Origin of the sequence: Tenacibaculum dicentrarchi, assembly GCF_964036635.1 — a bacterium.
Lineage (GTDB): Bacteria > Bacteroidota > Bacteroidia > Flavobacteriales > Flavobacteriaceae > Polaribacter > Polaribacter dicentrarchi.
This window is the reverse complement of sequence record NZ_OZ038524.1, coordinates 2,672,399-2,730,069: the sequence shown is the minus strand read 5'-3', so window position 1 is coordinate 2,730,069 and position 57,671 is coordinate 2,672,399. Positions and strand designations below refer to the sequence as shown.

Here is a 57,671-nt window from a genome sequence, read left to right as displayed (position 1 = left end):
AAACTTACTTTTCTCTTTAGGTAATACATCACCTGAAATTTTATCAAATTTACCTGGAGCATGATATTTTACTTGGTCTTGTTCAGCTTGTCGTAATCCTTTTCCTTTTGTGGTTATTATGTGTAAAAATTTAGGTCCTTTAACTTCTTTTAAACGATTTAATTCTGATAAAAGAGTTTCAAAATTATGACCATCAATAGGACCTGAATAATCAAAATTTAAGCCCTCGAAAATATTGTGTTGCTCAATATCCGATCTTGTCGATTTTATGCGTGTTAAATAATCTTTTAAAGCTCCCACTGAAGGGTCAATTCCAATGGCATTATCATTTAAAATCACCAATAAATTAGCATTAGTATCGCCTGCATGATTTAAAGCTTCAAAAGCCATTCCGCTAGCAATAGAAGCATCGCCAATAATAGCAATATGATGTTTTTCACTTCCTTGTATTTTAGAAGCAATTGCCATTCCTAAAGCTGCAGAAATAGAAGTTGATGAATGTCCAACGCCAAAAGTATCGTAATTACTTTCGCTACGTTTAGGAAAACCTGAAATACCGCCTAATTGTCGGTTAGTATGAAAAACATCTTTTCTTCCTGTTAAAATTTTATGTCCGTAGGCTTGATGTCCAACATCCCAAACTAATTGGTCGGTTGGTGTATCGAATAAATAATGCAATGCAATGGTCAGTTCAATAACACCTAAACTTGCGCCTAAATGACCTTCTTTTGTGGCAATAATATCAATAATAAATTCGCGTAATTCTTTTGCTAATAATGGCAGTTTATCAGCAGATAATTTCTTTATATCCGAAGGGAAATTAATATTTTTTAACAGCTTTTTTGGCATAGCGCAAATGTACTAAAAACTTTGTTGTAGCTTTGCTGTATGAGCAAATTGTATTTAGTACCAACCCCTATTGGAAATTTAGAAGATATAACACTAAGAGCACTTAGAGTTTTAAAAGAAGTTGATTTTATTTTAGCAGAAGACACTCGTACTAGTGGAAAATTGTTAAAACATTTTGAAATTGGAACACAAATGCACAGTCATCATATGCATAACGAACATAAATCTGTTGATGGTGTTTTAAATCGATTAAAAAATGGTGAAACTTGTGCCTTAATTTCTGATGCCGGAACTCCTGCAATTTCTGACCCTGGTTTTTTATTAACCAGAGCCTGTGTGCAACAAAATATTGATGTAGAATGTTTGCCTGGTGCAACTGCTTTTGTACCTGCTTTAGTAAATTCTGGTTTACCAAATGATAAATTTGTTTTCGAAGGATTTTTACCTGTTAAAAAAGGAAGACAAACCCGTTTAACGCTTTTATCCGAAGAGAATAGAACCATGATTTTTTACGAAAGCCCGCATAAATTATTAAAAACATTAGCCCATTTTGGCGAATATTTTGGGCAAGACAGGCAAATATCAGTTTCTAGAGAATTGACAAAATTATTTGAAGAAACCAAGCGAGGAACAGTAGCAGAAGTGTTATCATATTATACTTTAAAACCCGCAAAAGGCGAAATTGTGATTGTTGTTGATGGTAAAAAATAATTAAACAAGTTGGTATTCGGGGTAGTGTTTTTTCATTATTTCTTCGGATGTATTTGGAATTAAAATTAACGTAATATATCCTGATAAAACTAAAAATGTTGAAAATATTGACAAGGCTACTATCCAATAAATATTATCTAGTTTTTCACCCATAGAAATGATATTATGGATATTTGAAAATAAAAGGATAAAGTTAGTAGCGGCTAATTTGTAAATAAAATTTTCGAGCAACCATTTTTTGTTGGTTTTGGCTATTTTTTGTTTCTGTTGACTAAATAATAGTCGGCATTTTATAAGTAAAAACACAAAGAAAACAACATAAAAACTAATATAGCTGTACGCACCAAAAACAGGTATTTTATACAGATTATAAAAGCCTAAAAAGATAGAAAATGTTATAATTATTTTAGGAATTTTAAAACAGGTTGCTAATAAATTCCATAAAATTATACGGTATTTTTTAGCAACCTGTTTTTGTTTTTCTTCTAAAATATCCATAAAACCAAATACGCCAAATTTTTTGAATGAAACGTCACGTGCTTCTTCAAAAGTTACTGTAGGTTTTTCGATGTAAATTTGCTCGATATCGTTTGCTAAATGATCGACTAATTCGGTTTGTACATCGTAAAACTCCACAAAATGTTGCTGTGTAAATTTGTAAAGTTGGGCTATATCTTGATTGGTTAATTGCATAATTATTCTACGAGATATTTATACTTGGTTTGTATCGTTTTTTGTTTAGAAATAAAACTTTGATGTATTATATAAATAACTATAATTACAATTAAGTGTATATAGGAAAAATAAAAACTGAAAACAGGTCTTTGGTTAAAATTTATAATACTAGCTGTGTGTACAATGCTTAAAGTTAAAAAAATAGTGATTGAATTATAAGCATTTACTATTTTAATTAACTGATGTTTTTTCATAAAAGAAATAGTGTTGTAAGCGAAATACGTCATTTCAATGAAAAGGCATGTAAACAAAAAATACTCCGATATTTCGGGTTTATAGTTTATCAAATACAAAGCAATTACTAAAAACAAACCAACAGTTAAACAATGAATAGGTTTAGATAATTGAAATATAGAATTTTTAGCGATACTCAAATAATCAGCCAAAAATTTGCGCTTTATTATCGAATTATATTCAAGTAAAAGAGCTGTTTTTCTACTCAACATATATTTAATAAAAGGAGTTTGAAGACGGTTATTTTCAAAAAAAGCATCAGTATTTTCAATGTTACTTTCAATTTCAGAAGCAATATGATCAACCATTTCAAAGCGAATATCAATATATTCAACGCCAATTCCTTCTAGAAAATTGTTAATTCTACGAGTTTGTTCTTGAGTTAATTGCATTTTATCATAATTTTTTGATGTTCTTTATAAAGCTTATAGCCTAAAAAGCTATTACAGAATATTAAAAAAACATAAAAAGAGGATATTTCAGGTAAAAGAAACGCGATAAAAAGTAGCAGTAAACTTGGGATTATAAATTTTTCAAAGAGAAATAAAAAGGTGGTTTTTAATTTTCTCATCTTAAAATAAAAATATCCATTAATAATTGCTAAACCAACACCAATTGTTAAAAAAAAGAATGAATTATCCGATAAAAAAGAAAAAATAGTTGATTTTTCACCAATCAAAAAAGCTTGTAAAAAAACTGCTATAAAAGAAAAGATAAGCCAATGTTTTCCTAAATTCACTGCTTTGTTAATTACAATTTTTGGTCTATTGTATAAAATACCTATTAGAAAACTACTGGTAAATTTTAAATCGTTATGCCATTTTCCTGTACTTTGCTTAAAAGCATCTTCAAAAGAAATTCCTTGTGCTAATAATATTTCTATATCAGAAATAATATGATCTAAAACTTCGAACCGAACATCGATATAATCTAGTTTTTTGTAGCTAAGAAAATTTTCTACACACTGTATTTGTTCTTGAGTTAATTCCATAGTAATACGATTTTATTCTAAACTAAATTTAGGGTTTACCAATTGTTGCATCGTTTTTAAAAAATCTTGCATTTCAGCTAGTTTGTTAACGGTTTCTTTGCTGCCACTTTCTGTTAGTTTATAATATTTACGCAAGCGATTACCAACTTTTAACACTTCTACATCTAACAATCCTTCGGCTTCTAATTTGTGTAAAGCAGGGTATAAAGCGCCTTCGGTAATTTTTAATTCGCCCTTGGTAAGCTCCTTTACTTTTTGCGTAATTTCATAACCATACATTTTTTCATTTTGAGCCAAAAGCTTTAAAATGATGGTTTGTAAAGAGCCTTTATATAATTTCTGATTTCCCATTTTTGTAAACAATAAATAAACTTCAAACTGTTTTAAAGTGATACAAATATACATAATTTTCTTATGTATAAGTTTCTTAGGTATTATTTTATACAAACTCTCACAAATCATTTACTTAGTATTGCTTATTTTTGTATATCTAAACTCGATAAATGTCTACATTTCATAAATTAAATATTGAAAAAATAATCAAAGAAACGGCCGATGCTGTTTCTATATTATTCACCGTTCCTGCCGAATTAAAAGAAGCATATACTTTTATCGCAGGGCAATATGTTACTATAAAAGCAAGCTTAAACGGGCAAGAAATAAGAAGAGCGTATTCTATTTGTGCTTCGCCAAAAAGTAATCAAATTAAAGTAGCGGTAAAAGCGGTTGAAAAAGGTCTTTTTTCAACCTATGCAACTACTGAGCTAAAAGAAAATACGGTTTTAGAAGTTTCCGAGCCTGAAGGAAAGTTTGTTTTAGAGCCAAAAGCTGCTAAAAATTACCTAGCCTTTGCCGCAGGAAGTGGAATTACTCCTGTTTTATCAATGATAAAAGCGGTGTTAGAAAAAGAAGTTTCATCAACTTTTACCTTGGTTTTTGGAAATAAAAAAGCCGAAAGTACTATTTTTTATGATGAATTAAATGCGTTATCCGAGGCATATCCGAAGCAGTTTAACCTGCATTATATTTTTAGTAAAGAAGCAGTAAGTAACAGCAAATTTGGACGAATAGATAAAAGCCATGTTAATTACTTTGTGAAAAATATTCATAAAGATATTTCTTTTGATGCTGCTTATATCTGTGGGCCCGAAGAAATGATTAATTTGGTGTCAGAAACCTTGCAAGAGGCTAATTTTGATAAAGAAAACATCCATTTTGAGTTGTTTACAGCAAGTGCTTCAGCTACTGAAATACCAGTGGCTTCTTCTGATGGAAAATCGGAAATTACGGTGTTGTTAGATGATGAAGAAACGACTTTTTCAATGGATAAAACCGATACACTTTTAGCTGCTTCTTTGCGCAACAAATTAGATGCACCCTATTCTTGTCAAGGCGGTGTTTGTAGTAGTTGTATAGCAAAAGTTACTCAAGGAAAAGCAGTGATGTCTAAAAATTCTATTTTGTCGGATGATGAATTAGAAGAGGGGTTTGTTTTAACCTGTGTAGCACATCCTTGTACACCAAAATTAGTGCTTGATTTTGATGATATTTAGAGCTAAACACAGCGTATAAAAATGGATTTTTACAATTTTAAAAACGCTTTATTTATAGGTTTTATAATGTCGTTTATGATAGGACCTGTATTTTTTATGCTTATAAAAACAAGTATTTTAAAAGGAGCAAGAGCAGCAATTGCATTTAATATAGGTGTTATTTTAGGTGATATCGCTTTTATGCTAATTGCCTATTACGGAAGCAGAAGTTTGCTAGAAAAAATTAAAGACGACCCTCGTTTATTTATGGTTGGCGGTCTTATTTTAATGGTGTATGGTTTTATTACTTATTTTGATAAAAACAATAAAAAAGATGCCCAAATAACGGAGGTCAAAATTATAGAAAGTAACGATTATTTAAAATTATTAGCAAAAGGTTTTGCCTTGAACTGTATAAATGTTGGTGTTTTAGCTACTTGGTTGGGAGTTATTTTAGTTGTTGGACCCACATTAAATATGGATCCGACCGCTATCTTTTGGTATTTTGCTACCATACTTTTAGGCTATGCTACCACCGACTTAGGTAAAATATTATTAGCAAAGCAATTAAAAAATAAATTAACGCCTTTAGTTATTTATCGCATAAAAAAAGGAATGGGTGTTTTATTGATTGTTTTTGGTGTATTGATTATGTTAAAAAGTTTCGTTCCTAAAGAAGAAATTGATGCTTTATTTAATAAAGTTACGCCAGAACAAACCACTAAAACTACTAAAAATTAGTTAGAATAATTAAAAACCGATAATCATTTTAGCAATTCCGAAGTAAATTAAAATTCCAAAAATATCATTACTTGTGGTAATAAATGGTCCTGTAGCAATTGCAGGATCAATACCACGTTTATCGAGAAATAATGGTATAAAAGTTCCTATTAAACCAGCGACAATAATCACTACAAAAAGCGATATAGAAATAGCTATAGCGATTTTTACATCTTGTTCTTTAATAAAGATAAAACAGAACAATAAAATAGCCAAAGCCAACCCATTTACCATGGCTAAAGAAACTTCTTTTAATAGCCTGTCGGTAATGCTTCCTTTTACATCATCATTAGCAATTCCTTGTACTATAATTGCTGATGATTGTACGCCAACATTCCCTGCCATTGCGGCTATTAAGGGTGTAAACATAAATAAAATGGCGTTGTCAACCATTGCATCTTCAAAAAATCCCATAATACTTGCTGCACCAACACCTCCTAATAATCCGAGGAAAAGCCAAGGCAAACGAGCACGAGTTAGTTCCCAAATAGTATCATCAGCCTCTACATCTTGGGTAATACCTGCGGCTAATTGATAATCTTTATCGGCCTCTTCTTTAATTACATCTACAATGTCATCAATGGTAATTCTACCAACTAAAACGCCTAATTCATCAACAACAGGTATTGCTTCTAAATCATATTTTCGCATAATATTGGCAACATCTTCGGCTTGATCAGTAACGCTTACAAAATCTACCTTTGGTATATATACCTCGGCAATAGTAGCTTTTGTTGATGCCATTAATAAATCTTTTAATGACAGTCGTCCTTTTAATTTACCAGCATCGTCAATTACATAAATTGAGTGTACACGGGTAATTTCTTCTGCTTGAATACGCATTTCTTTTTCACAGCGAGAAATGGTCCAATTTTCATTAACTTTTACCAGTTCTTTAGCCATTAAACCACCAGCAGAATTTTCATCATAGCGTAATAATTCTACAATTTCTTTTGCATGTTCTTGGTCTTCAATTTCTTGCATTACTGCTTTTTTCCTTTTATCGGAAAGTTCAGAAATTACATCGGCGGCATCATCGGTATCAAGTTCATCAATTTCTTCCGCAATTTCTTTTGCGGTTAGTTGTTTTAGAATTTTCTCACGAACATCATCATCAACATCCATCAGTACTTCTGATGTTGTTTCGCTGTCTAATAAACGGATAATATATACGGCTTCTTCAAAGGGTAATTCGTCTAATATTTCGGCAATATCAGCATGGTGCATTTCTTTAAAAAGCTCATTAAGCGCATCGTTTTTTTTACTTTCGATGTATTGCAATACCTTATTAAGCAGTTCTTGGGTTATTTCAAATGCCATTTTTTGCTATTTTACTTGATAATCGAGCGTTAAATATGTTTAGTCTAATTATCTAATGTTTAATTATCTAAATTGTCTTTTGCTATTTTATCGGTTAATTCGATAAAACGTGCTACTGATAATTGTTCAGGACGCATGGTAAAAATAGGATCTTGTTTTAAAGTATCAGAAATATTGAATGATTTTAAACTAGAACGCAGCATTTTTCGTCGTTGATTAAAGGCTGTTTTTACTACTCTAAAAAATAATTTTTCATCAACAGGTAAGCTATAATCTTTTTTCCTAGTTAATCTGATAACACCAGAATCTACTTTTGGTGGCGGATTAAAAACAGTAGGAGCTACGGTAAATAAGTATTCTACATCGTAAAAAGCCTGTGTTAATACAGACATAATTCCGTATATTTTACTTCCCTCTTTTTCAGCGATTCTTTTGGCTACTTCTTTTTGAAACATTCCTGCAAATTCAGGTACAAATTCTCTGTATTCAATGGCTTTAAATACAATTTGTGTAGAAATATTGTATGGAAAATTACCAATAATAGCTACTTGTTTTTCATTAAAAAATTCTTTTAAATTTTTCTTTAAAAAATCACCTTCAATAATTTCAAATTTTTTAGCAGTAGTATCTAATTTAATATGCTCTAACGGAAAGGTATCTTTTAAATAGGCAACTGAATCGTAATCGATTTCCATTACCGTTGTTTTGGTTTCTCTTTCTAATAAGTATTTTGTTAACACGCCCATTCCAGGACCAATTTCTAATACATTATCGTAGCCTTTTCCAATTAAAGCATCGGCTATTTTTTTAGCGATATCTTCATCAGTTAAAAAATGTTGTCCTAGGTGTTTTTTTGCTCTTACTGTCATGGTCTTAAATTAAGATAAAAAAGGGTTAGAAACAAGCATCAAAAAGAGCGCTTGTATTTAATAAATGAGGTTGCCGTATTTTTAATTACTAGCTACCTTAGGAAAAAATTCATTAATTACTTGTAATTCGGTACGAAAGGCTAACATTTTATCGCCAAATTTCTTAAAACTTGCCGCACGAAGTTCATCAGCATGATTGTTATAATAAGCGTCTAAATTTTCACGTGTTTTTGCAGTATATTGAACAGAATAGGTTGTTCCTCCCATTTCTTCTTCTACTAAAACTTGGGTTAATTTTGCGCTTAAAAAGTGTCCTGTATTTAAAACTTCAGGAATATGATTTTCAATCCAAACTAACCATTCTTGGTGTACACTTTGGTCAATATTTATGGTAACATTATAGATATACATGCTTAATTTTCTTAAATTATAATTGATCTGTTCTTAGTTGTCTAAATTGCTTTCGAGCGTCTATTAAATAGATGCTAGAAGCGTGGTCAAAAATAATCTTTTGATAGTATTCTTTTGCCTTTTCAGGGTTATTTAATTTCGTGCGATATAATTCAGCCATTTGATAATATACATCGTCAACATAAATGCCGTTTTTATCTAAAGCAATTATTTTATTGTAATTAAAAATAGCCGCTTCATATTTTTGCTGTTTGATAAAAAGTCCCGCCTGTTTAAATAGGGCTTCGTCTTGAATAGGTTGCCCTTTGTAGTTTGTAATAAGGTTTGTTAAAATACTAATTGCCTGTGTATCTTTGTTTTGAAATGCTAATAAATCGGCTTTTGCATATTGTTTTAAGCCTGTAGAAATGCTGTCTTTAGGCTGATTATCGGTAATTGTTAAAAATAAATTTGCCGCATCGTTGGCAATTAATTGTGTTGCTGAACTTTTTAAAATTTTTAATTGTGCTTTAGCCCAGGTAAAATCGTTTTTAAAATAAGAAGTTTGTGCTACTTTAAAACGTGCTTCTTGCCCTAAAAAATGATTTTTAAATTGAGTTTGTACTTGCGAAAAGTAAATTAAAGCCTTGTTAAAATTGTTGGTGTACACTAAAACTTCGCCAAGTTTGAGTTTTATAGCGGCTTTTTCAAATTTAGAATTGGCAAAAGTTAAAGCCTTTTGTAAAATTTTAATGGCTTTTTCAGGTGTGTTTTCTGTAAACGTTAAATAATTAGCATAGGTTATTTGAATTTTCAAAGTATTTTTACTGATGCTGTATTGACTAAAAATAGCTTGAAATTTTTCAGGAATATTGGCTTGTTTTGTACGAATTGCTATTTTTAAATTATTATTGATTGCCTTAAATTTATCGGTCGGATAATTTGTTTTTTCAATGATAAAATCAAAGCAATTTTTAGCGGTTTCATAGTCTTTGTTTTCTAACGAAATTTCGCCTAATTGATATATTTTATTTAAATAATCAGGGTTTCTAGCTACCAATGCTTTTTGTTGAATTAGCGCTTTAGAATACTGTTTTTGCGTAATAAATAACCAAGAAAGTAAGTCGTTCCAACAATTTTTTGGATTACTGACCGCTTTTCGCAACAAGGCTTTTTTGAATAATATATTGTTTTCATTTTCAGGGTTTTCATCAATATATTTACTGGTATAACGCTTTACATTATTTAAGTATTTTTCATCTTTATCGACTAAACTAACGTAGGAATCGAACATTTTTTTAAAATTCCCTTTTTCGCCATAAAGTTGGGCAAGTTGAAAGCCATAATTTGCTTTCGGATTATTTGTTATAATTTTTGTGTAGGCTTCAATGGCAAAATCTAACTTATTATATTCTTTAAAAAGTCGGGCAATTGTGACTCCGTAATTTCTTTTTTTATCTAAAGAATTTAAGGCGATTTGATATTCTTTATTTGCTTGAATATCTTTTTGTTGTCGTTCAAAATTATAGCCTTTTATGATGTTTAAAAACACCAAATTTGGTTTTTCTTTTATTCTTTCAGATAAAAGAGCATCAGCAACTAAAAACTGATTTGTTTCTTGATAACTGGTTACAAGCCTTTTTAAATAGAGGGTATTATAGGGGCTTTTATTGTGTAACTTTTTATAAAGATGTACTGCTTTTTGGTAGTCGTTATTTCTGAAATAATTTTCAGCGACTATAAATTCATTTTGTTGGGCATGTAATTGCACATTACAAAACAAGCTAAAAATGAGTATATTAAATAGGATAACGGCTTTTTTCATCAATCAAAAATACAGAACAAAATTGTTGTAATTATGATTTGTGTTTTAAATTTTACTGTTTTTTGTGTAAAATTTTCAAAATAGTACAAATGCCTAGCCCCGATTGACGCATTTGTTTGAGCTCTTTTTTATTTTTTTCTTTTGAAAAATAAAAAAAGCGAGTGCGGAAAGCGGGAAATTGCTTCAAAAAAATTTTATAACTAAAAAACTGAATTCGTTAAAGATATTTTATTTCAGTTTTACATCCTGATTTGTCACAATTTTGTCAATTCGAGTGATTTTAATGACTAGAAGGAATTAAAATTGTATCGAGAATTTGAATTCTTTTATGTTAATGAATTTCATGCTAAAAAAGTTCTCGATACAATTTTTTTGAAGGAAAAAAAATTACTCGAACTGACAGGGTATTTGTAAATTTTTGTAATAAAATTTAAACAAGCTCTAAAGGCATTTAAAAACCCCAAGTTTTCAACAAAGAAACTTGGGGTTTACTATTTTATAAAAGTATGTTTTTTAATGATTAATCGATCATATCAAAACCACAATAAGGAACTAAGGCATCAGGGATTTTAATTCCGTCAGCTGTTTGATAATTTTCTAAAATACCCGCTAAAACTCTAGGTAAAGCTAAAGAACTTCCGTTTAAAGTATGCACTAATTGACTTTTTCCGTCTTTATTTTTAAAACGTAATTTTAAACGATTTGCCTGATATGTTTCAAAATTTGAAGCCGAACTAATTTCTAACCAACGCTCTTGAGCAGTTGAATATAATTCGAAATCGAAAGTTAATGCCGATGTAAAACCAGTATCGCCACCGCATAAACGTAAAATTCGATATGGTAATTTTAAATCGCGTAAAATATCTTTAATATGTTCGACCATTTCGCTTAAAACATGGTACGAATTATCAGGGTGTTCGATGCGAACAATTTCTACTTTATCAAACTGATGTAAACGATTTAAGCCACGAACATGTGCGCCATAACTACCAGCTTCTCTACGGAAACAAGGCGTATAACCTGTGTATTTAATTGGTAAATCGGTTTCTTTTAGTAAATCATTTCTGTGGATATTTGTAATTGGCACTTCCCCCGTTGGAATTAAATATAAATCATCTACCGTTGAATGATACATTTGCCCTTCTTTATCTGGTAATTGCCCTGTTGCAATTCCTGAAGCTTCGTTAACTAAATGAGGAACTTGAACTTCTTTATAGCCAGCTTGGGTATTTTTATCTAAAAAATAGTTGATTAAAGCACGTTGTAAACGAGCTCCTTTTCCTTTATAAACAGGAAAACCTGCACCTGTAATTTTGTTTCCTAATTCAAAATCGATAATATCATATTTTTTAGCTAATTCCCAATGAGGTAAAGCGTTTTCGCCTAAGTCGGGAATAATTCCTTCACTAAAAATTTTCTCGTTGTCTTCTTCACTTTTTCCTGCTTTTACAGAGGCGTGAGGAATATTAGGGATTTGATATAATAACTCTTGTAATTTATCAGAAATGTTATTTAAATCTTCTGTAAATTGTTTTGAATCTTCTTTTAACTTTCCTGTTTTTTCTTTTAATAAATTGGCTTTTTGAATTTCACCTGCTTTAAAAAAACCACCAATTTCTTTGGATATTTTGTTCGATTCAGCTAATACATTATCTAAAGAAACCTGTGTAGCTCTACGAGTTTCATCAAAAGTTAATACTTGATTAATAATTGTTTCGGCATTGGCAAAATTACGTTTTGCTAAACCCTCTAAAACAATTTGTTTGTTGTCTCTAATAAACTGAACCTGTAACATCTTTTTGTTTTTTTTAAGAACTGCTAAGATATAAGAAGCCGTGCACTTAAACAACCTGTTTTTGAAGCTAAATTTGTTCTAGCATGATAAAAAAATCTAACATAGTAATATTGAAGTAGTCGCATATTTTTTCGAGAGTGAGTATTGTTATATTAGTTCTTCCTTGTTCAATTCTAGCTAAATGTATGCCTGTATCAATATAAAAATCATTAGAACTAATTCCATTTTTATTACGTAAAATTTTAAGACAAAGTACCATTTTTTTTAGGATTATCTCTTCTTTGGAGAGTATCATTTTTTCACATAAAATTCTAAAAAAGATATTAAAGTAAAATGACAAAGTTGTCATTTTACTTTAATAGAAATGCTTTAAATTTGTGTCATTAATTTTTAAAATTACTTAATAAGAGTTGCTTTTAAGAGTTATCTTTTTTATATCGAGAAGGGGGTGTATTAAAATTTATCTCTTGACGCAACTTTTTGTTTTAAGGAAAATTGAATACAAGTTAACCACTTTGTTAACTAGTTTTTTCTATGACGTTACGCTTAAAAGTTATTTTTAATTCAGATGTTTTGGGAGGGGCGTTATTATTAATTTAGCTTTTAGCGTAATTTTTCAAACTTATTTTTTTAGATACTCTAAACTAGAGTATTTATCTTTTTCAAGCTGGATAACCAAATCGTTTAAAGAGTTGAATTTTTGCTCATCTCTTAAAAAATACAATAATTCTACGGTAATGTTTTGATGATATAAATCGGCTTTAAAATTAAAGAAATTTACTTCAATACTTTGGTTTTTTCCGTTAACTGTTGGTCTGTTTCCAATGTTCATCATTCCAAAAACATTGTTATTTTCAATAGTTGCTTTTACAATATATACACCTGTTTTAGGAATTAATTTATAAGATTCAGGAATTTCAATATTTGCTGTAGGAAATCCGATTTTTCTACCTATTTGTTTTCCTTTAACTATTTTTCCTGATAAAGAAAACGGAGTTCCTAAATACTTATTAGCTGTTTTTAAGTGCCCGTCTGCTAGGTTTCTTCTAATTTTGGTAGAGCTAACAGATACTTGGTCAATGTCTTGTGCTGGAATTTCTTCAACGGTAAAATCGTATAAGTGAGAATATTCGGTTAATTGTGCTATATTTCCTTCTCTATTTTTACCAAAATGATGGTCGTAACCAATAATTAATTTTGAAGTATTAAATTGATTTACCAAAATTGTACGTACAAAATCTAGTGCGGTAAGTCTTGAAAATTCTTTGCTAAAAGGGTGAATAATTAAATAGTCTAAGCCTAATTTTTCAAGATATACAGCACGTTCATCTATTGTATTTATCAATTTAATAGTAACATCTTTTTGCAATACCATTCTAGGATGCGGAAAAAAAGTTAAAAGCACCGATTTTTTACCAGATACTTTTGCTTCGGCAACCAATTCTCTAATTATTTTTTGATGTCCAATATGTACGCCATCAAAAGTTCCAATAGTTACAATTGTTTTTTGCGTTGATTTAAAATCAAAAATGGAATGGATAATTTTCAAGATAAAATTTTTTAGCAAAAATACAATTTGTAAAAGAGCTTTAAAAGTCTGATTAAATTTTATTAACTAAAAAAGCCGAGATATGGAGTCTCAGCTTTTTTAATAGTGTTTATAAATATTACAACATACTTACTTTTCCGCTACTAATATGGTAAACTCCTCCTACAATTTTAATTTCTCCATTTTTTTCCATTTCATTTAAAATAGGACTTTTTTCTCTAATTCTTTCAATAGTTAATAATACATTATTTTCAATTGCTTTATTAACAAATTCAGTATTAGAAGAATTATGGTCTCCAGAAACTTCTTGTTCTGATTTTTTTACAGCTGGTTGAATATTATCTAACATTGGTGTAATATTTCCAAGCTCTACATGGTCACAGGCAGCTTTTACAGCTCCACAGCTTTCGTGTCCTAATACAAAAACTAATTTACTTCCTGCAACTTTACAAGAGTATTCCATACTTCCTAAAATATCAGTATTTTCAAAGTTTCCTGCTACACGAGCAACAAAAACATCACCAATAGTTTGGTCAAAAATTAATTCAACAGGAACTCTAGAATCGATACATGAAAGCACAATTGCCTTTGGATGTTGTCCATCAGTTGTTTGCGTTATTAATGCTTTATGATCTATTGTATGTACTTCATCTCTTATAAAACGAGAGTTTCCTTCAATAAAATCTTGTAACACAATCATTGGTGTTAATTTGTCTTGTATATCTTTTGTTATTGCTTTATTTCTGTGTGGCATAATTTTTTTATTTTTTTAAAATCGTCTTTTATTTTTTTATAAAGAGTACACATTTTTTTTAATATAAATGTGTATTTAAATAGTATTTTTTTTGGTTCTTAAATTAAAAAACTCAATATAACTCGGCGGATTCTTTACAATACCTCTTTCTGATATTAATTGAATATCTATATTTCTTTCTTTTGCTTTAAAGGCAAAATCTTCTAAAATTTCGATGATATCATTATCTAAATATCGTGTTTTTCGAACATCTAATTCTAAAAAAGTTTCTTTAGGTAAGCTGTCTAGTTCTTTTAAAATAGCTCCTTTGTTAAAAAAAGTAACTTCTTCTGCAAGTGTCATTTTAATTTTATGTTTACCATTACTTTTATCTTCAATATGTAAAAAATGAGAATTTTGAAAACTTTTAATTAAAATAACTACAATTCCTACTGTTAATCCTAGAGCGATACCTACTAATAAATCGGCAAATACAATACCTATTACAGTTACTGTAAAAGGTATCCATTGTTTCCATCCTAGTTGAAATATTTCTTTAAATACTTTAGGTTTCGCTAAGTTGTATCCTACAACTAATAAAATTGCAGCTAAAACAGATAGTGGAATTTTATTTAATAAAGTAGGAATTAAAAGTACTGAAATTAATAATAAAAATCCATGAATTATTGTGGCTAACTTTGTTTTTCCTCCAGATTGAATATTTGCTGAGCTTCTTACAATAACCTGTGTAATTGGCAAACCACCAATAAGTCCTGAAATGATATTTCCTGTTCCTTGCGCTAATAATTCTCTATTTGTTGGTGTTACATTTTTATCAGGATCTATTTTATCTGAAGCTTCCACACATAACAATGTTTCTAAACTAGCCACTAACGCAATAGTAAAAGCAGTAACCCAAACTTGTGGGTTTGTAATAGCACTAAAATTAGGAAAGCTAAACTGTCCTAAGAAAGAATCTAAACTATCAGGCACTGGTACGCTTACTAAATGCGTTGTATTTATACCATATTTAGTGTTTTGAGTAATAAAATAATACACAATACCTGCTACAACTGCTACTAAAGGACCTTGTATTATTTGAAATATTTTTCCTTTTTTAGATAAAACACTACTCCATAGTAATAATATTGCTAAACCAATAAACCCAATGATTGTAGCACCTAGATTAATATTATCAACAATATTTAAAATAGCAGAAAAGGTATTTTCACCAGAAGCTTCTATAAAACTATCAGCACCTTCAGGTTCGGCATCGTAGCCAAAAAAGTGAGGGATTTGTTTTAAAATAATAATAATACCAATACCTGTTAACATTCCCTTAATAACTGAAGAAGGAAAATAATATCCAATAATCCCTGCTTTTAAAAAACCAAAAACTACCTGAATAATACCGCCTAAAACTACGGCAACTAAAAAATTTTCATAGCCACCTAAAGTACCAATAGCAGTTAAAACAATTGCAGCTAAACCAGCTGCCGGACCACTAACCCCAATTTTAGAGCCACTTAAAGCTCCTACTACAACCCCTCCTATAATTCCTGCAATTAATCCAGAAAAAAGTGGTGCTCCACTAGCTAAGGCAATACCTAAACATAAAGGTAATGCAACGAAAAATACGACTACACTTGCTGGTAAATCGTTTTTAATATATTTGAACATATATATAAGTAATTTTCCTCTAAGCTTTATAAACTTAGAGTATTTTAATAAGAAATAATTTTTTGTAATATTTAGAAATTATACAAAAAATCTAGGAGGAGGGGTAGTTATTTTTAAAAATTGAGAAATATAATTTTTAGAATAAAAAATTACATTCTCTATTTTTTTAATTTTTATGAAAAATAAATTTAAATCAGTAGTTTGATATAACTTTAATTCTTTAGAAGCTCCCTCAATACTACTTTCTTCTTCTTCCTCTTCGTTTAAGTCTAAAAAAATGGTAATATCTTGGTTGCTATCAATTAAAGTTATAATTGTAGGTACAGCAATTATGCTCATAAATAAGATAGAGAAAAAAATTGCAATTTTTACTTTCAACTGATTGATTTTAATAATAAATGCAAAAATAAGAAAGGTTTTCTAATTTTTGAGTTAAATTATATCTAATAATTATGTAACACCTTAATTGAGTTTGTTATAACCCATCCTATTTTACCATCAGCTAATTTAATTTTATTCCAAGTATCAACAGTATCTAATATTTTTACTTTTGTACCTTCATGTAATGTGAAAATTTCATCAGCATCTTTTGTTGGTGCATTTTTTACATCAACTACTTCTGAAAAAATAATAGCCTCTATATTGTTTTTTGATTGATTATACTGTAAATAAGTAATACTTAAAGTGATAATTAATAATAAAAAGGAAATAGTACTAGTTATAAAAAATAATCTTTTTTTGTTCGGAGTGTATGAAAAATAGTACAAAATAAATAAAACACTAGCTAAAAAAGAAAGCAGAATTACAAATATAGCCCAAGTATTATAAGTGAATTTTTGCAATAAATTTTTATTTATCCTTTGAAGAAAAGTAAGTGGTAATTCTTCAATTCTATCTAAAGTTAAGCGTTTTGCGATGATTAAATTATTCTGAGCATCTTCATTTAATGGATTTAATTGAATTGCTTTTTCATAATTATAAATAGAAGGCGCTATTTTGTTTAATTTATAATAGCTATTTGCTAAATTATAATACAATTCTGATGAAACATTTTCAGTTTTTTCAAGTTGTTTATATAATTTAATAGCTTTTGTGTATTTCCCTTCTTTATATAATGTATTTGCGTTTGCAAACAATTCATCAGTAGTTTGAGCCAATAAAATACTTGATATAAAAAACAATGTAAGTATAATAATTTGTTTCATTATAGTTGCTTGTCTAATTGAGTGATTATTTGTTTTGCATTTTCGTATTCTTCTTTCATCTGTACGTTTGTAATTGGCGTATATCTTGCTAAATCACAATTTTGTAATACTTCAATAAAACTTGTTATTGTTGTACTTTCAACTTGTCTTTCTTCTAGTAAATGAGTTATTTTTTCACTATTGATATCAGTTGTTTCTATACCTAGTTTTGCTTTTAAATAATTATGTAAAGCTCTTTCTAATGATTCATAAAAAGCGTCTTTATTTCCTAATTTATTTACAGCTTCTGATAAATATTTTTTAGCTAGTTTATCTGCTTTTCGTAATTTATTTCCAATAATATCTCCGTCTCGTTCTTCTTTTTTCTTTTGGATAAAAATACTAATAGGAATGGCTAATATTGGTAACAATAATAAAATATAAAAAAGTATAGATTTAAAAAAATCTGATTTTTTTAAAGATTCGAAACTTGTTGAAGTTTGAATATATTTAAAATCATTTCCAGTAATTTTTACTTTTTGTTTATTTTCTGTGTTTAATTTTGGAGTAGGCAAGGTTTTTCCTTCTAAAACATCAACATATAAATCATTGGTAGTAATTGTTTTATATTTTTTTTCTTTCGGATTAAAATAAGAAAAATTTGTTTTCGGAATTTTATATTTCCCTTTATATTCAGGTACTACGGTATAAGTATCATTTACAGAACCTCTTAATCCGCTTGCGGTAATACTAACACTTTCTTTTCTTTCAGGTTGATAAATTTCAAGTTCTTTCGGTGTTATTATTTTAGGAAGTTCAAATAATTTTAAATTTCCTTTACCACTAACATTTACTTTTATTTGAGAAGATTCATTGGCTTTTAAGTTATTTTTATTTAAAGCAACATTAAAACTAAATTCACCTACTGCACCCGTAAAATTTTCAGGTTTATTTTCAAGAGGTAAAGGTTTAGCGTTTACTACTTTTTTTGCAGAATAAAACTCTTTACGAACTTGTTTTGTAATTACGTTTCCAAAAAAATCAGCACGACCTGTAGGAACAGCTACTACAATATCCATTTTCATAGGGTCTATAGTTAATTTTCCTTCTTTTGTAGGTACTAATAAAGCTTTATGCATTACAGCATATCTATAGCGTTCATTATTATATTCACCTATTTTTACAGGTGTTTCGTTTCTTTTAATTTCTTGATTCCAAAATCCATTATATTGTGGGTTTTTGGTAACAGCATGGTCATAAATACCTATATTTTCACTAAAATACAATCGATATTCAACATAAATAGCTTCACCAACATAAGGTTGAGATTTAGAAAGTTCGGCAACTAAATGTATATTTTGTTGTGCTATATAATTAGGGTCGTTAGGGTTTTTAGGAACTTCAACGGCACTTAATACAATAACTTTTATTGTGTTTGATTTTACTATTTCCCCATCTATTTCTATTGTTGCAGATGGTATATTATATTCTCCCTTTCGTTTTGGTTGAATAATATATGTATATGATTTTTTAAAGGATACTTTACCATTTATCCAAGATTGACTAACCGATTGACTAGGTCCTCCAACAATTTTAAAATTTTTAAAGTTAGGAGGTGTAAAGTTATCAGCTCCTTGTTGGCTAATAGTAAACTCGATACGTAAACGTTGATTAACACCTAATTTATTTTTACTTACTGTTGCTTTTAATGCTGATTCTTGTGCATTAACAGTAAATGTTATAAAACAGATTAATAAAGATATGTATAGTTTTAATTTCATATTCATTTTAAAAACGTAAAAATTAGTAAGGTTTTAAAAGTTGGAAAATTACCAATCTTTTTCTTGTTTTATTTTTTTTCCTTTCGATTTTTTCACATTCATTTTCTTTTGAGTCTTCTTCTCTTCATTATTTAAACTTTCCAACAATTGTTTCATTTGCTGAGGAGACATTTTTGCTTGTTTAGGCTGTGGCTTTTTATCGTCTTTTTTCTGATTATCTTTTTTATTCTGATTCTTCTCTTGCTCTTTTTTCTCTTTATCTTCGCCTTCTTTCTCCTTGTCTTTGTCCTTTTCTTTCTCTTTATTTTTATCGTCTTCTTTCTTATCCTTTTTATCTTTGTCGTCGCCTTTTTTGTCTTTATCTTTTTTATCCTTGTCTTTATTTTCTTTGTCGTCTTTCTTATCCTTATTGTCTTTGTTATTCTTTTTATCTTGCTGTTCTTTCTTTAATTTCTTTTTAGCAATAGCAAGGTTATAACGTGTTTCATCGTCATTCGGATTTTTACGTAAGGCATTTTTATAAGCATCAATAGCAGGTTGATACTGTTTTTGCTCCATCATAGCATTTCCTATATTATGATATGCTGCTGCTTTTGATAATTTATCAGTCGCTGTTTTTGTGGTAAGTTCAAATTGTTCTACTGCTTCTTTATATTTTTTTTGCTGATATAAAGTATTACCAAAATTATAACTTGCTTTATCGTACGTACTATTTTTATCTAATGCTTTACGATATAAAATACTAGCATCATCAAACTTTTGCTTGTTGTAAAGCTTGTTTCCTTGGCGTAATAATGCCCTTGATTCTCGCTGTAATTTTAACGTGTCTATTTGTGCTGATATTTGTATTGTTATCAGTATAAATAATAAGAATAGTATATTTTTTGGTTGTTTCATTTTCTATAAAATTGCCGTTACGACTCTTTTTCGTTAAACAAATCTGCTTTTTTAACCCATTTTGTTTTTCTTTCGAAGAAAAATAAATCGATAATTAAAAATAGTAAACCGATTCCTAAAAACCATTGAAACTGATCTTTATAATCAGAAAATTGTTTGGTTTCAAATTCACTTTTTTGAGCATTTGTTATAATTTTTTCGATAGCATTTACAGGATTTGACGTTTTATTTCCATCGATATATTTTCCTTCCGAAGCTTCGGCAATATCTTGTAAAACATCCGATTTTCTTTTGGTAATAACCGTTTGTCCTTGATTATCTTTTTTATAACCAACTAATGCACCGTTTCTTTTTATAGGAATTGGAGCTCCTTTTTCTGTTCCAACACCAATGGTATATACTTTTACGCCATCATTTGAAATATTTTGAGCAAGTTGTTTTGTTTCTTCTTGATGGTCTTCTCCATCAGAAATAATAATTAAAAAACGATTGGTTTGTTCATCATTATTATAATAGGTTTTAGCTAAATTTAAGGCTTCATTTATTGCTGTTCCTTGGCTTGAAACCATATCAGGATTGGCATTTTGTAAAAACATTTTAGCTGATGCATGGTCTGTAGTAATTGGCAATAACGGATACGCATTTCCTGCATAAATAATAATACCAACTCTGTCGCTACCTAATTTATCAATAATTTTTGAAATGATTTGTTTTGATTTTTCTAACCTGTTTGGAGCAATATCTTCTGCTAACATACTTTTAGAAACATCCAAAGCAAAAACCACATCAACACCTTCTCTTTTTACGGTTTTCAGTTTTGTTCCCATTTTAGGATTTACTAACGAAACAATTAAAAAAGAGATTCCTATTAAGAAGAAAATCAATTTTAAAACCGATTTAAAAGTAGATGAATTAGGTGCGATTTTAGCTAACATTTTAGCGTTAGTAAATTTTTTTTGAGTGCGTTTTTTCCACCATAAAACAAATAAGAAAACAATAATTAATATCGGAATAATTGCAAATAGCCAAAAATATATCGGTTCTTCTAATCTGTATAACATGTTTATATAAAACTTTTAAATAGTGTGTTTTTTAATAAAAATTCTAATAATAAAAAGATACCTGCAATACATACGAATATTCTGTAATTTTCGGTATAATTATAATATTTAAATTCTTCTATTTTTGTTTTTTCAAGCTTATTTATTTCGCTATAAATGGCTTTTAATTTAGAGTTGTCGGTTGCTCTAAAGTATTTACCATCTGTTTCTTTTGCTATGTTTTTTAATAGCTTTTCGTCTATTTCTACTTGTTGATTTCTAAAAGAAATTTTTCCTGTTCTAGGGTCTTTTGCCCAAGGAAAAGGAGCCATTCCATTTGTACCAATACCAATTGTATATACTTTAATTCCGTTTCCTTTTGCTAGTTCGGTTGCGGTATTTGGGTCTACAAAACCAGCATTATTTACGCCATCGGTTAAAAGGATAATCACTTTACTTTTAGCCTTACTTTCTTTTAATCGATTTACGGCAGAACCTAGGCCCATTCCAATAGCTGTTCCGCCATCTAATTGACCCCATTTTATTTCTGAAATTGTTCTTTTTACAATTGATTTATCGCTAGTAATAGGTGTTTGAGTAAAACTTTCACCTGCATAAACTACAATTCCGATTCTGTCATTTGGTCTTTGATTAACAAAATCAACAGCGACTTTTTTCAGCGCTTCTAATCGATTTGGTTTTAAATCTTTTGCCAACATACTTGCAGATACATCAATTGCCATAACAATATCAATTCCTTTATTCGATTTGGTTTTTTTACTAACAGCTACATTTCTAGGTCTTGCTAAACCAACTATTAAACAAGCTAATGCAAGTAATCTGAAAATATATAATAATGGTTTTAGTTTTGGTAAAATTCCGCCATTTATTTTAAATCCTTTTACACTTGAAATGGTTAATTGTGCGCTGTCTTTTTTTCTAGAATAAAAATTCCAAAAAGCCAATAAAGGTATCAATATTAGCAACCATAAAAATTCAGGATTATGAAACTCAAAGTTATTCCACTTCATCTTCTATTGCTTCTTTTTTAGGTTTTAAATTATCGATAATGCTTTTAGCATCTTTACGATCTTGTTCAATTTCATAATCCATCGGTTTCGATTTTGCAAACTTTACCAAATCAGATTCTTGTAATAATTTTTTTAATTTATCGATAGTTTCTTTATCTGTTTCAATCGATTTTATATTGTTAAAATCATTTAAAACATCCATTAATTCATCGGTTGTAATTTCTAAAGCGGGTAATTTTAATTCTCTTTCAATATAACCTCTAACAATATTTGTTAGTTCACTATAATATTTTTTTGTTTGATTATTTTGCCACAATAATTTTTTATCTAAAGCTTGTAATTTTTCAATAGCTTCTTCATACGGAGGCAATAATGGAACAATAATTTCTTCTTTAATTTCTTTTTTCTTTCTGATAATAAAATAATAGAGTAGTGCTCCGATTAAAATAAGTAGTGCTATTACCCACCAAAAATACTGTTCAAAATCATTATATTGATATCCTTCAGTTTTGATTCCTTTGATAGGGAATTTTTGAGCTTTTGTAGTATCAATAGCAATTGTAGCTACGTTAACAAGTAAACTATCGGTTAAATAAGCTTGATTTTTAATAAAAATTTGTTGTTGCGGAATGTAAAAAGCTCCACTATCAAAACCAGTTAAAATATATTTTTGAATTATTTTATTATTGATTTTTTCAATTTTTAAAGAATCAACAACTTCTAATCCTTTTAAGTTTTCTAATTTAGGAATGATGACATTTTCCGTTTCATTCACCGAAATTTTATATTGAAATTGTTCACCAATACGAATATTAGTAGTATCAATTTCAACCTGTATTTTGTCTGATTGTGAAAAACCAACGCAATATATCAGTAAGAATATGTAAAGTAATGTATTTCTCATTTTTTATGCTGTCAATTTAAAATAGGCAATGCTTATTTTCGTTTAAAATAGCCTAATAATTTTTTTACATAGCTTTCATCTACTCGACTATTAATCGTTCCTGAGCCACTTTTCTTAAAAGATGTTTCAAAATAATCGGCTAAACGTAAAGCATTTTCTTTGTATTGATTTCTAACAGATTTAGAACTTGTATTTACTAAATGAATATTTCCTGTTTCAGCATCTTGCATTGGAACCATTCCTAAATTAGGAATTTCTTCATCATGTTTATCATAAATTCTGATACCAGTTATATCGTGTTTTTTACCAACAAGTTTTAAAGTACGTTCATAATCATCATCCATAAAATCAGAAAGCACAAAAACAATGGCTTTCTTTTTGGTGATGCTTGATAAAAACTTTAAAGCCTCATTAATATTTGTTTGTTTGCTTTCTGGTTTAAATTCGATTAATTCTCGAATAATTCGCAATACATGACTTTTTCCTTTTTTAGGAGGAATATAAAGTTCCATTTTGTCAGAAAATAAAATCAAACCTACGTTATCGTTATTTTTGGTAGCAGAAAATGCTAGTGTTGCAGCAATTTCGGTAACGGTATCTTTTTTAAATTGCTCAGAAGTACCAAAAGATTCAGAACCAGAAACATCAACAAGTAACATCATAGTTAGCTCACGTTCTTCTTCAAAAACTTTAATATGAGCTTCGTTATAACGTGCGGTAACATTCCAATCAATAGCTCTAATATCATCACCATATTGATATTGGCGTACTTCAGAAAAAGTCATACCACGCCCTTTAAAAGTTGAGTGGTATTCTCCTCCAAAAATATGATTAGACAACCTACGTGTCTTAATTTCTATTTTACGAACTTTTTTTAGTAATTCTTTAGTGTCCATACTTTATAATTAAGGCACTTGTACTTCATTAATTATAGCATCAATAATATCAAGCGAAGTAATATTTTCTGCTTCTGCTTCATAAGTAATTCCAACTCTATGACGTAATACATCGTGTACAATTGCACGAACATCTTCAGGAATTACATAACCTCTTCGTTTAATAAAAGCGTAACATTTAGCTGCTTTAGCTAAGTTGATACTTCCACGAGGTGAAGCTCCAAAACTAATTAATGGTTTTAATTTTTCTAAATTATATCTTTCAGGATAACGAGTTGCAAAAATAATATCAAGAATATATCTTTCAATTTTCTCGTCCATATATACTTCATTTGTAATTTTACGAGCTCTTAAAATATCTTCTACAGAAATTACAGGATTTACTTTTCCAAAACTTCCGTTTAAATTTTGACGCATAATTAATTGTTCGTCTTCAATTTTTGGATAATCAATAACTGTTTTTAACATAAAACGGTCAATTTGAGCTTCAGGAAGTGTATATGTTCCTTCTTGTTCTACGGGGTTTTGTGTTGCCATTACTAAAAATGGTTCTTGTAACTTAAAAGTTTCATCACCAATAGTAATTTGACGCTCTTGCATTGCTTCTAATAATGCAGATTGTACCTTAGCGGGCGCACGGTTAATTTCATCAGCTAATACAAAGTTGGCAAAAATGGGTCCTTTTTTAATGGTAAACTCATTTTGTTTTACGTTGTAAATCATTGTTCCTACAATATCGGCAGGTAATAAATCGGGTGTAAATTGAATACGACTAAAACTGCCTTGTACAGCTTTAGATAAAGTATTAATGGCAAGCGTTTTTGCTAAACCAGGTACTCCTTCTAATAAAATATGTCCGTTACCAAGAAGTCCTATAAGTAATCGTTCAATCATATGTTTTTGCCCAACAATGACTTTATTCATTTCATTTGTTAATACATCAACAAAGGCACTTTCTCTTTCGACCTTTTCATTAATAGCTCTTACATCTACATCCATAGTAATTGAAATATATTATAGTTTTATGTGAAACAAAGCTACAATAATAAGAAAATAACTGATGTTAAAGTATGGTTAAAGATAAAAAACAAGTTATTGTTGTCATATTGTTACTTTTTAGTGTTTAAAATTATTGTTTTTATAGGTTTTTTTTATGAAATAGGTTATTATTGTGAAGAAATTAACTTTTTTAAGAATAATAAAATTATGTTAAACTACCATTTAAGGAAGCGTAAAATACAAATTATCAGTTGTTTTTTATTGATGATATTAACCACAATTACATCAATATTTGGGCAGACAATAAAAGGAAAAGTCGTAGATGAAAGCGGACTTGGGATTCCTTTTGTTAGTGTTTTAAAACAACATACTGTAAAAGGAGTAAGCACCAATGAACAAGGAGATTTTTCATTAGATGTTGAAAAAATGCCTGTTACGTTGGTTTTTTCATCGGTAGGATTTACCACTTTAAGCAAAACAATCACTAAAAATAATTATATCACAATTATTTTAAAGGAAGGAAATGTTTTAAATGAAATTATTTTAACAGGAAACCGATCAAAACCACGAACAATTTTAGATTCCGCTGTACCAATCGATAATGTTAGCGTAGGCGAATTACAAGCAACAGGGCAAACAAATATTGATAAAATGTTAATGTATGCAATACCTTCATATAATGCAAGTAGTCAAACCGTTTCAGATGGAACAGCACATTTTGACCCAGCCGATTTAAGAGGTTTAGGACCTAGTAGAACCTTGGTTTTAGTAAACGGAAAACGTAAAAATCAAAGTGCCTTAGTGTATGTAAACGATACGCCTGGTAAAGGTGAAGTTGGTGTGGATATGAAAAGTATTCCAACCACAGCGATTGAACGAGTAGAGGTATTACGTGACGGTGCATCGGCACAATACGGGTCGGATGCTGTTGCAGGAGTTATCAATATTATTTTAAAGAAAAATATCAAATTTACACAAGTCGATATTACTTCAGGAATTACTAGCCAAGGCGATGGAGCAAATGTTTCGGCATCAGCGAATCATACGCTTACCTTTGGCGAAGGAGGTTTTTTAAATGCGTCGCTTGATTTGAGTTATCAAGATAAAACAAACAGAGCAGGTGAACCAGGAAAAGACGCTTTATTTGACGTAGATAATCAATGGACAAAAGAAAATCCTGCTTTAGGAATGACTATCGGACAGGCAGAAATGAAAAAAGGGGCAATTTTTTTAAATGCTGAATATCCTTTAGATGAAAATACCAAATTATATGCTTTTGGAGGTTTTAACGCCAGAAAAGGAACAAGTTTTGCCTTGTATCGTCCGCCCTATTGGATTACCAATGATTTTGGTTTATTAACGCCAAAAGGAAAAACATACAGCGGTTTTCAGCCTACTTTTGAAACAGGAATTCAAGATGTTTTAGTTACCGTAGGAAGTAAATTTATGTTAGGCGAATTCAATGCCGATGCAAGTGCGAGTTACGGTAAAAATTCGGTAGATTACACCATCGGAAATACCATTAATGTTGATTTAGGAGCAAAAAGCCCTACTTCTTTTGATGCAGGAGCCTATGCTTTTAGCAATATTATTGGAAACTTTGATGTAAGTCGTTCTTTTGGAGCTGTAAGTATTGGTTTCGGACTTGAAGGTCGTCAAGAACAATTCGAGGTTATTAAAGGAGAAGAAGTTTCTTATTATAAAAGTGGTGCACAATCTTTTCCAGGATTACAACCAAGTAATGCTTTAAGTAAAACAAGAACAAATATTGGTGGTTACTCCACTTTAGATTGGGATATTTCAGATAATTTTTTAATTGGTGGTGCGGTTCGTTATGAAAATTATTCAGATTTTGGAGGCAATACTTCTTGGAAAATTAATTCAAGATATAAACTAGGAACTGCAACAGTTTTACGAGCGTCTTACGGAACAGGATTTAGAGCACCATCGTTACATCAGGTATATTTAAGCAATGTACAAACCTTAATTTCTGATGGGAAAATTTCTAATCAAGGAACATTTAACAATGTAAGTTCGGTAATTAAAGGATTAGGCGTTGCCTCTTTATTTGCAGAAACCTCTAAAAGTATTTCGGCAGGTTTAACGGTAAAAGCATCGAACGATTTTACAATTTCGTTAGATTATTACAATGTTAAAGTAGCCGATAGAGTTGTTTTTTCAGGAGAAATTGGCGGGAAAGATGACAACGGAACGCCAAATGAAGCCGTACAAAAAGTATTAGACGAAAATAAGGTAACGAGTATCAAATTTTTTATCAATGCGGCATCTACGAAAACTTCAGGTTTTGATTATACGATGCGTTATAAAAATATTGATTTTGCTTCAGGAAAATTAGCCTTAAATTTAGCTTTAAACGTGAATAAAACCAAATTAGAAGGCGAGGTAAAAACGCCTACTAAATTATCAAATTATAAAAACGCTATTTTTAATAGAAAAGAGCAGTCAAGAATTATTAGTGCCCGACCAAATACCAAAGTTTCTTTTGGTACAAATTATAAACGCGATAAATTTAATGCCACTATAAACAACACTTATTTTGGTGAAGTAACTTGGCAACATGCTTCGGATGCTCAAAAAGACCAAACCTTTGGTGGTAAAATTTTAACTGATGTATCTTTCGGATATGAGCTTTCAGAGGCAATTTCATTTACAGCACAAGTAAATAATTTATTCAATGTGTACCCAGATACTATTGATACAAAAGGCGATGTTGTAACAAATTTAGGCGGTCGTTTTAAATATCCTTGGGAAGTAAATCAGTTTGGCTTTAGCGGAACAATTTTTAAAGCAGGCGTAACTTTTAAGTTTTAAAACGTATTTAAATTAAGATTTTATATATATGTAAAAAGCACCTTTTTTAAAGGTGCTTTTTTTATAATTTATGATATTTTTATGTATATTCTTTTAATGATAATGTATCGTTTTCAAAAACAGCATAAGTAAAATATTTCACCCAATCGCCGGTATTTATATAGGTGCTTTTTTCTTCGGATGATTTTTTAGATACATCAATTTCTAACGGAAGATGACGATGTCCAAAAACAAAATAATCGTAGTGTTTTGTTTCAAGTTTACGCTTGCAATATTGCACTAGCCATTCTTTGTCGTTGCCTAAAAATTTAGCATCATCATCGCCAGAAATCATTTTGTTTTTAACCGACATATATTGCCCAATTCGAACGCCAATATCAGGATGTAACCATTTAAACATAAATTTAAACATTGGAAAAGTAAATACTTTTTTCATTCGTTTATAGCCTTTGTCGTGAGGTCCTAAACCATCGCCATGCCCAATAAAAACTGTTTTTTGGTTGATGTTAAAAACTTGTGGTTTATGATATACAGGAATATTTAATTCTTTTTCAAAATAATCGACCATCCATAAATCATGGTTTCCTACAAAAAAATAAATAGGAATTCCGCTGTCTTTAATTTCGGCAAGTTTTCCTAAAATACGTACAAATCCTTTAGGAACAACGGTTTTATATTCAAACCAAAAATCAAATAAATCGCCTAATAAAAAAATAGCTTCGGCATCTTGTTTTACTTCGTTTAACCAACCTAGAAATTTTTGTTCTCTAGGAAAACTTTTTTCAGGAGTTGGCGCACCCAAATGCTGATCGGAAGCAAAATAGATTTTTTTATTTAGAGTAGTGTTTATAGAAATCAAAATCGTAATTTTTGGTAAAAATAACTAATTTGAGGTACTTTTGTTAAAAACGATTCTAATACCATGGAAATAAATCCTTTTGACGATACTTATTTTATGAAACAAGCTTTGCAAGAAGCTCAAATAGCTTTCGATAAAGGCGAAGTTCCTGTAGGTGCTATTGTTGTTTTTAAAGATAAAATAATTGCCCGCGCACATAATTTAACCGAAATGCTAACCGATGTAACAGCGCATGCAGAAATGCAAGCTTTTACATCTGCATCTGATTTTTTAGGCGGAAAATATTTAAAAGATTGCACTTTATATGTAACGCTTGAACCTTGTCAGATGTGTGCGGGTGCAAGTTATTGGGCACAAATCGGGAAAATTGTGTACGGAGCTAGTGAGCCGAAATTAGGGTTTTCTGTGTTACAAACCAAGTTGCATCCTAAAACAAAAATTGTAGCGGGTATTTTAGAAGAGGAGTGTGGTTTTTTATTGAAGAAATTTTTTGTAGAAAAACGAAATTTGAATTGATTATTTCGTAGAGACATGATTTATCGGGTCTGTATCACGGGTTTTATTTAAGATTCGCATCTTTATTTGCCGTATTTCTCCTGTTGATGGGATGCTGAAATAAATTCAGCATGACGTTTATTTGCTTTGAAGCAACTATTTCCTAGCCCCGATTGAAGCATTTGTTTGAGCTCTTTTTTTGATTTTTCTTCAAAAAAAAGCGAGTGCGGAAAGCGGGAAATAGCTTCAAATATTAAAATAAACTTTGCTGTTTACAATCACTTTCATGTTCTAGAAGCCATTTTTTACGCCATAAACCGCCAGCATATCCTGTTAACGAACCGTCTGAACCGATAACTCGATGACAAGGAATTATAATCGAAATGGGGTTTTTACCATTTGCCGATGCAACGGCTCGTATGGCTTTCGGGTTTGCTAATTGTTTTGATTGCTGTAAATAAGTTGTGCTTTTTCCGAATGGAATATTTAATAATTCTGCCCAAACTTTTTGTTGAAAATCTGTTCCTTGCGGATTTAATTTTAAATCGAAAGTTGTTCGTATTCCTGCAAAATATTCGGATAATTGCACCACACAATTGTGCAAACAGTCAGTCGTTTTTGTGGGGGTTTCTGTAATTTTATCTACCCAAAAAATAGCCTGAATTCCGTTTGTATTTCCCATAATTTTTGCAATTCCTATGGGAGTTTTGTAATAGGTGGTTTGTAAATTAGACACTAAAAATATTTTTAGAATTTTGTGTGGTAATTGCTGAAATTTCATCAAAAGTTAGCCCGTAAATATCAACTAATTTATCAACAACGTTGGTTAAATAAGCGCTTTCGTTGCGTTTTCCTCGGTAAGGTGTTGGTGCTAAATAAGGCGAATCGGTTTCTAAAACAATATCTTTTATATCGATTTCATTTAAAAACTTATCGATTTTACCCTTTTTAAAAGTGGCAACTCCGCCAATTCCTAATTTCATATTATATGAAATTGCTAGTTTTGCCTGCTCTAAAGTTCCTGTGAAACAATGAAAAATCCCGAATAAATCAGCACCTTTTTCGGCTTCTAATACTTCAAAAACTTCATCAAAAGCATCTCGGCAATGAATTACAATGGGTAACTTTTTTTCTTTTGCCCACTGAATTTGTGTTCTAAAAGCTTCTTGTTGTTGGGTTACAAAGGTTTTATCCCAATATAAATCAATCCCGATTTCACCGATGGCATAAAAAGGACGTTTGTTAATCCATTTTTTTACGTGTGCAAGTTCTTCTTTATAGTTTTCTTTGACATAGGTTGGATGTAAACCCATCATTAAAAAAACATCGTTCGGAAAATTTTTTTCTAAATCGAACATTCTTTCTGTGGATGAACTGTCGATGGCAGGAATAAAAAAACGAGAAACGCCCGCATCTTTTGCACGCTGTATCATGTCGGTTCTGTCTTGGTCAAATTCTTCGGAATATAAATGGGTGTGTGTATCGGTAATCATTTATGTATATTTACAATTAGCAAAACCACAAAAGTACGAGAAATGGCAAGTTTGAAGAAAATATTAAAGAAAAAGAAGTATTCTAAAATAAAACTCCGCAAAAAGGAAACACATCACTTAGAATTAACTGCAAAAATAAACGGCATAAAAGGAACATTTATTTTAGATACAGGTGCTTCAAACTCATGTGTTGGTTTAGATTTGGTGAATCGTTTTAAATTGGTATCGCAAGAAAGCGAAGTAAAAGCAGCAGGGGCAGGGGCTATTGATATGGAAACTCGAGTGTCAGAAAATAATGTATTGAAAATAGGGAATTGGAAAACCACAAAATCTAGCTTGGTTTTGTTTGATTTGGTACACGTAAATACGGCGTTAACTCAGCACGATGCTACAGAGGTTGATGGTATTATCGGCGCTGATATTTTAGAGAGTGGCAAGGCTTTGATTGATTATGATAAAGGTATTTTGTATTTAAAGAAAATCAATGAAAAGAAGCTTAAAAAGCTAGCTGAAAAAGCGGCGAAAAAACAAGGTAAAATAGCCCGAAAAATAGCCCGTAAAAATGAAGGTAATTTATCAAAAGTGCCTTTTTAAATAAACTAAAAAATCTCACAACGTTATGTTGTGAGATTTTCTATAAAATATTTTATCCGAAGATATAAAAAGATATAAATATTAACTTAATACTTCTTTAATTCTTCTAACTGCTTCACGTAATTGTAATTCCGAAGCCGCATACGACATACGAATACAAGCAGGTGCACCAAAAGCTTCACCAGTTACGGTTGCTACATTTGCTTCTTCTAATAATAACATAGAAAAATCACTTGCATTTTTAATTTCATGTCCTTTAATTGTTTTTCCGAAGAAAGAAGATACGTCAGGAAAAACATAAAATGCTCCTTCAGGAATATTTAATTTAAATCCTTCAATTTCTGCAAATAAACTTAAAACTAAATCTCTACGAGTTTTAAATTCATCTACCATATATTTAATTTTAGTTGGTTCAGCTAAAACAGCGGTAATTGCCGCTCGTTGTGCAATACAGTTTGTTCCTGAAGTAATTTGTCCTTGCATTTTAGTACACGCTTTAGCAATCCATTGTGGCGCACCGATAAAACCAATTCTCCAACCTGTCATAGCAAAAGCTTTTGCTAATCCGTTTACGGTAATGGTACGGTCGTACATATTTTCGATAGCTGCAAAACTAAAATGTTTTGTTCCATAGTTAATATGTTCGTAAATTTCGTCCGATAAAATATAAATATTTGGGTGATTTTCTAATACTTTCGCCAATGCTCTATATTCTGCCTCGGTATAAATACTTCCACTTGGGTTATTTGGCGAGTTAAAGAAAATCATTTTTGTTTTAGGCGTAATTGCTGCTTCTAATTGTGCTGGAGTAATTTTAAAATCAGTATCAATAGAAGAAGGAATTTCAACAAATTTAGCTTCACATAAAGTAGCAATTGCTGAGTAACTTACCCAATAAGGCGCTGGTAATAAAACCTCATCGCCTGGGTTTAATAACACCTGTGCAATATTTGCAATCGATTGTTTTGCTCCTGTTGAAACGACAATCTGGTTTGGCGCATAACTTAAATTATTATCACGCTTAAATTTTGTACAAATAGCTTCTTTTAACTCTACATAACCATCAACAGGTGTGTATGAATTATAATCTTGATTAATTGCTTCGATGGCGGCATCTTTAATAAAATCGGGCGTATTAAAGTCAGGCTCTCCTAAGCTTAAACTGATAATATCTTTACCTGCGGCTTTTAATTCTCTTGCTTTAGCAGCCATCGCCAAAGTTTGAGATATTGGTAAACTGTTAATTCTGTTTGATAATGCGTTTGACATTGATTATATTATTAAGGTGCATTTTGTTAAAATGCGTGTTGTTAAAATGCGTATTATTTTAAGCTGCATGAGGTTTTTCACCCAAACTTCCTAATTGTTTAAAGTGCTCAATAAAAGCTCTTGTCATTGTTTTGTATTCGTTGTATGGCAAGTCAAATTCTTGGGCAGTTTCCTTGACTATTTTTGCTATTTTATTATAATGAACATGCGAAATATGCGGAAAAATATGGTGTTCTACCTGATGATTTAATCCACCAGTATAAAAATTAACCAACCAGTTTGTAGGTGCAAAATTAGAGGTGGTATATAATTGATGAACTGCCCAGGTGTGTTCTAAATTTCCATCTTTATCGGGTAATGGCATTTCTGTTTTTGGAACTACGTGTGCCAATTGAAAAACAACGCTTAAAATCATCCCTGCAGTATAGTGCATTACAAAAAAACCTAGTAAAACTTTCCACCAAACAATGTTTAAAACCAATAATGGCAATGCAATCCATAATGAATAATAAACAATTTTAGAAATTACTAATTTTGTCCATTCTACCTTCGGATTAGGAAATTTACCATACGATAACTTACGTTTTAAATAACTACTCATTTGTTTTATATCGGTAGTAATAGCCCAGTTAATAGTTAATAACCCGTATAAAAATATTGAATAAAATTTTTGAAATTGATGCACAGGTAACCATTTTGAATGCTTCGAAAAACGGATAATTCTACCAGCGTCAATATCTTCATCATGTCCTTTAATATTGGTAAAAGTATGGTGTAATACATTGTGTTGTACTTTCCAGTTATATACGTTTCCTGCTAAAATATAAATACTGCTTCCCATTAATTTATTCAGCCAATTTTTGCTTGAAAAAGAATCGTGGTTTGCATCGTGCATTACGTTCATACCAACACCTGCCATACCAATTCCTGTAATAACGGTAAGTAAAAGCATTGTTGACTCAGGCATTGTTACTGTTAATATTAATACAAAAGGAATTAAAAAAGTAGCAAACATAATAATTGCTTTGCTATACAATTTCCAGTTCCCCGTACGCTTGATATTATTTTCTTTAAAGTAGGTATTTACCTTTTTATTTAGCGTTCGAAAGAACTTTACATTGTTTGTTCGTGAGAAGTTTATAGTCTTCATTGTGTTGTGTATTATATATAGCAAAAATAAACGTTTTTAGCCTATATTATTGATTACAAACCACTTTTTAACAAGAAAGATATCTTTTGTTAGATAAATGTGTATTCCCGATTAGTTTTTTACTTTTGCACTGAAAAATATACTCAATTTCAATATCGATAGCAATGGAACTTATAAAAAAATATTTTACCGATTTAACAGAAACACAGTTAGAACAGTTTTCTAAATTACAAGCTTTGTATGAAGATTGGAACTTAAAAATTAACGTTGTTTCTCGTAAAGATATTGATGAATTATACTTGCGTCATGTTTTACATTCATTAGGTATAGCTAAAGTTATGCAATTTAAACCAGGTTCTAAGGTTATGGATGTTGGTACAGGAGGTGGTTTTCCAGGGATTCCATTAGCTATTTTATTTCCTGAAACTCAGTTTCATTTAGTTGATTCTATTGGAAAAAAAATTAAAGTAGTGAACGAAGTTGTAGAAGGTTTAGGTTTACAAAACGTAAAAACTACCAACGGACGTGTAGAAGAAGTAAAAGATACTTACGATTTTATTGTAAGTAGAGCAGTGGCACAAATGGAAACTTTTGTTGGTTGGACAAAAGGAAAAATTGCTAAAAAACAAAATCACGATTTAAAAAACGGAATCTTATATTTAAAAGGTGGTGATTTATCGGAAGAATTAGAAAAATACACCTCAGCAACGATTTATGATTTACCAGATTTCTTTGAAGAAGATTTCTACGAAACTAAAAAAGTAGTGCATTTAGGGATGAAATTTAAGTCGTAATTTTATATAATTAGCTGTTTTCCTATAATTCAGTATCTATTTAAAAACGTTGTCAATTCGAGTGATTTTAATGACTAAAAGGAATTAAAATTGTATCGAGAATTTATATTTTATTTTTCTTGATTTTGAAGATAAAAAAGTTCTCGATACAATTTTTTGAAGAAAAAAATTACTCGAACTGACCGTTTTTTACAATTATTAAAGACTTAACAACATCCCGAATTAGGTGCACAACTTGTTTGTTGTTTAATTTCTGTTATTTTTACTTTTGGTTTTTCAGGAATTCCACATTTATCTTTTGCTAAGCAATCGGTTAATGTGGTTGTTAATAAAAAGTTAGTTCCATCAAAATCCAATCCATATTTTCCAATAGTACTTCCTTGATATTCTACTTCAATATCTAAATCAGTAATATTTAATAGCTTTTCAGAAAGTTCAATAATATTGATTAATTTTTCAGGATGTAATCTGTGGTCATAATCATCAGCTTTCCATAATTGAAAGTTTACAACTTCTTCATTTCTTACTGTTCCGCCACAATCAATAAAGTTTTTGGTGATTTTTCCAACTTCTGTTACGTGAAAATGATTTGGTACAAGTTCTCCATTTGGTAATTGAAAAGCAATTGTTTTTAATGATGATAAATGATTTTTAATTTCTGATAATTTCATGATTTTTAAGTTTTAATCGTATTATTACGATGCATTATTATAATTTTTTTTTAACAGCAATTATTTTGATTTTCATCTAAGTTTAAAAAACTGTTTAATAAATTTTTAATTTGCGTCCAATTTTCTTTGTCGATACAATAACAAACACTTGTTCCTGATATATTTCCTTTGATAAGTTTGGCATTTTTTAATTCTTTTAAATGCTGAGAAATAGTAGGTTGTGCCAATCCTATTTCATTTACTAAATCACCACAAACACAGGAATTAATTTTAAAAAGATGTTGTAAAATAGCAATACGAGCAGGATGTCCAAGTACTTTTGCAATGTTAGCAAGGTTGTTTTGTTCGGATGTAAATATTTCTGATTTTGTAAGTCCCATTTTTTACATTTAATAAGTATATTGCAATATTACGATTAATATTTGATTAAAAAAGAATTAAGGCTATTTCTTTTAAAAAAATATCTATTCTAAAATAGAATTTACACCCGCTTGTGCTACTTGAAAATCATTTTCCACCGTGCTACCACTAACACCAATAGCGCCAATAATAATTCCGTCTTTATTTTTTATAGGAACGCCACCAGCAAAAGTAATCAATCCATTATTAGAATGTTCAATATTATATAAAGGAGCTCCAGGTTGCGATAATTCGCCAAGAATACTAGTATCTTTTCCAAATAAAGCGGCTGTTTTAGCTTTTTTCATAGCAATATCAATAGGACCAATAAAAGCACCATCCATACGTTCAAAAGCTACTAAACTAGCTCCAGCATCTACAACTGAAATACTCATTTTTGTATTTAAAGCTACTGCTTTTAAAGTTGCAGTATCGATTACTTTTTTTGCTTCGGATAAGGTTATATTCATAATAATTGTGTTTTAAAATTGATAGATAAAATTAATAATTTTTTAAACAAAATAAACAAGTTTGTAAAAATGCCTAGCCCCGATTGAAGCAATTGTTTGAGCTCTTTTTTTGATTTTTCTTCAAAAAAAAGCGAGTGCGGAAAGCGGGAAATTGCTTCAAAAAATATTTATTAATTTTTGATAAAAAAAGAAAACCTCTTCAAATAAGTTGAAGAGGTTTTAATTTTATAAAAATATTGATTTAATACCAACGTTTTTTCTTCTTTTTAGAAGCTTCAGATTTTCGTCCTTTTTTGTTTTTACTAATGGTATTTGGTTGTTTTTTATGCTTAGGTTTTACTAATAAAAAAGGGTGATCTTCAATAACTTTAATTGGTCTTTTTAATAATTCTTGAATACCTTTTATGTAGCTAGTTTCATCGGCGCCACATAATGAAAATGCAATTCCCGATTTTCCTGCTCTACCAGTTCTACCAATTCTGTGAACGTAAGTTTCAGGAACATTAGGAATATCAACATTAATTACGGCATCAATTTTATGAATATCAATACCACGAGCGGCAACATCGGTAGCAATTAAAATATTTGCTTTATTGCTTTTGAAGTCTTCAATTGCTTTATTACGTAAAATTTGAGTTTTATCTCCGTGAACACTTGTTACTTTGTATCCGTTTTTAATAAGAGTTTGCTCTAATTTATCAACTCCGTATTTTGTACGTCTAAAAATAATAATACGCCCTTGTATTGTGTTGCGTAATAAATGTAAACATAAATCTACTTTATGTTTTTTAGGTGTATAATATAATAATTGCCCTATTTTATTAACAGTATTGTTAGTCGGGGTAACATTTATTGTTTCAGGATTATAAAGCATTTCTTTAGCCAGTTCACTCACTTTTTCGGGCATTGTAGCCGAAAATAATAAGGTTTGCTTTTTACGAGGACAAAGTTCTTCAATTCTTTTTACATCATTGATAAATCCCATGTCTAGCATTAAATCAGCTTCATCTAAAACAAACGTTTTTAAGAGTCTTAAATCTACACTACCTTGTTCGTGTAAATCGATTAAACGCCCAGGTGTTGCTACTAAAACATCAATTCCTTTGGCTAAAACTTCTTTTTGTGCTTTGGTTGATATTCCACCATATACAACTCCTGTAATAATATTTGTATGTTTAGCGTAAGTATTAAAGCTTTGTTCAATTTGTATTGCTAGCTCTCTAGTAGGACTAACAATTAAGGCTTTAATTTTCTTTTGAGTTTTTTCAGAATCTTGTTTTTCTAGTAAATTATTGATAATTGGTAAAGCAAAAGCGGCTGTTTTACCCGACCCTGTTTGCGACCCAACAATTACATCTTTTTTATTTAGTACTAACGGAATTACTTTTTGTTGTACTAACGTAGCTGTGTGATATTTTTCTTTACTAAGAGCTTTTAAAATATCGGTATTAAGATGTAAATCTGTAAACTTCATTGATTATTTTTTTTGCAAAGATAACTTAAATGTAATGATATCGGATTGTTTCGATTTTAGATTATAATCTCTTTTATTTTAAAAAATAGATTGTTCTGATAAAGTAGTAAAATGCTCTAAAAACTTCATTCCTTTGTAAGAATTTCCTTTTTCATTCAATTTAGGACTCCAAACAACAATACTATATTCATTTGGAAGTATAGCAACAATACCACCACCAACACCACTTTTTCCTGCTAAACCTACTTTAAAAGCAAACTGCCCAGACTCATCATAAAATCCGCAAGTTTGCATTAAAGCATTGATTCTTTTTGATTGACTTTTGCTTAATATTTGTTTTCCATTATGTGGAGCTTTTCCGTTATTGGCTAAAAACAAAAATAAATCAGATAAATGCTCACAGCTTAATTCTAACGAACATAAGTCAAAATAAAAATCGAGAACTTTACTAGGTTCATTTTTAATATTTCCGAAGGATTTTATAAAATTACAAAGGGCTACATTTCTATAACCTACAGATTTTTCGGAAGCCGCAATTTTAGCAGAATAATTAATATCATTATTGCCAGAAAGACTTTTAATAAATGCTAATAAATCTTCTTTAGGATTTTTTAAATTACTAATAAGAACATCTGAAATAACAATTGCTCCTGCATTAATAAAAGGATTCCGAGGTATTCCGTTGTCATTTTCTAGTTGAAGAAGCGAGTTAAAAGGATTTCCTGAAGGTTCAACTCCAAGTCTGTTCCATAAATCTCCGTCAAGTATTTTGTAAGCTAAACAAAGTGATAAAACTTTAGCAATACTTTGAATAGAAAATTTTTCTTGATAATTACCTATTCCATATTTTATATTATTGGTTGTAGAAATATGAACACCAAATTTATTAGGATTTAAGTTTGCTAGTTCAGGTATATAAGAAGCTAATGCTCCTTTATTTTCAATAGTATCAACAGTTGAAAATATTTCTTGTATTATTTTTTGGTAGTTCATTTTATTAAAAAACATTTTTTTAAATGTAGAAAACAAAACTACTAGAAAATAATTTTAATTAAATAAAAAAAATATTTCTTGACAGTCATAAATATTTTGCATAAAAAAACCCCATCAAAATTTGATGAGGTTTTAAAATAATATTATTTGATTCTTATCCTAAGAAAGGATACTTGTAACTAGAAGGAGATACAAGAGTTTCCTTAATTAAACGAACAGAAGTCCAACGTAATAAGTTTTGAGCAGAACCTGCTTTATCATTTGTTCCAGAAGCTCTACCACCACCAAAAGGTTGTTGTCCTACAACAGCACCAGTTGGCTTATCGTTAATATAGAAGTTTCCAGCAGCGTTTTCTAAAGCTTTAGAAGCTTTTTCAACAATGTATCTATCAGTAGAAAAGATAGCACCAGTTAATGCGTATTCAGTAGATTCATCAACTAATTTTAATGAAGCTTCCCATTCAGCATCTTCGTATACAAAAACAGTCATAACAGGACCGAATAATTCAGTTGTCATAGTTGCATAAGTAGGCGATTTAGCAACGATTACAGTAGGCTCAATAAAGTATCCTACCGATTTATCGTGGTTTCCACCAATAATAACTTCAGCATCTGCATCAGCTTTAGCAGCATCAATAAAACTAGCTATTTTATCAAAAGAACCTTCATGAATAACAGCGTTAACAAAGTTGCTAGTATCTTCAGGAGAACCCATTTTAATTTCGCTAGTTTGCGCAATTAAATGACCTTTAACTTCTTCCCACATAGAAGCAGGAATGTAAGCACGTGAAGCCGCAGAACATTTTTGACCTTGGTACTCAAAAGAACCTCTAGTTATTGCAGTAGCAACTTGTAAAGGGTTTGATGAATTGTGAGCCCAGATAAAATCTTTTCCACCAGTTTCTCCAACAATTCTTGGGTATGTTTTGTAAGTATGGATGTTATTTCCAATTTGTTTCCATAAGTTTTTGAAAACATGAGTTGAACCTGTAAAGTGTAATCCAGAGAAATCAGGAGAAGCTAATACAGTATCAGAAATCATAACAGGATCACCATATACAACGTTAATTACACCGTCAGGTAAACCAGCTTCTTTAAATAAATCTACAATTACTTGTGCAGAATATGCTTGATGGTCAGATGGCTTCCAAACAACAACGTTACCCATTAAGGCAGCTGCTGCAGGTAAGTTAGCTGCAATAGACGTAAAGTTAAAAGGAGAAATTGCATATACAAAACCTTCTAATGGTCTGTATTCAACTCTGTTCCAAATTCCAGGTGCAGAAGATGGCTGATCTTTAAAGATATCAGTCATATACTGTACATTAAAACGGAAAAAGTCAATCATTTCACAAGCTGCATCAATTTCAGCTTGGTGAACGTTTTTAGATTGAGCAATCATAGTTGCAGCATTCATTCTTGCTCTATAAGGACCAGCTAATAATTCAGCAGCCTTTAAGAAAATAGAAGCACGCTCAGTCCAACAAGTACTAGACCATTCTTGTCTTGCAGCTAAAGCAGTACTAATAGCAGTATCTACGTGCGATTTATCTGCTGTATGATATTGCCCAACCACGTGTTTATGATCGTGTGGAGGTGTAATATTTTTAGTGTTTCCAGTTCTAACTTCTTCACCATTAATATGCATTGGCACATCAATATTGCTATTATACATCGCTTTGTAAGTAGCTAATAACTCTTCTCTTTCTGGAGAACCAGGAGCGTATCCTTTTACAGGTTCGTTTACTGCTTCTGGAACTTTAAAAAATCCTCTTGCCATTTTAGTATGTTGTTTGTATGTTAAAAAAAATCTTATTTAAAAATGAAAAATAGCATAAAAGCCTTTAATTAGCCGATATAAATTTTTCATAAAGTAAAAGAATCAAAAGATTACTTTACGGAACAAAGTTAACACTTATTTTAATAATTATTAAGTTGTTTTTGTGTCTGATTTATCAAAATAATATACCATATATGCAGGGCAATTAAAAATAGTGAATACAACAAGGTAATACCCTATGCTTATTTTATGTTAAAAGAAGATTGTTACTGTTTTTATTAAAAATTATTTGAAGCAATTTCCCGCTTTTCGCACTCGCTCTTTTTTTGAAGAAAAAATCAAAAAAAGGAGCTCAAACAAATGCTTCAATCGGGGCTAGGCATTTTTGCTTCTTTTTAAAATTGTTACATAAAAAATTGTATAAACGTTTAAAAATACTGTTTTAATAAATACTAAGGTTTTTGAATACTGTTTTTTATTATTTTCGCAATTAAAAAAAGTTATGTATAAAATACGATTGTTGTTTTTATCAATAATTTCGATGTTGTTATTTACAAGTTGTTTTGAGTTTGTAGAAGAAATATCTTTTCAAAAAGATGGCTCAGGAACAGCTACATTTACATTAAATTTAAGTAAAAGTAAAACCAAAATAGCCTCTATATTATTATTAGACAGTATAAACGGATATAAAGTTCCATCGAAAGTAACAATTCAAAAAAAAGTAGCTGTTATTGTAAAAAAAATGAAAACTATTCAAGGGATTCACCAAGTAAAAAATAGCTTAAATTTTGATGATTTTATTTTAAGTATTTCTTGTAATTTTGATACTGCAAAAGCACTTAACAGTGTTTTAGCAACTTTTAGTAATAAAAAGGACGCATTAGCACTACAAAAAAAACCTCATTTTAAGTACGATAAAATACGTAAAACCTTCATCCGAAGTCATCATTTTAATATCGGAAAAGAGTTTCAGAAAACAAAAATGCAGGATAGAAAAGTTTTTGAAACTGCTAGTTACACCAGTGTGTATCGTTTTGAAACGCCTGTAAAATCGTACTCAAATAAACTTGCTAAAATATCAAAAAGTAAAAAAGCAGTGTTTTTACGTGTAAATGCTCAAGAAATCATTAACAATAAACAAACGATAAAAAATAATATTAAACTACTAAAATAAACGCTAAACTAAACTTGAAAAAATTAAAAATAACCATGAAAAAACTAATTGCTACCCTACTATTTATAAACATATTTGTTGCTTTACAGGCTCAAAAATTAGAAAACAAAATTCCCAATACTTCCGATATTGTAGTCGTTGCCGATGCTGATAATTTATTCAAATTAATAAACATTTCAGAAATAGACAACAGTTTTTTAGGCGAAGAAATGTTAAAAGTTATTAATCGAAAAAGAGAAGATAAAATAAGCTCAGTGGGTGGCGCAGGAATTGCTATAAAATCAAACGCATATTACTTTTTTGAAAGAACTGATAGTATTTCATACCATACATTTTTAGTGAAAATCAACGATAAAGCTCGTTATCAAGCTATGTTGAAATCAAGAGATTTAAAGAAAATTAAAAAAGAACAAGGATACAGTTATATTCAAAAAAATAGCGAATTAATGCTTTGGAATAATGAGTTTCTTGTTTTTGTAAAAGGTGATAAACACCGTAGGTATTTTAAGCAACATACCGAGCGTTTTGAAAAACTAAAAGAAGAAGGACAATCGATGTATGCTGTAAAAAAATCCCTGTCAAAACAATGGATTTTACAAAAAGGATTTTCAATAGCAACTAATGGTTTATTAACTTCAATTGCGGTAAATCCAAGCTTTCAAAAGGCGAAAAAAAGAAATGCTGTTGCAACACTTTGGGTGCGTAATTATGGTGAATTAATAGCCGATGTAATTGGCTCTTTAGGAAGAGGTTTAAAAACATCAATAGCTTCATTAATGCCTCAAAACGGTGAAAATATAAACGGAGTAGAAACGGTAACAGCTAATCTGTTTTTTAATAAAAAAAATGCCAATTTATTATTAGAAATGACTGTTAGCGATGACATGAAAAAATCGTTCAAAAAGATTTATAATCAAAAAATGAACAGCACTCTAATTAATAGTTTTAATCATGATAATGCCTTGGCTTTTTGGAGTGTTTCTATAAATACCGAACAATTATTGCTAGAATATCCGGCAATGGTCGACAAAATGTATGGCGGAATGTTTCCGAAATTTAGTCAAGAAATTAGCCTTGTTGGCGATGTATTATCATTAATTATAGATGAAAAAGCAATGGCAAGCTTAGTTACTGGCGATGCTTTATTTGTATTAAATGGTTTTGAAAAAAAACAAGTATCTTATAAATCATATAAATATGATGACAATTATAAACGTAAAGAAATAACTAAAACAAAAGAAACATTAATGCCCGATTTTACTTTTATGATGGGCTCAAAAGAAGAAAAATTACTAACAAAATTATTCAAATTAGGGCAAAAGCACAAGCTAGTAAAAGGAGCAAAAAATGTTTTTGAATTGGATGTTAAAAAAGCAAAATTACCTATTAATTTATATGCGGTTATAAAAAATGAGGTGCTTTATATTACAAACTCAAAAGTAAGAGCGATAAAATTATCGGTAGGAAAAAGAAGTTTTAAAACAAGAAAACACCGCAAGTTAATTAAGAAAAATTCAAGTGTTTTATTTGCCGATGTAAATGCGTTACTTGCTCATTTACCAAAAAAATCATTTCGAAGTACTGAAAGAAAAATGATTGCTTTTTCGAATGATAATATTCAGGATGTTCGTTTTGTAGTTTCAAAAATGAAAGGAAACAAAATAGCGTCAAAAGTTGAATTAAATACTAACGGTAAACAAGAAAATACCTTAAAATTATTGTTTGATTTTATAAATAATATTGCAAAGTAACAAGATGTTTAAAAAAGTATTATTTGTTGTTTTTCTACTGATTAGCACGCTGTTTACCTTTGGGTATTTTAAGTATTATCCCAGAGAAAATACGGCTGTTAAAATACCTGTTTCTGCGGATGTAATTATTCGTGTAAATTTACGTGAAATAGCATATAACATGTTAAAGGATGTTGCAAAACATCCTTTAACATATTTAAAATCGTCTAAAAAAAATAAGCAAACTAAAGGGGGTTCTTTGTTTGAACAGCTTAAAATTCCTTCGGATGTTTTTTTTTACAGTAATAAGGATATTTTAAAAAATACTTGGGTAACTACTGTTATTGAAATCAAAAATAAAGCGGATTTATTATCATTTTTTAATCAAGATAAATTTGTTAAAAAGAGTATTGAAAATGCGGATTATTTTATCAATAAAAATACTGTTTATCTTATCAATAAAAATCAATTAAGAATTGTTTTTAATGTAGATGAAATTAATAAAGTTGAAACGAAACTAAAAACTATTTTAAATACAAAAGAGTATTTAAAAGATGAAAATAGGATTATTCAGAAATTAAAAAACAGCAAAAAACTTATTGCTTTATCAACTAAAAGTAATGATTTTTTAGCCCTTGGAATTGATGAAAATGAAATATCAGTAATTGGAGAATTATCTGAAAAAAATACGCCTTTTTTATCCTCAGAAAAAAACATAAATAATGGCTTATTAGCAACTCTTTCAGGGAAAGTAAAGAAAACTTTTTTATTTGATTATCTAAAAAAATCATCAAAAGATAGGTTTGAAAAATTCACAAATTTATCAGTCGATAGTCTTCAAAGGTATTGGAATGGTGAATTTAATGCCAATTTAAATGCTTTTATCCAGAGAAAAGACACCATTATAACTTATAAATATGATGATGATTTTAATAAAATTGCAAAAACAACGATTAAAAAAACAATAATTCCTGATTTAAATGTAAGTTTTGGAGGCGGTGCTTTTTTAAATTATTTATCATCAAAAAAAGCAATAAAAAATATTAATGGAAAAGAAATATTACTTGTAAACCCGTTGTTTAAAACTTATGTTTATCAGCAAGAAAAGAGCTTGTTTTTATCTTCAAAATATAAATCTAATACTATTTTAAATAATGAAAAGAACAAGACTTTTAATCAGCACGCTAAATTTTTACTTTCTTTAGAGGTAGAAAAATATTTAAAAACCCAAGATACTTCTTTAGAAAATTTCACGAAGTATTTAGCTGAAATAAAAACAATAAAGGCGGTCATTAGTACTAATAATAAGTTGTGTATTAAAGTTTGTTTTAAAATAAGTGCGCCAAATTTTTTGTATCAAACAATTAAGTAATGCCTGTTTATAAAATTAGTTTAAAGAAGGGCTTGCTGTTAATTGAAATGTAGGAATAGTAACGATAAATTCTTCAAGAGTTTGGGTATTAATCATTTTGTAGTTTCCTTTCATAGCACCTGTTGTTGATACTAAAAAACAGTTTGATCGGTATTTAAAAATATCGTTAGGCTTTAAAATAGGAGTTTCACCAACTACACCTTTACCTGATACATGTTCTGTGTTTTTAAGAGCGTCCATAATAATCCAAAAGCGTTCTAAAAGTTTTACGGTATTGGTAGAGTTATTTTCAATAGAAATATAATAACTAAAAGAAAAATATTCAGATCCACCGTAGTTAATAATACCATTAAAATTGGTTTCAATTGCTATTTTAATACCCTTGCTTATTTGTTGTAACATAGTTTTATTTTTTTGTTAATTTTTTATTACCAAGTTACTTATTTTGATTAAAGTAACCATTCCCAAGTCCGATAATACGGTCGTAAGTTTCGCCGAAAGGCTTATAATATACGATAACAGTATATTCGTTTTCAGTTTGATAAAATGAACCATCAATTTCATTTAAGTTAATTATATTATTGTTATTTAATGTCGCAAAACTATAGTTATAAAAGCCTTGTTTAAATATAATATTAGCTTTGTATCTTTCAGAAATAGCATCGTATTTCATTTTGTTTTCTTCGGATAATTGATAATTATTAAAAGCACCATAAATAAAAATATCTTTATTTTGATAAGCTTCATAAGCTGCTAATGAAAAATGAATCATAGAATAATCTGCTTCTGAATTGGGGTCGTTTGCTTCTAAAGTTCTTACTATAAATTGTCCGTTAATATCAGGATTGTAAGTGTATCTTTTATTTACTCGTTCTTCATTAGTATATAAATAACTGTGATAAATATCTTTTCTTTCAGTTTTAGCAATACTAAAACTAGTGTTACGTAAATGTTTAGTATCAAAATTTAAAAATTCATTACCACCCCCAAAATTTGTTTCAATAGTATGGTTGTAAATTAATTGTGCTGGTTTTATAAATTTAGGTTGAATATTATAGCGAACCGTATTCCAATTATGATTTTGAAATAACGCAACATTAATTTCTTGATTCGGATTGTTAATATTTAAATTTTTATGATTTATAGTAAATTGAACCGTTTGCTTTTTATTATTTGATTTTGCTTCTCTACTTCTAAAAACAGCAACGCCAACAGTTGTAATATTCTCATAAAAAACACATTTTCTTGTAAATACTACGTCATAATTTTCATCTAAAATAGAAATTAAATAATTTCCGCTTTTGGTGATGATTGTATTTTGATTAGGAATATCAACACTATAATGTGTGTAAGGTTGAAGTGTATTAAAAGAATTGGTAATATTGATGATTTCATTTTCATCAAAACCATTAATATATTGATTGGAAGTTAAATTACTTGGTTTCCAATCATGTGTCATATGTTCAATTTTGTATTGATATTCTTTATTATCAGCATCTAAATCATCAAAAGATAGTTTTAAAACCTCTCCTAATCGTACAATTGCTGAAAATTGATTTGTATTATTTTTTGGGCGTAATTGAATTGTTTTTATATTTTGAGCATATATTACTATATTTAATGCAGTAAATACAAAGATTAAGAATTTTTTCATCATAAATACAAAGGTATCAAAATGTAAACTAAAAGCATTAATTTATTTAGAATAGATATAAATAAAGAGCTATCTAAAAGATATAAATATAAATAGTTACTCGAAAAAATCAAAATCTGTAAATTTGTTTTTTTTTATTGAAAATCAATTTAATCAGTTCAGTTCCTATGTCAAAAGACATCCGTATTAAGAAAGGCTTGGACATCAAGCTCGTTGGCGATGCAGAGCAAATAACTACCGAACTTCCGTTAGGTGGCGTGTTTGCAATTCAGCCAGATGATTTTCACGGCGTTATTCCAAAAATTTTAGCAAAAGTAGGTACCGAAGTAAAAGCGGGTCAAGCACTTTTTTATTCAAAAAGTGATGAGCGTATTTTATTTCCAAGCCCTGTTAGTGGTAAAGTTTCAGAAATCGTTCGTGGAGCCAGAAGAAAAGTTTTAGCAATTAAAATCACTGCTGATGCACAGCAGCAATACAAAGATTTTGGAAAAAAAGATGTTGATGCAATGTCTGGCGAAGAGGTGAAAAATCACTTATTTGCTTCAGGTTGTTGGCCATTTGTAAAACAGCGTCCGTATGACGTAGTTGCAGACCCAAGCCAAGCACCAAAATCAATTTTTGTATCTGCTTACGCAAGTGCACCTTTAGCAGCCGATTATGATTACGCCTTAAAAGGTAAAGAAGCTGAATTACAAGCCGCATTAACTGCATTAACAAAATTAACAACAGGTAAAGTACATGTTTCTGTTGCAAAAAGCTCAACATCATCACCATTAAAAGGGATGAAAGGAGTTGAATTGCATAATGTATCAGGACCACACCCTGTTGGTAATGTGAGTACACAAATTGCACAAATAGACCCTATTAGTAAAGGTGAAGTTGTATGGGTTGTTACTCCTCAAGATTTAGTAGTTATTGGTGAGTTATTATTAACTGGTAAATTTAACGCAAAGCGTACTATTGCTTTAGCAGGGTCTAAATTTGCAAAGCCACAATATGTATCAGCAATAGCTGGAAGCAATATTGGAGCGCTTGTAAAAGGAAATTTAGAAGCTGATAATGCACGTGTAATTAGCGGAAATGTATTAAGTGGTCTTCAGGTTAATGAAGAAGGATTTTTAGGATACTATGAAAATATAGTAACTGCAATTCCTGAAGGAAATGATTATGAATTTTTTGGATGGAATAAGCCTGTTTTTAACAAGGTTTCTACATCAAGAGCATTTACATTTTCTTGGTTAAATCCGAAGAAAAAATACGACTTAAATACCAATACAAACGGTGAACATAGAGCTTTTGTTGTAACAGGATCATATGAAGAGGTTTTTCCTTTAGATATTTATCCGATGCAATTATTAAAAGCTTGTAAATATCAAGATCTTGACGAAATGGAAGGATTAGGAGCTTACGAAATTGCACCAGAAGATTTCGCATTAACAGAATTTATTTGTGTGTCTAAACAACCTCACCAGAAAATAATTCGTGAAGGATTAGATTTAATGAGAGAAGAATTAGGATAAGATATGGGCTTAAAACAAAACTTACATAATTTAAAAGAAAAATATAAAGGAACTAAAATGGCTCCTGCGTTTAACGCAATCCATACTTTTTTATATTTGCCAAATGAGACAACTCACGGAGGAACTCATATTAAGGCCGCTGATGATTTAAAGCGTACAATGAACATAGTTATTATGGCATTAGTACCTTGTTTAATCTTCGGAATGTTCAATGCGGGTTATCAACATAACGCTGCAATCAATGGATTTACAGAAGGAATGTCTTTCTTTAGTGGAGATTTCTGGAATATGGATAATTTCTTAATCGGTTTAGTAAAAATTTTACCGTTAGTAATTGTATCATATGTAGTAGGATTAGTAGTAGAATTTATTTTTGCTGTAATTAAAGGGCATGAAGTAGAAGAAGGGTACTTAGTTACAGGAATGTTAGTTCCTTTAATTGTACCAATTGATTTACCTTTATGGATGTTATCTGTAGCCGTAGTATTTGGTGTGGTTATAGGTAAAGAAGTATTTGGTGGTACAGGAATGAATATTTTAAATCCTGCATTAACAATACGTGCATTTTTATTCTTCGCATATCCAACTTGGATGTCAGGAGATAAAGTATGGGTAGCTGATGCTAGAGAATTAGCTGGAACTGCAGATGCAATTTCAGGTGAAACTATTTTAGGTAGTTTAGCACAATCGCAACCATTAACACATTCTGTTTCTGATATGTTCTTCGGATTTATTCCTGGTTCAGTAGGAGAAACATCTACATTTTTAATTTTATTAGGAGCTTTATTTTTAATCTTTACAAAGATTGGAAGCTGGAGAATTATGTTATCTGCAGTAATTGGAGCTTTAGTAATGGGATTCATTTTTAATCAAGTAGTTGGTTTAGGATGGATTGGTGAAACAAGTAAGTTTTACGGATTAATGAGTTTAGATTTCTGGAAACATTTATTAATTGGAGGTTTTGCATTTGGAGCTGTATATATGGCTACTGACCCTGTGTCTGCATCACAAACAAATAAAGGTAAGTGGATATATGGTTTCTTAATTGGTTTTATATCAATAATGATACGTGTATTTAACCCTGCATATCCAGAAGGAGTAATGTTAGCTATTTTATTAATGAACGTTTTTGCTCCAACAATTGACCATTATGTGGTTCAAGGAAATATAAAGAGAAGATTAAAACGTACTAAAGTTAAAACTGCCTAATTATGAGTAAGAGAACAGACAGTAATGTATATACACTACTTTTTGCCATTGGTATGGTATTAATAGTAGGTGCGTTGTTAGCTTTTACAGCTTCATCGCTTCGTCCAATGATTGATGCAAACAAACGTATCGAAAAGCAACAAAATATTTTGTATGCGATGGGTGTAAATGAAAATGATGATACAAGTGTAGCATTTGTATCAACTGATAAAGTAGTTGGAGAGTTTTCAAAATATATTAAAAAGCAAATAGTAATTGAAGGAACTAATGTTTCTGAAAATGCTAAAGCATATTTAATTGATATTAAAAAACAACAAACAGCTGCAAAAGCAGGTAAAGTAAGAAAATTACCATTATTAATAGGTGAAAAAGATGGTAAAACATTTTATATAGCACCAATTAGAGGTAAAGGTCTTTGGGATGCAATTTGGGCATATGTTGCTATGGATAAAAATATGGTAATACAAGGTGCTTTTTTTGACCATAAAGGAGAAACACCAGGTTTAGGGGCTAACATTAAGCAACGTTACTTTATGGATGATTTTATTGGAGAAGATTTAATGAACAATGGTTCTTTTAAAGGAATTACTGTTTCTAAATCAAATAATGATCCGAAGAACGAAGATAAAACAGATAACGAGGTAGATGCAATTGCAGGAGCAACAATTACTGGAGACGGTGTTGCGGCAATGATTAAATCTGAATTAGGTTTATACGTGCCTTACTTTAAAACATTGAAATAAATATGGGACTTTTATCAAAAAAAGACGCAGTATTAATTACAGATCCGTTATTGGATAACAACCCAATTACTATTCAAGTATTAGGTATCTGTTCAGCATTAGCAATTACAGCAGAGCTTAAAGCTTCGTTAGTAATGGGTATAGCAGTACTTTTTGTACTAGGAGTAGGTAATGTGGTAATCTCTTTAATGAGAAACATTATTCCATCAAAAATTAGAATTATTGTACAGTTAATAGTAGTTGCTGCTTTAGTAATTATTGTAGATCAGGTATTAAAAGCTTTTGCTTACGAGTTAAGTAAAACACTTTCGGTATTTGTTGGTTTAATTATTACCAACTGTATTATTATGGGGCGTTTTGAAGCTTTTGCTTTAGGTAACGGGCCATGGAGGTCATTCTTAGATGGAATTGGAAATGCCTTAGGATATGCTGTGATTTTAATTATAGTAGGGTTTTTTAGAGAGTTATTAGGTTCTGGTACTTTGTTTGGAATTCCAGTGCTTGGAGATCCAATTGAAAAAACAGGATTATTTTCAACAGGATATGAAAACAATGGGTTTATGTTAATGCCTCCAATGGCATTAATTATTGTTGGGCTTATTATTTGGGTACAACGTAGTAGAAACAAAGCATTAATTGAAGACTAACCAAGTTAGAATTCATTAAAATATAGAAAAATGGAACATTTAGAATTATTTTTCAAGTCAATATTTATTGATAACATGGTATTTGCAGTTTTCTTAGGAATGTGCTCTTACTTAGCTGTATCTAAAAAAGTAGCTACTGCCGTTGGTTTAGGAGCTGCTGTAATTTTTGTATTGGCTGTTACAGTACCTGTTAACTGGTTATTAGATCAATATTTATTACAACCAGGAGCATTATCATGGTTAGGAGCAGAATATGAAGGTTACGATTTAAGTTTCTTATCATTTATTATGTTTATTGCAACTATTGCAACAATGGTACAATTGGTAGAAATTATTGTAGAAAAATTTGCACCAGCATTATATAACTCTTTAGGTATTTTCTTACCATTAATTGCCGTAAACTGTGCAATTTTAGGAGGGTCGTTATTTATGCAATCTCGTGAAATTCCTACATTAGGATTATCATTAACTTATGGAGTTGGTTCAGGAATTGGATGGTTTTTAGCAATTTTAGCTATTGCAGCTATTCGTGAAAAAATCAGATATTCATCAGTGCCACCAGCATTAAGAGGATTAGGAATCACTTTTATTGTTACTGGTTTAATGGGAATAGGATTTTTAAGTTTTGGAGGTATGTTAACAGGAGGTGAAGAAGAAGCTAAAGCTGAAGAAGCTCCTAAAGCAGAAATCAAAATAGAAAAGAAAGAAGAAGCAAAACAGCAAGCTGAAAAATTAGCTGATAACACTAAAAAAATTATAGAATAATGATGTTTTTAGAAGTAAGTACAGGAGGTACGGTAGCTGTAACAGTTATATCATTTTTAATAATTCTATTAATTTTAGTAGGGTTGTTATTATTTGTTAAGCAAAAATTAGCACCATCAGGACCCGTAAAAATCACTATTAATGGTGATAAAGTAATTGAAGTAGCATCAGGAGGTACATTATTATCTACCTTAGGTAACGAAAAGATTTTTTTACCATCAGCTTGTGGTGGTGGTGGTTCTTGTGTACAGTGTGAGTGTCATGTAAATTCTGGTGGAGGTGAAGCTTTACCAACAGAAACACCTCATTTTACACGTAAAGAATTAGCACACGGAGTTCGTTTATCTTGTCAAGTAAAAGTAAAACAAGATATGGATATTTCTATTCCTGAAGAAATTTTTGGAATTAAGAAATGGGAAGCAGTAGTTGTAAGAAATTACAATGTTGCAACTTTTATTAAGGAATTTGTAGTTGAAATTCCTGAAGATATGGGTTACAAAGCAGGTGGATATATTCAAATTGAAATTCCAGCTTGTGAGGTAAACTATGCTGATATGGATATTACTGCCCATCCAGAAGAACACGATACTCCTGATAAGTTTGAAGGAGAATGGAATAAATTTGGTTTAAGACCATTAGTAATGAAAAATGAAGAAACTGTAGAACGTGCTTATTCAATGGCTTCTTACCCTGCTGAAGGAAGAGAAATCATGTTAAATGTACGTATTGCAACACCTCCTTTTGATAGAGTGAAAGGTGGATGGATGGATGTAAATCCTGGAGTTGCTTCTTCATATATTTTCAACTTAAAGAAAGGAGATAAATGTGTTATTTCTGGTCCTTATGGTGAATTCTTTATTAATGAATCTGATGCTGAAATGTTATATGTAGGTGGTGGAGCAGGTATGGCACCAATGCGTTCACACTTATATCACTTATTCAGAACATTAAAAACTGGTAGAAAAGTAACTTACTGGTATGGTGGTCGTTCAAAAGCTGAATTATTCTATGTAGAACACTTTAGAGCTTTAGAAAGAGATTTCCCTAACTTTAAATTCTTTATTGCATTATCTGACCCAACAGAAGCAGATAACTGGAAAGTTAAAGCTGATGTTAATGATGAAGCAGGAGATGGGTTTACAGGATTTATTCACCAAGTGGTAATTAACGAATATTTATCGAAACATGAAGCACCAGAAGACTTAGAATTATATTTCTGTGGTCCACCATTAATGAACAACGCTGTTCAAAAAATGGGTGAAGATTTTGGTCTTGCTGATGAAAATATCCGATTTGATGATTTTGGAGGATAAACCCTTATCAATCAAAAAATATATAAAAACCGATACATTATTGTATCGGTTTTTTTGTACTTAAAAATAAAGACATTTTATCCAAAGAAATATACTTGTGATATTTGAGCTTATAAAACGTACCTTTGCACCAAATTAATGCAAATGATTACTTTTCAAGATTTAGATTTATCAAATCCATTACGAAACGCTATTGAAGAATTAGGTTTTGTAAATCCAACACCAATTCAAGAAGAAGCCTTTCCAATTATTCGTTCTGGTAAAGACGTTGTTGGTATTGCCCAAACAGGTACAGGTAAAACTTTTGCCTATATGTTACCGATACTTCGTGACTTGAAGTTTTCAAAACAACAACATCCAAGAGTTCTTGTAGTTGTGCCAACTCGTGAATTAGTAGTACAGGTAGTTAATGAAATTGAAAAGCTATCAGAATTTATGACCTTACGTACTATTGGTGTGTTTGGTGGAGTTCCTTTAAACAGGCATAAACAAGCTGTAGCATTAGGTGCAGATGTAATTGTTGCTACTCCAGGACGTTTATATGATTTAGCTTTAAGTAACAATTTAAAACTAAAATCAATCCAAAAATTAGTGATTGATGAAGTAGATGTAATGCTAGATTTAGGATTTAGATTTCAACTATTAAATATTTTTGAATTATTACCTGTGCGTCGTCAAAATATTATGTTTTCGGCTACAATGACACAAGATGTTGAAGCATTAATTGATGATTTCTTTATCGTTCCAAAAAAGATTTTTATCGCAGTAAGTGGTACGCCACTTGATAATATTAAGCAAATTAGTTATGATGTTCCTAACTTTTATACTAAGGTAAACTTATTACACGAGTTAATATCTAATAAAACGGAATATAGTAAAGTGCTAATTTTTGCACCTAATAAAAGAAATGCCGACCGATTATACGATTGTGTAAAAGAAGAATTTCCTGCACAATCATGTGTAATTCATTCAAATAAAACACAAAACTATCGTTTACGTTCTATTGAACAATTCAATAAAGGCGAAAAACGTATTTTAATTGCTACCGATGTAATTGCTCGTGGTTTAGATTTAGCAGAAGTAACACACGTTATTAATTTTAATACGCCTTATTTTCCTGAAAATTATATGCACAGAATTGGTAGAACTGGTCGTGCAGAGCATGAAGGTACTGCTATTCTTTTTTCAACAGAAAAAGAACAAGAAGCTAAAACGAGAATTGAAGAGTTAATGAATTATGAAATTCCGATGTCAGAAATTCCTGAATATGTCGAAATTTCTAAACAATTAACAGAGGAAGAACGTCCGAAAGAAGAAGCTGAAAAAAATAAAAACAGAACTTCTTTAGAGTATGTTCCAGGACCTGCTTTTCATGAAAAAAGTGAAAAGAATAAAAAAACAAATCAAGGTGGTTCTTATCGTAGAGAAATTGCCAAAAAATATAAAAAGCCTAAAACTAGAGGTGATAAGAATTATAACATGCGTAACAAGAAAAAATAATGAAAGTACTTACCAAACAAGAACTCCATAATTTAGGGATGAATATTGTAGGTAAAAAGCTTCAAAAAATGGGCTACGAGTTTGTTGCTATTAATAGCGAATTAAAAAAACATCCGCAGTTTGTTTTATATAAAAAAGGCGAACCTACTATTTTTGTGTTAGTAAAAACAACCAATAATATTCAATCCCCTGAAGATTACGATGTTTTATGGATGGAAACATTTAAAGAACATGCCAAAAAACAAAATGCAAAAATTTGGTTTGCAGGTATTGGAATTGCAAATTCAGAAAGTGTTGAACTGCCTGTTTTTAAAGACCAACCATACTATATTGCTTTTGACGATTTTATCAAAATATAATTTTATCAATATAAAAAACACTCACTTTTATAAAATGAGTGTTTTTTTATATATAAACGTCATGCTGAATTTATTTCAGCATCGCATAAAATTAAGAACTTCAGCAAATCAGGATGCGAAACTGAAATAAATTCAGTTTGACGGATTCGATTTTTTAACGATAAAAATTTTTTAAATGAAATTTAAATAAGTTCTTAAACTTTAACATTATTTGAAGCAATTTCCCGCTTTTCGCACTCGCTTTTTTTTGAAGAAAAATCAAAAAAAGAGCTCAAACAAATGCTTCAATCGGGGCTAGGCAATCGAACTAAATTTTATATTTTTAGTAAAAAAAATAGCTAAAGAACAAATTAAAAAAGAGAACTTCAATTGATAAATTTGTATTTTTGCACTCTATGGTAGAAACACGTGAAGCAATATCAGAAAAAGCGGTTTTAATTGGAGTTATAACCCAAAATCAAAATGAAAAGCAATCTGACGAATATTTAGATGAATTAGACTTTTTAACTTCAACAGCAGGAGGAGTTGCTGTAAAACGATTTGTTCAAAAAATAACAAAACCAAATCCTAAAACCTTTTTAGGAACAGGGAAATTAGAAGAAGTAAAAGCATATATTGCTTCTCATAATATTGGTACAGCTATTTTTGATGATGAATTATCACCCGCTCAATTACGTAATATTGAAAATATATTAGACTGTAAAATTTTAGATAGAACCAATTTAATTTTAGATATTTTTGCTAGTAGAGCTCAAACAAGTTCAGCAAAAGCACAAGTAGAATTGGCACAATGTCAATATTTATTACCTCGATTAACAAGGTTATGGACTCACCTTGATAAGCAAAAAGGAGGAATCGGAATGCGTGGACCTGGTGAAACAGAAATTGAAACTGACCGTCGTATTATTAGAGAAAAAATTACCTTGTTAAAGAAAAAACTTTCTACTATTGATAAGCAAATGGCGGTTCAAAGAAAGAATAGAGGTAAAATGGTACGTGTTGCATTAGTTGGATATACCAATGTTGGTAAATCAACTTTAATGAATGTAATTAGTAAAAGTGATGTTTTTGCTGAAAATAAACTATTCGCAACTTTAGATACTACTGTTCGAAAAGTAGTGATTAAAAATATTCCTTTTTTAATGACTGATACGGTTGGTTTTATTAGGAAATTACCAACACAACTGGTTGAGTCGTTCAAATCTACATTAGATGAAGTTCGTGAAGCTGATTTATTATTACATGTAGTGGATATTTGTCATCCAAATTTTGAAGATCATATAGCATCTGTAAATAAAATTTTAGATGAAATAAGTGCTTCAAATAAACCTATTGTAATGGTTTTTAATAAAATTGATGCTTATACTCATGATACAATTGACGAAGATGATTTAATCACTGAAAAATCTAAAAATCATTATACACTTGATGATTGGAAAAATACTTGGATGAATGATTTAGGAGAAGAAAGTCTTTTTATCTCGGCATTAAATAAAGATAATTTAGAAGAATTTAAAGAAAAAATTTACGAATCAGTTAAAAAAATACATATTCAACGATTTCCTTACAATAACTTCTTATATCAAGATGATTTACCTGTCGAATAAACACTTAGTTTAACATAGCTTAACGTAAAAAGTACATGGAAACCTTGTTTTTATGTGCTTTTTTTCGTATATTTAGTATCTATTAAAACAATATTTTTAACCATTTTATTCCCCCGAAAAATGAAAAATATAATAACAGTACTTCTTTTTTTTAGTGCTTTTTCTGTTTTTTCTCAAAAAATTTGTGCTTCTCAAGAAGAGGTTATCGTCGATGTTAATGCCATTAATAAGTGTGCTGTAGAAAAAGATATCGTTAAAATAAAGAAGAACAAAACAAAATATACAGCGAAGTCAAGTACCCGATATTTAAAAAAACGTATTGTTCCAAATACAGAGGTTCACTTAGCAAGTAATTTAAAAACAAATGCTGTTGTAGCGTCTAAAAAAGGAACTAAAATAACAGAAAATTTATTAACAATTTTAAAAAAAGAAGCAGAAAAAGAAAATATATCTTTTGATGCAGTAGATACTATTCCATTATTTGCTTCTTGTGATGAAAATTCCTCAGATAAGGTTTATTGCTTTAATACTGAAATGGAAAAACATATTGTTGCGAATTTTGAGTATCCGAAGGAAGCTTTAAAAAAAGGAATTGAAGGTGATTTTGAAGTTAGTTTTGTTATAGATAAAAATGGAAAAGTAAAGAATATTAAAGTGCTTGGAGAAAATGATAATATTATTTTGAAAAAAGAAGCAATGCGAATTGTTTTATTACTTCCTAAGTTTACACCAGCAAAACAGAAAGGTGCTCTAGTTAGTGTTTTATATAAATTCCCAATGAATTTTACCTTAAATTAGTAGTTTATTAACTAGGGGGTAACATCATTTTAGGTTCTTTGAAAAAAAACATATATTTGTAAACTTAGTTAAATTATTTTTTTTTAAATGATTGGTTAATAGTTTAATATGTTTTTTTATGAGAGAATTATTATTGTTAATATGTTTTTTGTCTATGAATGTAACATCGCAAGAGCTTTGTGAATCTCCAGAGAATAAAGACATCGATTTAAATACGATTAGTGTAACTAAATGTACTATTAAAGAGGCTAATCATAAAAAAAATAAAAAAGCAAGACTTATTTCTGTTACTGTATCGGCTAATAGAAGGCATCTTAAAAAGCGAGCAGCTCTAAAAAAACAACAAGTTACAGGTCTTTCTAGTGTTGGTATTGCCGAAATTAAAGAAACATCTGAAAACACTAAAATAACGAACACTACTATAGCTTTAAAAAACAATATAGAAAGTGTTAAAAATAAATTATCTGTTGAAGAGTTAAAAAAAGCATCTAAATTTAACGAAGTAGATAAGATACCCTTGTTTAATTCTTGTAAAAAAGTTGAAAAATCTGCTCGTATGGATTGTTTTAATGAGAAAATGGTGGCACATATTTCAAAGCACTTTAGCTATCCGAGTACTGCTATTCAAGAGTCTATTCAAGGAGAAGTATGGGTTCGATTTATTATTGATAAAAACGGAGAAATTAAAAATATCAAAACGTTAGGGCCTAAAAATGCTGAGGTATTAAATAAAGAAGCTATTAGAGTGGTATCTAAGTTACCTCAATTTATTCCTGCTAAAAAAGATGGAGGTCGTATTTCTGTAAAATACGGTTTCCCTATTTCATTTTCTTTAGAAGAATAAATTAAGGAAAGGTTATAGAAATAAAAAAAATAATTTAAACAAAAGAATATGCTTAAAAAATTACTTCTATTTTTTTTTGTAACTTCTAGTTTTGCTTTATCGGCACAGCTTATTTTAAAAGGAAAAGTGTATGATGAATACTTAGAACCTTTTCCTAGTGCACTTATTAATTCTTTAGAAAATAGTGCTGTATCAACTGTAGATGGAAGTTTTACTTTAACGACCTCATTAAATTTTCCGTTTACAATACAGGTTACTGCTTTTGGATATAGAAAAGAGGTTGTTGAAATTACCTCAGCAGACCAAGAATTAAATATTGTTTTAAAAGAAAATTCTTCTTTAGATGAGGTTGTAATATCGGCATCAAGGTCTCCAGAACGAGTTATAGAATCACCGGTAACTATTGAGCGATTAGGAATTACTGATATTAAAAATAAT

At 30.0% G+C, this 57,671-nt stretch carries 58 protein-coding genes (2 of these 58 running past the window's edge); 22 read left to right on the top strand and 36 right to left on the bottom strand.

The window, feature by feature from the left end; translation table 11 throughout:
• Positions 1-849 carry the beginning of a 1-deoxy-D-xylulose-5-phosphate synthase gene (gene dxs / locus ABNT14_RS11990; protein WP_101903809.1) on the bottom strand. 930 nt of this gene lie to the left of the window's left edge, so the window shows 849 of its 1,779 coding nt (coding positions 1-849); the start codon lies at positions 847-849; its stop codon lies off the left edge, out of view.
• Between the two features lie 39 nt (positions 850-888).
• Here dxs and rsmI point away from each other — a divergent pair, with 39 nt between their 5' ends.
• Positions 889-1,560 (top strand): 16S rRNA (cytidine(1402)-2'-O)-methyltransferase, encoded by a 672-nt coding sequence (gene rsmI, locus ABNT14_RS11985; protein ID WP_101903810.1) that lies wholly within the window; start codon positions 889-891, stop codon positions 1,558-1,560.
• On the opposite strand, the gene ABNT14_RS11980 is transcribed toward rsmI, so the two are convergent.
• Genes ABNT14_RS11980 through ABNT14_RS11965 form a run of 4 tightly spaced genes read right to left on the bottom strand, consistent with a single transcriptional unit; the run spans position 1,561 to position 3,871 of the window.
• The gene (locus tag ABNT14_RS11980) at positions 1,561-2,253 is read right to left on the bottom strand and encodes a hypothetical protein (protein WP_101903811.1); all 693 of its coding nucleotides are present in this window, start codon (positions 2,251-2,253) and stop codon (positions 1,561-1,563) included.
• 2 nt (positions 2,254-2,255) lie between these two features.
• Entirely contained in the window at positions 2,256-2,921 is a 666-nt protein-coding gene (locus ABNT14_RS11975) for a hypothetical protein (RefSeq protein WP_101903812.1), read from the bottom strand.
• The gene (locus tag ABNT14_RS11970; protein WP_101903813.1) at positions 2,912-3,520 is read right to left on the bottom strand and encodes a hypothetical protein; all 609 of its coding nucleotides are present in this window, start codon (positions 3,518-3,520) and stop codon (positions 2,912-2,914) included. The genes ABNT14_RS11975 and ABNT14_RS11970 overlap by 10 nt, the downstream gene beginning before the upstream one ends.
• Positions 3,521-3,532: 12 nt before the next feature.
• Positions 3,533-3,871 (bottom strand): PadR family transcriptional regulator, encoded by a 339-nt coding sequence (locus tag ABNT14_RS11965; protein ID WP_101903814.1) that lies wholly within the window; start codon positions 3,869-3,871, stop codon positions 3,533-3,535.
• A gap of 152 nt (positions 3,872-4,023) precedes the next feature.
• Between ABNT14_RS11965 and ABNT14_RS11960 the strand changes: the two genes are divergently transcribed.
• Positions 4,024-5,073 (top strand): ferredoxin--NADP reductase, encoded by a 1,050-nt coding sequence (locus tag ABNT14_RS11960; protein WP_101903815.1) that lies wholly within the window; start codon positions 4,024-4,026, stop codon positions 5,071-5,073.
• A gap of 21 nt (positions 5,074-5,094) precedes the next feature.
• A complete protein-coding gene (locus tag ABNT14_RS11955; RefSeq protein ID WP_101903816.1) occupies positions 5,095-5,793 on the top strand; it encodes a LysE family translocator in 699 nt (232 codons plus the stop codon).
• A gap of 9 nt (positions 5,794-5,802) precedes the next feature.
• Here ABNT14_RS11955 and mgtE read toward each other — a convergent pair whose 3' ends face one another.
• From mgtE to ABNT14_RS11870, 18 genes are all read right to left on the bottom strand, one after another.
• Positions 5,803-7,152, bottom strand: a complete 1,350-nt coding sequence (gene mgtE / locus ABNT14_RS11950; RefSeq protein ID WP_101903817.1) for a magnesium transporter — start codon at positions 7,150-7,152, stop codon at positions 5,803-5,805.
• 59 nt (positions 7,153-7,211) lie between these two features.
• The gene (gene rsmA, locus ABNT14_RS11945; RefSeq protein ID WP_101903818.1) at positions 7,212-8,021 is read right to left on the bottom strand and encodes a 16S rRNA (adenine(1518)-N(6)/adenine(1519)-N(6))-dimethyltransferase RsmA; all 810 of its coding nucleotides are present in this window, start codon (positions 8,019-8,021) and stop codon (positions 7,212-7,214) included.
• Positions 8,022-8,102: 81 nt separating this feature from the next.
• Complete coding sequence (locus tag ABNT14_RS11940; protein WP_101903819.1) at positions 8,103-8,432, bottom strand: DUF4286 family protein; 330 nt, start codon at positions 8,430-8,432, stop codon at positions 8,103-8,105.
• A gap of 16 nt (positions 8,433-8,448) precedes the next feature.
• Positions 8,449-10,182, bottom strand: coding sequence for a tetratricopeptide repeat protein (locus ABNT14_RS11935; RefSeq protein WP_348719388.1), 1,734 nt, complete (start codon positions 10,180-10,182; stop codon positions 8,449-8,451).
• 574 nt (positions 10,183-10,756) lie between these two features.
• Positions 10,757-12,031 (bottom strand): serine--tRNA ligase, encoded by a 1,275-nt coding sequence (gene serS / locus ABNT14_RS11930; RefSeq protein ID WP_101901881.1) that lies wholly within the window; start codon positions 12,029-12,031, stop codon positions 10,757-10,759.
• 67 nt (positions 12,032-12,098) lie between these two features.
• Complete coding sequence (locus ABNT14_RS12390) at positions 12,099-12,290, bottom strand: helix-turn-helix domain-containing protein (protein ID WP_159459516.1); 192 nt, start codon at positions 12,288-12,290, stop codon at positions 12,099-12,101.
• Between the two features lie 363 nt (positions 12,291-12,653).
• Positions 12,654-13,580 carry a bifunctional riboflavin kinase/FAD synthetase gene (locus tag ABNT14_RS11925; protein WP_101901876.1) on the bottom strand — a complete coding sequence of 309 codons (927 nt, stop codon included), beginning with the start codon at positions 13,578-13,580 and terminating at the stop codon, positions 12,654-12,656.
• Positions 13,581-13,698: 118 nt separating this feature from the next.
• The gene (locus ABNT14_RS11920; RefSeq protein WP_101901873.1) at positions 13,699-14,334 is read right to left on the bottom strand and encodes a carbonic anhydrase family protein; all 636 of its coding nucleotides are present in this window, start codon (positions 14,332-14,334) and stop codon (positions 13,699-13,701) included.
• A gap of 75 nt (positions 14,335-14,409) precedes the next feature.
• Complete coding sequence (locus tag ABNT14_RS11915; RefSeq protein WP_101901870.1) at positions 14,410-15,993, bottom strand: SulP family inorganic anion transporter; 1,584 nt, start codon at positions 15,991-15,993, stop codon at positions 14,410-14,412.
• A 78-nt stretch (positions 15,994-16,071) separates the two neighbouring features.
• Complete coding sequence (locus ABNT14_RS11910; protein WP_101901868.1) at positions 16,072-16,371, bottom strand: hypothetical protein; 300 nt, start codon at positions 16,369-16,371, stop codon at positions 16,072-16,074.
• A 65-nt stretch (positions 16,372-16,436) separates the two neighbouring features.
• Entirely contained in the window at positions 16,437-17,198 is a 762-nt protein-coding gene (locus ABNT14_RS11905) for a tetratricopeptide repeat protein (RefSeq protein ID WP_101901865.1), read from the bottom strand.
• Positions 17,198-18,958, bottom strand: coding sequence for a BatD family protein (locus ABNT14_RS11900; RefSeq protein WP_101901862.1), 1,761 nt, complete (start codon positions 18,956-18,958; stop codon positions 17,198-17,200). The genes ABNT14_RS11905 and ABNT14_RS11900 overlap by 1 nt, the downstream gene beginning before the upstream one ends.
• 48 nt (positions 18,959-19,006) lie before the next feature.
• Complete coding sequence (locus ABNT14_RS11895) at positions 19,007-19,855, bottom strand: tetratricopeptide repeat protein (protein ID WP_101901860.1); 849 nt, start codon at positions 19,853-19,855, stop codon at positions 19,007-19,009.
• A 17-nt stretch (positions 19,856-19,872) separates the two neighbouring features.
• Positions 19,873-20,916, bottom strand: a complete 1,044-nt coding sequence (locus tag ABNT14_RS11890) for a vWA domain-containing protein (protein ID WP_101901859.1) — start codon at positions 20,914-20,916, stop codon at positions 19,873-19,875.
• Between the two features lie 2 nt (positions 20,917-20,918).
• Complete coding sequence (locus ABNT14_RS11885; protein ID WP_101901857.1) at positions 20,919-21,926, bottom strand: vWA domain-containing protein; 1,008 nt, start codon at positions 21,924-21,926, stop codon at positions 20,919-20,921.
• On the bottom strand, positions 21,913-22,830 hold the full coding sequence (locus ABNT14_RS11880) for a BatD family protein (protein ID WP_101901854.1): 918 nt from the start codon (positions 22,828-22,830) through the stop codon (positions 21,913-21,915). The genes ABNT14_RS11885 and ABNT14_RS11880 overlap by 14 nt, the downstream gene beginning before the upstream one ends.
• Before the next feature lie 32 nt (positions 22,831-22,862).
• Positions 22,863-23,726, bottom strand: coding sequence for a DUF58 domain-containing protein (locus ABNT14_RS11875; protein WP_101901851.1), 864 nt, complete (start codon positions 23,724-23,726; stop codon positions 22,863-22,865).
• Positions 23,727-23,735: 9 nt separating this feature from the next.
• A complete protein-coding gene (locus ABNT14_RS11870) occupies positions 23,736-24,725 on the bottom strand; it encodes an AAA family ATPase (protein ID WP_101901849.1) in 990 nt (329 codons plus the stop codon).
• A gap of 207 nt (positions 24,726-24,932) precedes the next feature.
• On the opposite strand from ABNT14_RS11870, the gene ABNT14_RS11865 reads away from it, so the two are divergent.
• Positions 24,933-27,557 carry a TonB-dependent receptor gene (locus tag ABNT14_RS11865; RefSeq protein ID WP_348719387.1) on the top strand — a complete coding sequence of 875 codons (2,625 nt, stop codon included), beginning with the start codon at positions 24,933-24,935 and terminating at the stop codon, positions 27,555-27,557.
• A 79-nt stretch (positions 27,558-27,636) separates the two neighbouring features.
• On the opposite strand, the gene ABNT14_RS11860 is transcribed toward ABNT14_RS11865, so the two are convergent.
• On the bottom strand, positions 27,637-28,416 hold the full coding sequence (locus ABNT14_RS11860; RefSeq protein WP_101901843.1) for a UDP-2,3-diacylglucosamine diphosphatase: 780 nt from the start codon (positions 28,414-28,416) through the stop codon (positions 27,637-27,639).
• Between the two features lie 63 nt (positions 28,417-28,479).
• On the opposite strand from ABNT14_RS11860, the gene ABNT14_RS11855 reads away from it, so the two are divergent.
• A complete protein-coding gene (locus ABNT14_RS11855) occupies positions 28,480-28,932 on the top strand; it encodes a nucleoside deaminase (RefSeq protein WP_101901842.1) in 453 nt (150 codons plus the stop codon).
• Between the two features lie 232 nt (positions 28,933-29,164).
• On the opposite strand, the gene ABNT14_RS11850 is transcribed toward ABNT14_RS11855, so the two are convergent.
• Positions 29,165-29,647 carry a methylated-DNA--[protein]-cysteine S-methyltransferase gene (locus ABNT14_RS11850; protein ID WP_431607941.1) on the bottom strand — a complete coding sequence of 161 codons (483 nt, stop codon included), beginning with the start codon at positions 29,645-29,647 and terminating at the stop codon, positions 29,165-29,167.
• Positions 29,640-30,404, bottom strand: a complete 765-nt coding sequence (locus tag ABNT14_RS11845) for a TatD family hydrolase (protein ID WP_101901839.1) — start codon at positions 30,402-30,404, stop codon at positions 29,640-29,642. The genes ABNT14_RS11850 and ABNT14_RS11845 overlap by 8 nt, the downstream gene beginning before the upstream one ends.
• Before the next feature lie 42 nt (positions 30,405-30,446).
• Here ABNT14_RS11845 and ABNT14_RS11840 point away from each other — a divergent pair, with 42 nt between their 5' ends.
• The gene (locus tag ABNT14_RS11840) at positions 30,447-30,998 is read left to right on the top strand and encodes a retropepsin-like aspartic protease (RefSeq protein ID WP_101901837.1); all 552 of its coding nucleotides are present in this window, start codon (positions 30,447-30,449) and stop codon (positions 30,996-30,998) included.
• 81 nt (positions 30,999-31,079) lie between these two features.
• Here ABNT14_RS11840 and ABNT14_RS11835 read toward each other — a convergent pair whose 3' ends face one another.
• Positions 31,080-32,267: a pyridoxal phosphate-dependent aminotransferase gene (locus ABNT14_RS11835; RefSeq protein WP_200809363.1), complete on the bottom strand. Its 1,188-nt coding sequence runs from the start codon at positions 32,265-32,267 to the stop codon at positions 31,080-31,082.
• Between the two features lie 58 nt (positions 32,268-32,325).
• Complete coding sequence (locus tag ABNT14_RS11830) at positions 32,326-33,417, bottom strand: fatty acid desaturase family protein (RefSeq protein WP_101901835.1); 1,092 nt, start codon at positions 33,415-33,417, stop codon at positions 32,326-32,328.
• Between the two features lie 164 nt (positions 33,418-33,581).
• On the opposite strand from ABNT14_RS11830, the gene rsmG reads away from it, so the two are divergent.
• Complete coding sequence (gene rsmG / locus ABNT14_RS11825; RefSeq protein ID WP_101901833.1) at positions 33,582-34,211, top strand: 16S rRNA (guanine(527)-N(7))-methyltransferase RsmG; 630 nt, start codon at positions 33,582-33,584, stop codon at positions 34,209-34,211.
• Positions 34,212-34,417: 206 nt separating this feature from the next.
• Here rsmG and ABNT14_RS11820 read toward each other — a convergent pair whose 3' ends face one another.
• From ABNT14_RS11820 to pruA, 6 genes are all read right to left on the bottom strand, one after another.
• Positions 34,418-34,882, bottom strand: coding sequence for a DUF6428 family protein (locus ABNT14_RS11820; RefSeq protein WP_101901831.1), 465 nt, complete (start codon positions 34,880-34,882; stop codon positions 34,418-34,420).
• A gap of 50 nt (positions 34,883-34,932) precedes the next feature.
• Positions 34,933-35,262, bottom strand: a complete 330-nt coding sequence (locus tag ABNT14_RS11815) for an ArsR/SmtB family transcription factor (protein ID WP_101901828.1) — start codon at positions 35,260-35,262, stop codon at positions 34,933-34,935.
• A gap of 84 nt (positions 35,263-35,346) precedes the next feature.
• Positions 35,347-35,751 carry a GlcG/HbpS family heme-binding protein gene (locus ABNT14_RS11810; RefSeq protein WP_101901825.1) on the bottom strand — a complete coding sequence of 135 codons (405 nt, stop codon included), beginning with the start codon at positions 35,749-35,751 and terminating at the stop codon, positions 35,347-35,349.
• Positions 35,752-35,992: 241 nt separating this feature from the next.
• Positions 35,993-37,225, bottom strand: a complete 1,233-nt coding sequence (locus tag ABNT14_RS11805) for a DEAD/DEAH box helicase (protein WP_101902448.1) — start codon at positions 37,223-37,225, stop codon at positions 35,993-35,995.
• A 78-nt stretch (positions 37,226-37,303) separates the two neighbouring features.
• Positions 37,304-38,218 (bottom strand): glutaminase, encoded by a 915-nt coding sequence (locus ABNT14_RS11800; RefSeq protein WP_101902451.1) that lies wholly within the window; start codon positions 38,216-38,218, stop codon positions 37,304-37,306.
• Positions 38,219-38,372: 154 nt separating this feature from the next.
• Positions 38,373-39,998, bottom strand: coding sequence for an L-glutamate gamma-semialdehyde dehydrogenase (gene pruA / locus ABNT14_RS11795; protein WP_101902447.1), 1,626 nt, complete (start codon positions 39,996-39,998; stop codon positions 38,373-38,375).
• Positions 39,999-40,500: 502 nt separating this feature from the next.
• Here pruA and ABNT14_RS11790 point away from each other — a divergent pair.
• From ABNT14_RS11790 to ABNT14_RS11780, 3 genes are read left to right on the top strand one after another with little or no spacing between them, the layout of a single operon-like run.
• Positions 40,501-41,172 carry a hypothetical protein gene (locus ABNT14_RS11790; RefSeq protein ID WP_145993570.1) on the top strand — a complete coding sequence of 224 codons (672 nt, stop codon included), beginning with the start codon at positions 40,501-40,503 and terminating at the stop codon, positions 41,170-41,172.
• A gap of 35 nt (positions 41,173-41,207) precedes the next feature.
• Positions 41,208-42,923, top strand: coding sequence for a hypothetical protein (locus ABNT14_RS11785; protein ID WP_101902445.1), 1,716 nt, complete (start codon positions 41,208-41,210; stop codon positions 42,921-42,923).
• A 4-nt stretch (positions 42,924-42,927) separates the two neighbouring features.
• Positions 42,928-44,274, top strand: a complete 1,347-nt coding sequence (locus ABNT14_RS11780) for a hypothetical protein (protein WP_101902444.1) — start codon at positions 42,928-42,930, stop codon at positions 44,272-44,274.
• 15 nt (positions 44,275-44,289) lie between these two features.
• Here the strand turns inward: ABNT14_RS11780 and apaG are convergent, their stop codons facing one another.
• Both apaG and ABNT14_RS11770 read right to left on the bottom strand, forming a co-directional pair.
• On the bottom strand, positions 44,290-44,676 hold the full coding sequence (gene apaG / locus ABNT14_RS11775) for a Co2+/Mg2+ efflux protein ApaG (RefSeq protein WP_101902443.1): 387 nt from the start codon (positions 44,674-44,676) through the stop codon (positions 44,290-44,292).
• A gap of 34 nt (positions 44,677-44,710) precedes the next feature.
• Positions 44,711-45,931 carry a DUF5103 domain-containing protein gene (locus tag ABNT14_RS11770; protein ID WP_101902442.1) on the bottom strand — a complete coding sequence of 407 codons (1,221 nt, stop codon included), beginning with the start codon at positions 45,929-45,931 and terminating at the stop codon, positions 44,711-44,713.
• Positions 45,932-46,095: 164 nt separating this feature from the next.
• On the opposite strand from ABNT14_RS11770, the gene ABNT14_RS11765 reads away from it, so the two are divergent.
• The 12 genes from ABNT14_RS11765 to ABNT14_RS11710 all read left to right on the top strand — a co-directional run.
• A complete protein-coding gene (locus ABNT14_RS11765; protein ID WP_101902441.1) occupies positions 46,096-47,448 on the top strand; it encodes a Na(+)-translocating NADH-quinone reductase subunit A in 1,353 nt (450 codons plus the stop codon).
• Positions 47,449-47,451: 3 nt separating this feature from the next.
• Positions 47,452-48,657, top strand: a complete 1,206-nt coding sequence (locus tag ABNT14_RS11760; protein ID WP_101902440.1) for an NADH:ubiquinone reductase (Na(+)-transporting) subunit B — start codon at positions 47,452-47,454, stop codon at positions 48,655-48,657.
• Between the two features lie 2 nt (positions 48,658-48,659).
• Positions 48,660-49,400, top strand: a complete 741-nt coding sequence (locus ABNT14_RS11755) for a Na(+)-translocating NADH-quinone reductase subunit C (protein ID WP_101902439.1) — start codon at positions 48,660-48,662, stop codon at positions 49,398-49,400.
• Positions 49,401-49,402: 2 nt separating this feature from the next.
• Positions 49,403-50,047 carry an NADH:ubiquinone reductase (Na(+)-transporting) subunit D gene (locus ABNT14_RS11750; protein ID WP_101902438.1) on the top strand — a complete coding sequence of 215 codons (645 nt, stop codon included), beginning with the start codon at positions 49,403-49,405 and terminating at the stop codon, positions 50,045-50,047.
• Between the two features lie 30 nt (positions 50,048-50,077).
• Entirely contained in the window at positions 50,078-50,812 is a 735-nt protein-coding gene (gene nqrE, locus ABNT14_RS11745; protein ID WP_101902437.1) for an NADH:ubiquinone reductase (Na(+)-transporting) subunit E, read from the top strand.
• A gap of 2 nt (positions 50,813-50,814) precedes the next feature.
• The gene (nqrF, locus tag ABNT14_RS11740) at positions 50,815-52,125 is read left to right on the top strand and encodes an NADH:ubiquinone reductase (Na(+)-transporting) subunit F (RefSeq protein WP_101902450.1); all 1,311 of its coding nucleotides are present in this window, start codon (positions 50,815-50,817) and stop codon (positions 52,123-52,125) included.
• A gap of 144 nt (positions 52,126-52,269) precedes the next feature.
• Entirely contained in the window at positions 52,270-53,625 is a 1,356-nt protein-coding gene (locus ABNT14_RS11735; RefSeq protein ID WP_180947610.1) for a DEAD/DEAH box helicase, read from the top strand.
• The gene (locus ABNT14_RS11730; protein ID WP_101902436.1) at positions 53,625-53,984 is read left to right on the top strand and encodes a Na(+)-translocating NADH-quinone reductase subunit F; all 360 of its coding nucleotides are present in this window, start codon (positions 53,625-53,627) and stop codon (positions 53,982-53,984) included. The genes ABNT14_RS11735 and ABNT14_RS11730 overlap by 1 nt, the downstream gene beginning before the upstream one ends.
• A gap of 395 nt (positions 53,985-54,379) precedes the next feature.
• Entirely contained in the window at positions 54,380-55,591 is a 1,212-nt protein-coding gene (hflX, locus tag ABNT14_RS11725; protein WP_101903374.1) for a GTPase HflX, read from the top strand.
• 120 nt (positions 55,592-55,711) lie between these two features.
• Positions 55,712-56,389: an energy transducer TonB gene (locus ABNT14_RS11720; protein WP_101903373.1), complete on the top strand. Its 678-nt coding sequence runs from the start codon at positions 55,712-55,714 to the stop codon at positions 56,387-56,389.
• A 118-nt stretch (positions 56,390-56,507) separates the two neighbouring features.
• A complete protein-coding gene (locus ABNT14_RS11715) occupies positions 56,508-57,233 on the top strand; it encodes an energy transducer TonB (RefSeq protein ID WP_101903372.1) in 726 nt (241 codons plus the stop codon).
• 48 nt (positions 57,234-57,281) lie between these two features.
• Positions 57,282-57,671 carry the 5' portion of a TonB-dependent receptor gene (locus ABNT14_RS11710; RefSeq protein ID WP_101903371.1) on the top strand. Its footprint extends 2,307 nt past the window's final position, so only the first 390 of its 2,697 coding nucleotides appear in the window; it begins with the start codon at positions 57,282-57,284; its stop codon lies beyond the right edge, outside the window.

Coding starts and splice junctions, on each gene's coding strand:
- ABNT14_RS11880 (WP_101901854.1), bottom strand. CDS start 22,830: ATGAGAAATACATTACTTTACATATTCTTACTGATATATTGCGTTGGT.
- ABNT14_RS11765 (WP_101902441.1), top strand. CDS start 46,096: ATGTCAAAAGACATCCGTATTAAGAAAGGCTTGGACATCAAGCTCGTT.
- ABNT14_RS11885 (WP_101901857.1), bottom strand. CDS start 21,926: ATGAAGTGGAATAACTTTGAGTTTCATAATCCTGAATTTTTATGGTTG.
- nqrF (WP_101902450.1), top strand. CDS start 50,815: ATGTTTTTAGAAGTAAGTACAGGAGGTACGGTAGCTGTAACAGTTATA.
- ABNT14_RS11800 (WP_101902451.1), bottom strand. CDS start 38,218: ATGAACTACCAAAAAATAATACAAGAAATATTTTCAACTGTTGATACT.
- ABNT14_RS11965 (WP_101903814.1), bottom strand. CDS start 3,871: ATGGGAAATCAGAAATTATATAAAGGCTCTTTACAAACCATCATTTTA.
- ABNT14_RS11955 (WP_101903816.1), top strand. CDS start 5,095: ATGGATTTTTACAATTTTAAAAACGCTTTATTTATAGGTTTTATAATG.
- ABNT14_RS11715 (WP_101903372.1), top strand. CDS start 56,508: ATGAGAGAATTATTATTGTTAATATGTTTTTTGTCTATGAATGTAACA.
- rsmA (WP_101903818.1), bottom strand. CDS start 8,021: ATGACAGTAAGAGCAAAAAAACACCTAGGACAACATTTTTTAACTGAT.
- serS (WP_101901881.1), bottom strand. CDS start 12,031: ATGTTACAGGTTCAGTTTATTAGAGACAACAAACAAATTGTTTTAGAG.
- ABNT14_RS11875 (WP_101901851.1), bottom strand. CDS start 23,726: ATGGACACTAAAGAATTACTAAAAAAAGTTCGTAAAATAGAAATTAAG.
- rsmG (WP_101901833.1), top strand. CDS start 33,582: ATGGAACTTATAAAAAAATATTTTACCGATTTAACAGAAACACAGTTA.
- ABNT14_RS11760 (WP_101902440.1), top strand. CDS start 47,452: ATGGGCTTAAAACAAAACTTACATAATTTAAAAGAAAAATATAAAGGA.
- ABNT14_RS11980 (WP_101903811.1), bottom strand. CDS start 2,253: ATGCAATTAACCAATCAAGATATAGCCCAACTTTACAAATTTACACAG.
- ABNT14_RS11940 (WP_101903819.1), bottom strand. CDS start 8,432: ATGTATATCTATAATGTTACCATAAATATTGACCAAAGTGTACACCAA.
- ABNT14_RS11735 (WP_180947610.1), top strand. CDS start 52,270: ATGATTACTTTTCAAGATTTAGATTTATCAAATCCATTACGAAACGCT.
- ABNT14_RS11915 (WP_101901870.1), bottom strand. CDS start 15,993: ATGTTCAAATATATTAAAAACGATTTACCAGCAAGTGTAGTCGTATTT.
- hflX (WP_101903374.1), top strand. CDS start 54,380: ATGGTAGAAACACGTGAAGCAATATCAGAAAAAGCGGTTTTAATTGGA.
- ABNT14_RS11730 (WP_101902436.1), top strand. CDS start 53,625: ATGAAAGTACTTACCAAACAAGAACTCCATAATTTAGGGATGAATATT.
- ABNT14_RS11920 (WP_101901873.1), bottom strand. CDS start 14,334: ATGCCACACAGAAATAAAGCAATAACAAAAGATATACAAGACAAATTA.
- ABNT14_RS12390 (WP_159459516.1), bottom strand. CDS start 12,290: ATGGTACTTTGTCTTAAAATTTTACGTAATAAAAATGGAATTAGTTCT.
- ABNT14_RS11975 (WP_101903812.1), bottom strand. CDS start 2,921: ATGCAATTAACTCAAGAACAAACTCGTAGAATTAACAATTTTCTAGAA.
- ABNT14_RS11755 (WP_101902439.1), top strand. CDS start 48,660: ATGAGTAAGAGAACAGACAGTAATGTATATACACTACTTTTTGCCATT.
- ABNT14_RS11890 (WP_101901859.1), bottom strand. CDS start 20,916: ATGTTATACAGATTAGAAGAACCGATATATTTTTGGCTATTTGCAATT.
- ABNT14_RS11960 (WP_101903815.1), top strand. CDS start 4,024: ATGTCTACATTTCATAAATTAAATATTGAAAAAATAATCAAAGAAACG.
- mgtE (WP_101903817.1), bottom strand. CDS start 7,152: ATGGCATTTGAAATAACCCAAGAACTGCTTAATAAGGTATTGCAATAC.
- ABNT14_RS11785 (WP_101902445.1), top strand. CDS start 41,208: ATGAAAAAACTAATTGCTACCCTACTATTTATAAACATATTTGTTGCT.
- ABNT14_RS11840 (WP_101901837.1), top strand. CDS start 30,447: ATGGCAAGTTTGAAGAAAATATTAAAGAAAAAGAAGTATTCTAAAATA.
- ABNT14_RS11865 (WP_348719387.1), top strand. CDS start 24,933: ATGTTAAACTACCATTTAAGGAAGCGTAAAATACAAATTATCAGTTGT.
- ABNT14_RS11770 (WP_101902442.1), bottom strand. CDS start 45,931: ATGATGAAAAAATTCTTAATCTTTGTATTTACTGCATTAAATATAGTA.
- ABNT14_RS11815 (WP_101901828.1), bottom strand. CDS start 35,262: ATGGGACTTACAAAATCAGAAATATTTACATCCGAACAAAACAACCTT.
- ABNT14_RS11805 (WP_101902448.1), bottom strand. CDS start 37,225: ATGAAGTTTACAGATTTACATCTTAATACCGATATTTTAAAAGCTCTT.
- nqrE (WP_101902437.1), top strand. CDS start 50,078: ATGGAACATTTAGAATTATTTTTCAAGTCAATATTTATTGATAACATG.
- ABNT14_RS11720 (WP_101903373.1), top strand. CDS start 55,712: ATGAAAAATATAATAACAGTACTTCTTTTTTTTAGTGCTTTTTCTGTT.
- rsmI (WP_101903810.1), top strand. CDS start 889: ATGAGCAAATTGTATTTAGTACCAACCCCTATTGGAAATTTAGAAGAT.
- ABNT14_RS11830 (WP_101901835.1), bottom strand. CDS start 33,417: ATGAAGACTATAAACTTCTCACGAACAAACAATGTAAAGTTCTTTCGA.
- ABNT14_RS11835 (WP_200809363.1), bottom strand. CDS start 32,267: ATGTCAAACGCATTATCAAACAGAATTAACAGTTTACCAATATCTCAA.
- ABNT14_RS11780 (WP_101902444.1), top strand. CDS start 42,928: ATGTTTAAAAAAGTATTATTTGTTGTTTTTCTACTGATTAGCACGCTG.
- apaG (WP_101902443.1), bottom strand. CDS start 44,676: ATGTTACAACAAATAAGCAAGGGTATTAAAATAGCAATTGAAACCAAT.
- ABNT14_RS11870 (WP_101901849.1), bottom strand. CDS start 24,725: ATGGATGTAGATGTAAGAGCTATTAATGAAAAGGTCGAAAGAGAAAGT.
- ABNT14_RS11845 (WP_101901839.1), bottom strand. CDS start 30,404: ATGATTACCGATACACACACCCATTTATATTCCGAAGAATTTGACCAA.
- ABNT14_RS11750 (WP_101902438.1), top strand. CDS start 49,403: ATGGGACTTTTATCAAAAAAAGACGCAGTATTAATTACAGATCCGTTA.
- ABNT14_RS11905 (WP_101901865.1), bottom strand. CDS start 17,198: ATGAAACAAATTATTATACTTACATTGTTTTTTATATCAAGTATTTTA.
- ABNT14_RS11900 (WP_101901862.1), bottom strand. CDS start 18,958: ATGAAATTAAAACTATACATATCTTTATTAATCTGTTTTATAACATTT.
- ABNT14_RS11810 (WP_101901825.1), bottom strand. CDS start 35,751: ATGAATATAACCTTATCCGAAGCAAAAAAAGTAATCGATACTGCAACT.
- ABNT14_RS11895 (WP_101901860.1), bottom strand. CDS start 19,855: ATGAAACAACCAAAAAATATACTATTCTTATTATTTATACTGATAACA.
- ABNT14_RS11790 (WP_145993570.1), top strand. CDS start 40,501: ATGTATAAAATACGATTGTTGTTTTTATCAATAATTTCGATGTTGTTA.
- ABNT14_RS11820 (WP_101901831.1), bottom strand. CDS start 34,882: ATGAAATTATCAGAAATTAAAAATCATTTATCATCATTAAAAACAATT.
- pruA (WP_101902447.1), bottom strand. CDS start 39,998: ATGGCAAGAGGATTTTTTAAAGTTCCAGAAGCAGTAAACGAACCTGTA.
- ABNT14_RS11855 (WP_101901842.1), top strand. CDS start 28,480: ATGGAAATAAATCCTTTTGACGATACTTATTTTATGAAACAAGCTTTG.
- ABNT14_RS11970 (WP_101903813.1), bottom strand. CDS start 3,520: ATGGAATTAACTCAAGAACAAATACAGTGTGTAGAAAATTTTCTTAGC.